Annotated in this window: 43 protein-coding genes and 2 pseudogenes (2 of these 45 cut by a window edge); 26 read left to right on the top strand and 19 right to left on the bottom strand. The window is 35.5% G+C overall.

The genetic code is table 11. The features are described 5' to 3' along the window. Window positions 1-755, top strand: the 3' portion of a protein-coding gene (locus K332_RS0116220; RefSeq protein ID WP_026908412.1) for a cation diffusion facilitator family transporter. It extends 199 nt beyond the left edge of the window; 755 of the gene's 954 nt are visible here — the last part of the coding sequence; its start codon lies beyond the left edge, outside the window; it ends in the stop codon at window positions 753-755. Between the two features lie 364 nt (window positions 756-1119). Here K332_RS0116220 and K332_RS0116215 read toward each other — a convergent pair whose 3' ends face one another. From K332_RS0116215 to K332_RS0116200, 4 genes are read right to left on the bottom strand one after another with little or no spacing between them, the layout of a single operon-like run. Beyond that, window positions 1120-1503, bottom strand: coding sequence for a bactofilin family protein (locus K332_RS0116215; RefSeq protein WP_084288061.1), 384 nt, complete (start codon window positions 1501-1503; stop codon window positions 1120-1122). 21 nt (window positions 1504-1524) lie between these two features. Beyond that, on the bottom strand, window positions 1525-2439 hold the full coding sequence (locus K332_RS0116210) for a M23 family metallopeptidase (protein ID WP_051359505.1): 915 nt from the start codon (window positions 2437-2439) through the stop codon (window positions 1525-1527). 38 nt (window positions 2440-2477) lie between these two features. After that, entirely contained in the window at window positions 2478-3710 is a 1233-nt protein-coding gene (locus K332_RS23360; RefSeq protein WP_051359504.1) for a polysaccharide deacetylase family protein, read from the bottom strand. Window positions 3711-3756: 46 nt separating this feature from the next. After that, complete coding sequence (locus tag K332_RS0116200; protein WP_026908409.1) at window positions 3757-4512, bottom strand: hypothetical protein; 756 nt, start codon at window positions 4510-4512, stop codon at window positions 3757-3759. Window positions 4513-4842: 330 nt separating this feature from the next. Between K332_RS0116200 and K332_RS0116195 the strand changes: the two genes are divergently transcribed. Then, complete coding sequence (locus tag K332_RS0116195) at window positions 4843-5445, top strand: Na/Pi symporter (protein WP_026908408.1); 603 nt, start codon at window positions 4843-4845, stop codon at window positions 5443-5445. A gap of 235 nt (window positions 5446-5680) precedes the next feature. After that, the gene (rlmH, locus tag K332_RS24595; RefSeq protein ID WP_084288058.1) at window positions 5681-6160 is read left to right on the top strand and encodes a 23S rRNA (pseudouridine(1915)-N(3))-methyltransferase RlmH; all 480 of its coding nucleotides are present in this window, start codon (window positions 5681-5683) and stop codon (window positions 6158-6160) included. 627 nt (window positions 6161-6787) lie between these two features. On the opposite strand, the pseudogene K332_RS24590 reads toward rlmH, so the two are convergent. From K332_RS24590 to K332_RS22775, 3 genes and pseudogenes are all read right to left on the bottom strand, one after another. Next, window positions 6788-7822 (bottom strand): annotated as a pseudogene (locus K332_RS24590) (recombinase family protein); the annotation flags it as partial. After that, entirely contained in the window at window positions 7822-7980 is a 159-nt protein-coding gene (locus K332_RS24045; protein ID WP_156914220.1) for a hypothetical protein, read from the bottom strand. The gene K332_RS24045 and the pseudogene K332_RS24590, both read right to left, overlap by 1 nt. A 32-nt stretch (window positions 7981-8012) precedes the next feature. Continuing rightward, on the bottom strand, window positions 8013-8687 hold the full coding sequence (locus tag K332_RS22775; protein ID WP_036689153.1) for a helix-turn-helix domain-containing protein: 675 nt from the start codon (window positions 8685-8687) through the stop codon (window positions 8013-8015). Window positions 8688-8794: 107 nt separating this feature from the next. On the opposite strand from K332_RS22775, the gene K332_RS0116175 reads away from it, so the two are divergent. Together K332_RS0116175 and K332_RS0116170 are read left to right on the top strand one after the other, a co-directional pair. Next, entirely contained in the window at window positions 8795-9655 is an 861-nt protein-coding gene (locus tag K332_RS0116175; protein ID WP_026908407.1) for a hypothetical protein, read from the top strand. Further along, the gene (locus K332_RS0116170; RefSeq protein WP_026908406.1) at window positions 9652-10482 is read left to right on the top strand and encodes a hypothetical protein; all 831 of its coding nucleotides are present in this window, start codon (window positions 9652-9654) and stop codon (window positions 10480-10482) included. Before K332_RS0116175 ends, K332_RS0116170 begins: the two co-directional genes overlap by 4 nt. 342 nt (window positions 10483-10824) lie before the next feature. On the opposite strand, the gene radC is transcribed toward K332_RS0116170, so the two are convergent. The 4 genes from radC to K332_RS0116145 form a co-directional block, all read right to left on the bottom strand. Beyond that, on the bottom strand, window positions 10825-11433 hold the full coding sequence (gene radC, locus K332_RS0116165) for a RadC family protein (protein WP_245604735.1): 609 nt from the start codon (window positions 11431-11433) through the stop codon (window positions 10825-10827). A 196-nt stretch (window positions 11434-11629) separates the two neighbouring features. After that, on the bottom strand, window positions 11630-12391 hold the full coding sequence (locus K332_RS22770; RefSeq protein WP_051359502.1) for a hypothetical protein: 762 nt from the start codon (window positions 12389-12391) through the stop codon (window positions 11630-11632). 25 nt (window positions 12392-12416) lie between these two features. Further along, entirely contained in the window at window positions 12417-12923 is a 507-nt protein-coding gene (locus tag K332_RS0116150) for a hypothetical protein (protein WP_026908404.1), read from the bottom strand. 41 nt (window positions 12924-12964) lie between these two features. Continuing rightward, window positions 12965-13168, bottom strand: coding sequence for a hypothetical protein (locus K332_RS0116145; protein ID WP_026908403.1), 204 nt, complete (start codon window positions 13166-13168; stop codon window positions 12965-12967). A 262-nt stretch (window positions 13169-13430) separates the two neighbouring features. Between K332_RS0116145 and K332_RS0116140 the strand changes: the two genes are divergently transcribed. From K332_RS0116140 to K332_RS23720, 17 genes and pseudogenes are all read left to right on the top strand, one after another. Next, entirely contained in the window at window positions 13431-13679 is a 249-nt protein-coding gene (locus K332_RS0116140; RefSeq protein ID WP_026908402.1) for a TIGR04540 family protein, read from the top strand. 15 nt (window positions 13680-13694) lie between these two features. Next, window positions 13695-14297, top strand: coding sequence for a DUF1819 family protein (locus K332_RS0116135; RefSeq protein ID WP_026908401.1), 603 nt, complete (start codon window positions 13695-13697; stop codon window positions 14295-14297). Then, window positions 14294-14842, top strand: coding sequence for a BREX protein BrxB domain-containing protein (locus K332_RS0116130; RefSeq protein ID WP_026908400.1), 549 nt, complete (start codon window positions 14294-14296; stop codon window positions 14840-14842). The genes K332_RS0116135 and K332_RS0116130 overlap by 4 nt, the downstream gene beginning before the upstream one ends. 11 nt (window positions 14843-14853) lie before the next feature. Then, window positions 14854-18417, top strand: coding sequence for a BREX system P-loop protein BrxC (gene brxC / locus K332_RS0116125; RefSeq protein ID WP_026908399.1), 3564 nt, complete (start codon window positions 14854-14856; stop codon window positions 18415-18417). Between the two features lie 49 nt (window positions 18418-18466). Continuing rightward, the gene (pglX, locus tag K332_RS0116120) at window positions 18467-21964 is read left to right on the top strand and encodes a BREX-1 system adenine-specific DNA-methyltransferase PglX (protein ID WP_026908398.1); all 3498 of its coding nucleotides are present in this window, start codon (window positions 18467-18469) and stop codon (window positions 21962-21964) included. A 51-nt stretch (window positions 21965-22015) separates the two neighbouring features. After that, a complete protein-coding gene (pglZ, locus tag K332_RS0116115; RefSeq protein ID WP_026908397.1) occupies window positions 22016-24508 on the top strand; it encodes a BREX-1 system phosphatase PglZ type A in 2493 nt (830 codons plus the stop codon). A gap of 27 nt (window positions 24509-24535) precedes the next feature. Next, complete coding sequence (locus K332_RS0116110) at window positions 24536-27697, top strand: DEAD/DEAH box helicase (protein ID WP_026908396.1); 3162 nt, start codon at window positions 24536-24538, stop codon at window positions 27695-27697. 33 nt (window positions 27698-27730) lie between these two features. Beyond that, window positions 27731-28717, top strand: a complete 987-nt coding sequence (locus K332_RS0116105; protein ID WP_026908395.1) for a restriction endonuclease — start codon at window positions 27731-27733, stop codon at window positions 28715-28717. A gap of 84 nt (window positions 28718-28801) precedes the next feature. Beyond that, window positions 28802-29275, top strand: coding sequence for a hypothetical protein (locus tag K332_RS24585; RefSeq protein WP_245604733.1), 474 nt, complete (start codon window positions 28802-28804; stop codon window positions 29273-29275). A gap of 95 nt (window positions 29276-29370) precedes the next feature. Continuing rightward, window positions 29371-30252: a DUF6119 family protein gene (locus K332_RS24580; RefSeq protein ID WP_245604731.1), complete on the top strand. Its 882-nt coding sequence runs from the start codon at window positions 29371-29373 to the stop codon at window positions 30250-30252. A gap of 349 nt (window positions 30253-30601) precedes the next feature. Next, window positions 30602-30895 carry a hypothetical protein gene (locus tag K332_RS0116095; RefSeq protein ID WP_026908394.1) on the top strand — a complete coding sequence of 98 codons (294 nt, stop codon included), beginning with the start codon at window positions 30602-30604 and terminating at the stop codon, window positions 30893-30895. A gap of 152 nt (window positions 30896-31047) precedes the next feature. Beyond that, window positions 31048-35769: an AAA domain-containing protein gene (locus K332_RS0116090; RefSeq protein WP_026908393.1), complete on the top strand. Its 4722-nt coding sequence runs from the start codon at window positions 31048-31050 to the stop codon at window positions 35767-35769. A 269-nt stretch (window positions 35770-36038) separates the two neighbouring features. After that, window positions 36039-37835 carry a DUF262 domain-containing protein gene (locus K332_RS0116085; protein WP_026908392.1) on the top strand — a complete coding sequence of 599 codons (1797 nt, stop codon included), beginning with the start codon at window positions 36039-36041 and terminating at the stop codon, window positions 37833-37835. Then, window positions 37835-40651 (top strand): UvrD-helicase domain-containing protein, encoded by a 2817-nt coding sequence (locus K332_RS0116080; RefSeq protein WP_026908391.1) that lies wholly within the window; start codon window positions 37835-37837, stop codon window positions 40649-40651. The genes K332_RS0116085 and K332_RS0116080 overlap by 1 nt, the downstream gene beginning before the upstream one ends. 314 nt (window positions 40652-40965) lie before the next feature. Further along, window positions 40966-41961: a virulence RhuM family protein gene (locus K332_RS0116075; protein WP_036689149.1), complete on the top strand. Its 996-nt coding sequence runs from the start codon at window positions 40966-40968 to the stop codon at window positions 41959-41961. A gap of 366 nt (window positions 41962-42327) precedes the next feature. Beyond that, window positions 42328-42846, top strand: a complete 519-nt coding sequence (locus K332_RS0116070; RefSeq protein WP_026908389.1) for a hypothetical protein — start codon at window positions 42328-42330, stop codon at window positions 42844-42846. Between the two features lie 364 nt (window positions 42847-43210). Next, a pseudogene (locus K332_RS23720) lies at window positions 43211-43327 on the top strand (winged helix-turn-helix domain-containing protein); the annotation flags it as partial. A 480-nt stretch (window positions 43328-43807) separates the two neighbouring features. Here K332_RS23720 and K332_RS0116065 read toward each other — a convergent pair. The 8 genes from K332_RS0116065 to K332_RS0116030 form a co-directional block, all read right to left on the bottom strand. Continuing rightward, complete coding sequence (locus tag K332_RS0116065) at window positions 43808-45730, bottom strand: ABC transporter permease (protein ID WP_245604729.1); 1923 nt, start codon at window positions 45728-45730, stop codon at window positions 43808-43810. After that, window positions 45714-46499 (bottom strand): ABC transporter ATP-binding protein, encoded by a 786-nt coding sequence (locus K332_RS0116060; protein WP_026908387.1) that lies wholly within the window; start codon window positions 46497-46499, stop codon window positions 45714-45716. The genes K332_RS0116065 and K332_RS0116060 overlap by 17 nt, the downstream gene beginning before the upstream one ends. 177 nt (window positions 46500-46676) lie before the next feature. Beyond that, complete coding sequence (locus K332_RS0116055; protein ID WP_026908386.1) at window positions 46677-47711, bottom strand: sensor histidine kinase; 1035 nt, start codon at window positions 47709-47711, stop codon at window positions 46677-46679. Window positions 47712-47747: 36 nt separating this feature from the next. Then, a complete protein-coding gene (locus K332_RS0116050; protein ID WP_026908385.1) occupies window positions 47748-48431 on the bottom strand; it encodes a response regulator transcription factor in 684 nt (227 codons plus the stop codon). A gap of 434 nt (window positions 48432-48865) precedes the next feature. Continuing rightward, window positions 48866-49585 carry an N-acetylmuramoyl-L-alanine amidase family protein gene (locus K332_RS0116045; protein WP_026908384.1) on the bottom strand — a complete coding sequence of 240 codons (720 nt, stop codon included), beginning with the start codon at window positions 49583-49585 and terminating at the stop codon, window positions 48866-48868. Between the two features lie 48 nt (window positions 49586-49633). Further along, a complete protein-coding gene (locus K332_RS0116040) occupies window positions 49634-50494 on the bottom strand; it encodes a polysaccharide deacetylase family protein (RefSeq protein WP_026908383.1) in 861 nt (286 codons plus the stop codon). A 350-nt stretch (window positions 50495-50844) separates the two neighbouring features. Further along, window positions 50845-52713 carry a HAMP domain-containing sensor histidine kinase gene (locus K332_RS0116035; RefSeq protein WP_026908382.1) on the bottom strand — a complete coding sequence of 623 codons (1869 nt, stop codon included), beginning with the start codon at window positions 52711-52713 and terminating at the stop codon, window positions 50845-50847. Then, a complete protein-coding gene (locus K332_RS0116030; protein WP_026908381.1) occupies window positions 52710-53396 on the bottom strand; it encodes a response regulator transcription factor in 687 nt (228 codons plus the stop codon). Before K332_RS0116030 ends, K332_RS0116035 begins: the two co-directional genes overlap by 4 nt. A 520-nt stretch (window positions 53397-53916) precedes the next feature. Between K332_RS0116030 and K332_RS0116025 the strand changes: the two genes are divergently transcribed. From K332_RS0116025 to dltA, 4 genes are all read left to right on the top strand, one after another. After that, on the top strand, window positions 53917-55659 hold the full coding sequence (locus tag K332_RS0116025) for a sensor histidine kinase (RefSeq protein WP_026908380.1): 1743 nt from the start codon (window positions 53917-53919) through the stop codon (window positions 55657-55659). 77 nt (window positions 55660-55736) lie between these two features. Continuing rightward, the gene (locus K332_RS0116020) at window positions 55737-56408 is read left to right on the top strand and encodes a response regulator transcription factor (protein ID WP_026908379.1); all 672 of its coding nucleotides are present in this window, start codon (window positions 55737-55739) and stop codon (window positions 56406-56408) included. Window positions 56409-56421: 13 nt separating this feature from the next. Further along, window positions 56422-56568, top strand: a complete 147-nt coding sequence (locus K332_RS23715) for a teichoic acid D-Ala incorporation-associated protein DltX (protein WP_084288052.1) — start codon at window positions 56422-56424, stop codon at window positions 56566-56568. Window positions 56569-56585: 17 nt separating this feature from the next. Further along, window positions 56586-57671, top strand: the 5' portion of a protein-coding gene (gene dltA, locus K332_RS0116015; RefSeq protein WP_026908378.1) for a D-alanine--poly(phosphoribitol) ligase subunit DltA. Its footprint extends 417 nt past the window's final position; the window shows 1086 of its 1503 coding nt (coding positions 1-1086); its start codon is at window positions 56586-56588; its stop codon lies beyond the right edge, outside the window.

Below are 57671 nucleotides of genomic sequence, written 5' to 3'. Positions count from 1 at the left end.
TTGGTGAAAAAGCAGCTAACTATAGTAAAACATATGGATATAAGCGATTTGAAATTTTAGCTGCTGTCCTAAATGGAGTAACTCTCATACTAATTGCTTTGTTTATCTTTTATGAGGCAATCGGTCGTTTTCAAAATCCACCTGAGGTTGCTTCAACTGGAATGCTGATCATTGCTTCTATTGGTTTGTTAGTCAACATTCTCGTAGCGTGGATTATGATGCGTGGCGGGGATGTGGAAGAGAACTTAAATATGCGTGGAGCATACTTGCATGTGATTAGCGATATGCTTGGTTCCATTGGTGCTATTATCGCTGCACTACTGATCATATTCTTTGGTTGGGGTTGGGCAGATCCACTCGCAAGTGTCATTGTTGCCGCACTGGTATTACGTAGTGGATTCTTTGTAACAAAATCCGGACTGCATGTCCTGATGGAAGGGACACCACAAAATGTGGATATGGAAAATGTAATACAAACGATAAAACAAACAAAAGGCATACAAGGTGTTCACGACTTGCATGTTTGGTCGATTGCAAGTGGGTTAAATGCTCTCTCCTGCCATGCGGTTGTAGATGATAAAATGTCCATTGCTGAAACTGAACAACTGCTCCGACAAATTGAACATGATCTTGAGCACCAAAATATTCAACATTCGACGATTCAATTTGAAACATCTGCACATCTGCATGACAATTCTATTCTGTGTAAAGTGAAAGGCGAATCATCTGGACACCACCATCATCACCATCACTGATGGGAATTGCAATTGTATTACTAGACCAAATCAAAAATCCTCTCTGGTTACAATGGAGAGGATTTTTTTTCATTCCGATATACATCAATATCGCTTATTAAAGGAACCAGCGCTGGTAGTCACTCATGAAGCGCAAGAAGAGCAGCACCACACCAAATAATAAGTAAAACAGCCCCCTATCTGTACGATGACTTTATCGAATGTCAACATGCAGCTAGGAGGTAATTATTAAGTTATCTATTTTATTTTTCTTAAAGGAAACAGGGGCTATTAACGAAAATAGAAATCCAATTTACTGTGTTACTAGGTGCGCTAATTCTTATGCTATTTGCAATACTTCTCCATGGAAAGTAATCTACTCAGCTTAATTCGCAACCTTTTCGACTTTCTTTTTCTTCCCTTTTTCCTCGACTTCTAAAATCACGCTATTCCCGTTAAACACGCCACCATCTTCAATAATCATTCCACGTGAAGTAGCACTGCCATCTAGTTTTCCATTGGAATCAATTTGGATCTTTTCTGTTGTTTCCACTTGGCCTTTTACAACTCCTGCAATAATTACGTTCTTTGCTTTTATGCTTGGTTCTACATAGGCATCCTTTCCAATGTACACATCACCATTGCATTCAATTTCGCCAATGATTTTCCCATCTACTCGTAAGCTAGTTGGTAAGGTTATTTTTCCCTCAATAATTGCCTCAGAGCCAATAATGGTCTGGATGATTTTTTCTTCTTTTTTCTTGCTCATCATTTCTCCCTTTCTGGTAAACTATTCGATATCAAATTCACCATATAAATTAAAGTAAGCTTTCGGATCAACTGGTTCGCCATCTTTTATCACTTCATAATGGAGGTGTGGGCCAGTACTTCTCCCTGTACTTCCTACTGTGCCAATGATGTCGCCTTTTTTCACGACGTCCCCATCTTCCACATCAATCTCCATTAGATGCCCATACAGGGTTTGGAAGGTACTAGAGTGCTTAATAATAATTGCATTCCCATAGCTACCATAGTATTTTGACATGGTAACCGTTCCATCTGCGGTTGCATATACAGGTGTCCCGTAGTATCCGCGAATATCTACCCCACTATGGAAGGATGAGGAACGCTGGAATGGATCATTTCGTACACCAAAGTCGGATGTAATCGAATCTGGGTTTGTTGGCCATGCGGTTGGCGTGTATTGGAGTTCTATACTCACCTCATCAGCAATTGCTAGTGTTTCTTTATAGCGTTCTATGAGTTCATTTGACGCTAAAAAGGACAAACCTTCTGCTGAAACTTCTGTGTTTGTCCCATCTGCTGCAATATGTATTCCGCCACTTGGTTCAACCAATGTCGGTAATTCATTGATGTAAGTTCTCATTTGTACTTCTAGTTCGGTTAATTCTTCAAGCCTTGCCCTTGTTTCACCAGTTTCTTCTTCAAGTACTGCCATTGTATCTTGTAATTGTTCACTTTTTGCTGTTTCCACTTTAAGGTAGCTAGAAAGCTCCTCTATTTCAGCCTGTTGACCGTGATTTGCATGAATATAATAAAACAGTGCAAGTACTGGAATAGCGGCAAGAGCGGCAATACTGTATAGTAAACTCTTATTCATATGAAATTGTTTTACAACTTGGCTAGCATCATTAGATAGAATGGTGAAGGTGAGCAAATTGCTTCTTTTTTTCTTCCGTTTCAACCATCTGAACTCCTTTCCCTTCTCTAATCTAGGCAGGGTTAGCGTAATGTAACAAGTTCCAAATTTTGCTCCTTAAGATACGCAATAATCTTAGGTAATGCTTCTAGCGTTGCTTTGGTCTCATGAAGAAGAATAATAGACCCAGATACTTCTGTTGATTTAATATGTTGAATAATTTTATTCGCATTACGTGATTGCCAATCTCTTGGATCATTGTTCCAAAGAATAATGCGCTGCCCCAAATCTGCTGTTAATTGCTCTGTTGTGTTGTTCATTTGACCAAAGGGAGGTCGGAACAGTGTTACATCTTCACCAGTTATTGCCTCAATTAATTCACTAGATTGAAGTAGCTCTTCTTGCTGTGTGTTTGCTCCACTACTTGCAAAATTAATATGGTTCATGGAGTGGCTACCAATAGAATAGCCATTTTTATGTATGTACTCCGTATTTTCAGGGTATTTCGCTACATTAGAACCGACTAAAAAGAAAGTACCACCAGCATCACTATCTATTAAAATATCAATAATCTCTTTTGTAAAGGAAGATGGACCATCATCAAATGTGAGAGCCACCTTTCCCTCGGGGACACTATGTGAAGTCCCATCCCCAAGCTCAAAAAATGGAATGGCTGGATTTTCGTCAATCGTAATAGTTTCTTCTTGTATAGTCGTTTCAGGTTTCGGCTCTATACTCTCTTTAAGAGGAGTTTCTTCTATAGTTATTTCCTGTTTATCAGCAACTTTTTCTGGTTGTGCTAATGCCATTGTCAAAATAGAATGACCAGTATATGTAAAAATGATTGCACAAATAATCGCAAAAGCAGTAGCAAGCAACCAAGAGAATTTGCGTTTAACCTTAGCAGGTGCTTGTGGCTCACTTGATGTCAATTCTGCTTGTTGTGCGTTCTCTTCTATTGGAGTAAATGCTAGCTCTTTTGACAGAAACGGAAGTGTATCCACTTTATCGAAACAATCTATTCTCTTTAATCTAGCTAATTGACACGCGTAATCATCTGAACAGGTGAACTCTAGCTGATTACTTTGCTCCAGCATTGTGCGTGTGACGGTACTTTTATCTAGGTATGTTCGAAGTGACAGTCGATAGTGGTAACCCTTTGTAAAATCTGTGACCTCGTGTAAACTTGTAGCGGTTTGCTGATCAACTTCCCAGTAGAATGTCTCTTCCTTTTCAAACTGCACATTGACTTGTAAATAATAATTATGTTTATATTCTCTAATCCCTACTAGTTGTAGTATCTTCAGATGGTACATAAGACAAATTCTCCTTCCCCCAAAGGATGGCTATTAATCTTTTAATCTAGGAATCTTGTTCAGTTGAATGAGATGAACTGGTTTTTGGTGTGAAAGAGAATGACATACGTTCGGTAAATTCATTAATCGTTTTCATTAGTTGATTTTTCTCTTCCACAATTTGTTGATAGCTTGTAGCGTATTTTTTATTTTCAGCTTCCATGTTTCGGATCTTCTCTGCTAATTCATTCGCTTTTTGCATGTGCTCGTATTTGCTATTCGTAAATTCCTCATTTAACGTAGTGTATTTATTTTGTTCCGTTTCTAGAAGACTGGTAACCTTTTCATATTCGGTGTTGGAATTAAATTGGTACTCCTTATAGTCCTCTAGCAATTGATCATAGCTCATTTGTTTATTAGTTAAGTTGTTTTCTAATGTTTGAATTTCTTTATTCTTTTCACTAAGAAGTTGCTCACGGTTCTCTAAATCTTGTTTGTATCGACTAATCGATTCATTTGCTTCCAATAGACGTTTAGCAAGATTATTACGTTTAAACTGCTCTAATTGACGATCCTTTAACAGGTTTTCAACTGCAACAATTAAATCCAATGATTGCTTGTCCTGGTTCTCCTTGGATAGTACATTCCTATTGGCGGATTCTTCCAGTTCAGTAGGACTTTCCTCCTGAACGATTTCTTCTACCGCCTTCGTTGCAGCTATTTCCTTCTCCGTAATAATATTTTCCCATGCTTCATTTGCATCCGGGTTTGTTCGATTCCCTTTAAACCATCCTAGCCCTTTTTTATCTGGTTCTTTTGACATGAAATTCTTCCTTTCCATAATTGTTATTTATGTATGTATTTTCGTTTTAATATATAGAATTCTCTTATTTTATTGTAAATCTATGTCGAAGAATGTCAATAGAATAGTAGTTTCGTAGGGGGAATATTATCCTTGTTTTTGAGGTTGTTTTTTATTTTGTCAATTATTTCACCTTTGCTAGTTTCATAAAGCAGTAATACTTTTTCAAAGGTGAGGTAGGAATTAGGCTTAGCTAGTTATGAACACATTTTCTGTAAATTAACTATATTATCCCAAGCATGTCCCTTAAGTGAGCATATTGTAATGGTAAAAGGGAAAGGAGGTGAGGACTTGTTAGAAGCAGCGATTATCACACTTCTTGTTAGTATATGTATCTATCGCATGGAACCGTTAAGAGGTTTGCTGGAACAGGTCGTAACTAGAGCTTCGAATAGTAAATCTGCTGTTTCTATCATCATAATCGGGTTAGTTGCTGGGAAGGCTCCGACAATTAGTGAATCCTTAGGGGACTTGTTTGATATTGCGATTACAACAACTATTAATATGGAGTTCATCACATTAGATGTAGAAGTATTAAGTATACAAATGACATCCATTGGAGCAATCCTATTCGGAGTAAAAAAAGAAAACATCCGCCAAACAGGACTGGCAGTTTTTGGGTTAGCTGTAGGTGTAGGCGCGATATTCGGGCACGTCACGTTAGCATCTGCAATGGGAGAAATGGAATGGTTAAGTTCGATTAGTTCATTTTTAAATGATCATCTCGTATATGCTGCAATTGTTGGAGCAATTATTCGTTCAAGAAAGATCGCATTAGGAGTTGCTGTAATGTTATTAGTAGTAGGACTGTTTAAGTTGGATACAGCATTCGTAGTATTTTTAGGTGCTTATATTCGGATGCTTATCGAGTCTAGGTATAACGGGCAGTTGTAAAGTATTTATTTAGCATGGATTAAATAGAGCCATCTTCTGAATGGTGAGGATGGTTCCTAGAAGTTAGGAGTTCTTTTATACTTTATTAATAGAAGTGTCAATCCGATTGTACTAATTCATTAGAAAATAAAAAATGTATGTTTGTTTATTCTTTAGAAGAGAGGTGATGAAACGATGGTAAAATTCATCTGGTTTGATACACTATTAGAAGAAGATAAAAAAGGACGGTAAGCCAATGAAGATTACAATTGTGTCAGTAGGTAAACTGAAGGAAAAGTATTTAAAACAGGGAATAGAAGAGTATTTGAAGCGACTGACTGCCTATGCAAAGGTAGACATTGTAGAAGTAGCGGACGAGAAGGCTCCTGAGAATATGAGTGAAGCAGAAATGGTTGAAGTGAAGCGGAAGGAAGGAGAACGAATTCTTTCCCATATTGGGCAGGATACATATGTAATTACATTAGAAATTGGTGGGAAGATGATTAGTTCGGAACAGCTGGCTGCTAAGATGGACGAGCTTGCGACTTATGGGAAGAGTAAGATTGCGTTTGTGATTGGTGGGTCGCTTGGGATTAGTGAGGAGGTGCAGAAGCGGGGGGATTTTGCACTGTCTTTTTCTAAGATGACGTTTCCTCATCAGTTGATGCGATTGGTGTTGGTTGAACAGGTTTATCGGGGGTTTAGGATTATTAGGGGGGAACCGTATCATAAATAAGGGTAAAATATTAAGGGAAGTTAAGGCTTCCCTAAAGTTTTCCTCCCTTGAAAATGGCTCTTCCATAAAGGTTGTATCGAGTGGTGCAATGCAGTTTACTTCAGACATTTTATTAATTAAGATACTAGAACTACCTTGTAAGGCCTCAATGGTGAAGTCAAACATCAGATTGATACACTTGATTTGTCTACCTTCCTTGTGAGATACCTTTTCTTTGGTTATTTGGATATCCTTTATAAAGAGTGAAAGCAACTCCTTCTTTTCTGTAGTATCCGCTTTATCCAAAAGAGTATCAATGTTTTTAAGAAGATGAGTCAGTGCTTCAGCATCGATGGGATCTTTACTGATAGTTTGTAGCTCTTTTTCAACCTTCTCTATATGACTTTCAATGGTAACCAGTTGTTTTTTCTGTTCTAACATTTTCTTACTATAAATATCCCTTAAATCGGGATCATCCATTAGCAATGTAACTAAATTGTCTAACTGCTTTTCAGTTTTCTTTTTGTTTTTAAGCAGCCGTTTTTTCTCATCTAGTAATGGAGATTCAGCATTCAATCTTTCATTATTCATTTTGTTGACTAACTTCTCAATAAAAAGGGGAAGTGTTACAATACGCTTTAATTCATTAATTACATATTGTTCAGCCTTGTCCGCATTTATGGTATGGGCTTGGCATGCAGTTCTACCTTTGTTTTTATATTGACCGCATTGATAAAGTCTGTATTGCTTGCCATTTTTACCTCTTGACTTTGCTGCAGTCATTCCATATCCGCATTCAGGACAACGAAGTAATCGACCTAAGAAGTATGGTTTTGACGATTGTGCTGGACGGAAGGAGCGTGTTTTCAATTTTTGTTGTACTTGATTCCAAAGCTCCATCTCGATTATCGGAGTGTGTATGCCATCTCTTATAATCGGATTATCATTTTTACCTTTTCTTCTTTTCTCAGACCAATTCTCATGCTGATTATAACGAATTTTTCCTATGTATAATGGATTCTCTAAAATACCTTTAATAGTAGCAATGGAGAAATCCTTCTTCTTTTTTGTTTTATAACCAAGCTTGTTCATTTCATAAGCAATTTTCTTATAGCCATGGCCTTTACTTGCTAAGATAAATATCTCTTTTACAATCTTTGCTTCATCTTCATTGATGATAAGTTCCTTGTTAATCACATCATAACCAAGCACTATTCCACCATTCCACATTCCTTGATTAGCTCGTTGATTCATTCCCATCTTAACACGATCAATTATCGTTGCCCGCTCCATTTCAGCAACAGAACTCATTACTGTGTAGAACATCTTTCCACCAGGTGTAGTAGTATCAATGTTCTCTGAATAACTCATTAGTTGAACATTGTGGCGCTCAAGAGTTTCAACAATTTCAAGCGAATCCCTTGTTTTACGTGCCAACCGGTCTAGTTTATATGTTATAACAGTATCAAATTCTCCATTTTTTGATTCCTTCAGTAGACGTTGCATTTGTGGTCTACCCTGAATACTTTTTCCACTTCTCCCCTCATCGATATATTCATCAATAATCTGAATGTCACGTTGTTTTGCATAATCGTAGAGAAGCTGTTTCTGTGCTTCAATACTGTATCCTTCTGTTGCTTGTTCCTCTGTACTTACTCGTGCGTAGATTACTCCTTTAATCATTAAAACGCCTCCTTATTAGCGATTTTTTTGTTGCCAGTTACATCACTCTTAGACAAAGTACTTTCAATAATAGATGTCAGTTGATCTAAGAATGCCTCCCTCTTTCGAGCATCTGCCTCAAGTTCTCCAATCATGTTGTGGCTTGGGTATTCCACCATGTTAAATCCACTCCTATAAGTTTCGTTGTTTGTTACTTCTTCTTATTAACAAGAAGGTTTATTAACTCTCCAGATGACAACAACTTGTTTTGAGAATTGATGATTTGACGGGCCTCATGTAATGGGTGATTAGCCTTAGAACTATCAAAATTCCCTTGAGTCAGAGAAGTGGTCTCCATTAGCATTCGTGAGATTAAACTCTCCATTTCATAATCAGTAATGTCTTCTTTGAAATGAATGTGGTAAATAGGCTTATATTCATTTTTGCCTAGGCAATGATAAAGCAAGATTCCTTTCGTATCATCGAAATCGAAATAGATTTCATCGTCATTACTCTCATTATCTTCGACTGCGATAACTAATTCATCTACATCGTCAAAGTCGATATCAGTCTCTATTACTTCAGGTATGCCAATAGAAAACAATCTTTCTTCGCCCAGATAAAATTCGTCTGTAACAGATTCCAGAGGAACTCTATATTCTTGAGTTAACTTATGGATGAGCTGAAAAGATGGGTTTTTAGAATCGCCTCTTTCAATTGCTGAAATTGACTGTGGTGCAACACCAATTCTGGATCCAAGTGAGGTTATAGTGTAATCAGATCCATGGTACTGTACCATGTGTTGTCTAAAAAAACGTAGTCGTTCACCTAATGTACATTCTTTAAGGTGTTTAAAATCATAAGAGTCAATATTAATTGCAGACAAAACAGCACCTCCAAATAATTATTTCTTGAATTAATACTAACACTATTGTAATATAAATTCAAATACACGGGTTATAATCCATTATATTTTAAAACAAGGAGACGTTTATGAATTTAAATAGCTTTAAGGTGAAGCCAGAGCACTTAACAGGAGTTAATCAGTTTAATGTTTCAACAAACGGCCAATTTATTATCCAAAGGAAAATCTTTTCCGACGTTTACCCTGACTTTCCTGATCTTAAAACGTTCAAATTATACATCTATTTGTGTAAGTCATATGAATGGAAATACCAAAGAGTAAAGAAGGCAAAAGCCCAAATACAATTGGACTTGAAGTTGAGCCGTAATGAACTAAATAATGCCTTAGATTGGCTGGAGGTAAACTATTTTATTGCGAGAACCAATTCCCATAAACAGCAAATGTATCAGACTGAATTATTAACTGCACCTGATTATGATCCATTTACGAATACTTATATAAGCTGCAATTCAATACCATTCTATACAAGTAATCTAAAGCAAAGGAATCAAGGGTATATTATGGTGCCGGCGGATGCAGTTACAAATAAAATGCTGGAGAACACATCCACAGCAGATAGAACATGGACTTACACAAAGTTAAAAGTATATCTACTTTTATATGCAAATTGCTGGTTGAGCTATTTTGGTGGAGTAAATCCTGAATCTGTACAGGTAGAAATAAATTCAATACACGTAGATCATTCCTTCTATTACAATGTTAAAAAATCAGAGAAACAGGTAGTTAATACAATAAAGCTGTTACTGTCTATGGGTTTATTTAAGATTGTAAAGGTTTGCTTTGTAAAAGGTGAGTATATAGGGGATAGTCTATTAGTATCTACTCGAAAAGGTATAAGGGAATGTTATGTTTTACGACCATATCATTTATCAGCAAAAAAAGTGAACAACAAAGAGTTAGATAGCAAAAGGGGAAGTATGATTCTATGACATACAAAAAGATAAAAGCAAGGATAATGGATAGGAATGTATTAATAGAACATGATGGAGGTAGTCATATACTTTTACATGATCAACCATTGGAAATGCCACATACTAGCTCAAAAGGAACTAATCGATTGCAAAGTACTTCAATGATGGACTTTCAAGGAAAGATATCGATGGTTTTACGTGCAATAGCAAGCCAAAAGGGGGTTATACTTCCCCTCCTGAAAGGTGAATATGGGGTAGAGATTAATATTTCAACACCAAGGCCACGCAAAGAGCTTCCAATACTAGAATCGGTGAAAGCTATTATAGATGCAATTAACAATGAAATAGTCTCTAATGATGCGGAAATCTATTCTTTAAGGGTAAACTTGTACTCAAGTAAACCGGGTTCAAGAATGAGGGAGAGCATGCCTTATGACAGTATTGACCTTCGTATTTATGACGTGTTGACTCAAACCACGAAACTTCAGTTTAACGGTCTTACTACCTATATTGTGCCAAAGAGCAATCCAATACTTTCTGGTGGCTTCGATGATGAGAATTTCTATCCGCACATCGAGCTGTTACATCAACCAATGAGAGAACTACTTTACAAAGATGGATTTGAAATAGCGGCTTCAAATCATTATGCAGTAAAACTACACTTTAATGGAGCGATACAATCAAAGGACTTAGATAACATGGCAAAGACCTATTTGCCGATTTTATATGGAACACAAATAGTAACACCGTTTAACATTGTTAAACTTGAACTATCAAAAGAGCATGTATCAAATTCTATCGGCTACATTGATATACGAGTAAATTGTAATAGTATGCAACCATAGATAAAGTCATGTATATCAAGTAATCACTACACACTTACTTACTAGTATTATGCAACATATACTAGAGGTAATACTATTATTTTAAAATTCAATGTTACAATTACGGCATTTTACGGATATATACAAAGTGAGTGGGATTATTAGGTTATTCTATAGTTGATAAGATATATACGTAATTAGTAAAAATCCCTTAGTATCAAGGCCTATACCGTGATTAGGTGGTAGTACCTAATAAGAAGGAATTGTATTTGGCTAAATTTAGCCCATAACTTGATGATATTAAAATAAAGTCAGTGATGGCGCAACTTCTAGCACCTTCACTGACTTTCTTGAAAAAATTTTTTATAGATATCCTTTTTCTTTCAAACTAGTATATTTCTCATGGCCCACAATGATATGATCCAAAATCTCAATACCCATCATCTTTCCAGCCTCACCTAGACGTTTTGTTACATTAATGTCTTCCATGCTTGGTGAAACGTCTCCACTAGGGTGGTTATGCCCGACAATTGCACTAGCACAGCTACGGCGTACTAAATGATTGAACACCTCACGCGGATGTACGATACTAGCATTTAGTGAACCGACAAATACTGTTTCACGGAAAACTATCTGATTCTTTGTGTTCAATCCCAAAACTACAAAATGCTCTTGATTTAAATATTGCATGTCTTTTAAGTAGTCATAAGCGTCTTGTGGCGAACGTATTGTATATCGTTGCTCTACTGGGCATGGGTTCATGCGAGCAAGTTGTAAGGCAGCGATGATTTGCTCAGCTTTTACTTTCCCAATACCTTTAATATGCAGTAACTCTTCCTTCGTTACAGCTAATAATTCTTGAATAGATGGGTAGCGGTTAAATAACTCTGTTACTACATAACTATCTTCCTTTTCACGAGTTGTTGTTGCTAATAGATTTCTAAAAGTGATTTTATCGATTGAATTGTTCATAATAAATTCCTCCATTAATTGTTTGATTGAATAAAAAAAGGAGAGACGATATGCGCCCCTCCAGATTGAATAGGTGTTAACTTTTCGATATACTGTTGTTGATTGATTACCTGAAGATGAGTTCATGTGCCGATGAGCTCATCTATTTTTGTGCATAAAAAAAAGCACACCGACCGCAATTGCAATCCATGTGCTTTCAATCAATATAGTTTTGTTCATCCATCTTCCTCACCTCCTTTAGCGCCAGTAAATCTTGAATAAAGTCTGATGCATGTTTCTTGGTTAGATGTGTACTACGCTCAACACCAAATGTCATCTTCATCATCTCTCTTGCAACATCTGTCGGCATGTTCATTTCATTGACGATACGGAAGATCTTCTGTAGTTGAGCTTTTGTTGCTTGTTCACCACCTCCTTTAATAGATTTAGTTTTTGCTTGTGGAAAATCTTCAATGTCCTGAGTGAAGATACCACTTGACCGTGTTGCAGAAAGAACTGCATCAATCAACGCTCTCTTTTTTGCCATCTTCAATACGGTGTTTACGATTGTATATGGTTCTTGTTGCTGAAAAGATGCTTCCTTACTATTACATGAACCTAGGCCTTCAGCTTCAACGATTCCATTATCTTTACGTATAAGTGTCATCTTCACCTCATATGCAAAAATTCCTGATTCCCATTGCTCTGTGCGATTAACGACATCTGCTGTTTTCGAGAACCCAAATACATCACATAGCTTTTCGGCACCTGGTTTAAGTAATGTAGGCTTTGAAAATCCATCTACTAAACCATAATCGACACCTTTCACCATCACCTCTTCAACAAACGTTTGCAGTTCCTCTACACGTCGTTTTGATTCGGTAGTCGATACGACAATATTAGGTAGCGAAACTATTTCAGTATCATTATTAGAGAATGGTACTATATTGTTTCTTTGGGATTGCATACCTGATTTCATATGTTTCTCACCTCCTTTCAATAGATTAAGATTTTTTATTAATTGCATCTGCAAGTTTGGATAATCCTTTAGAAGTCTTCTTAACCAGAAACTTTCCTGCTTTATGGTTTAATTGATTACCTTTACTAAATGCTTTAGATGAGATATTTAATGACTTAGTTACCAAGCTGTGTGTAGAATGATTTATTTTTTCTAAGCCCTTGTTAATGTCTAACAGTACATCTTCTCCTTTTGATTCCAGTAATTCAGCAGCATTTGTTAGTGCATAAGAGACCCGCTCTTTAGTAGAAACATTGTTTTTCAAATCATCTTCATGTAATGCCTCTACTTCTAATAGAGCTTTTTGGATTTTATTTCTACTTGCTAGTAATTGAGATAGCTTTACATAGTCATTGCATTCAATGGAATCGACTATCTCATCTTTAATTCTTTCATTTTCATTTAATAAAGATTGATAGATTATTTTAATCTCTGGAATAGGAACACCTTTCCCATTAATCAATTCATGATCCAACCATAAGTTCTTCTGCATAATAAAATTCCTCCTAAATGTTATTGGATAATCCTAAATAATTATTTGTTGAAGTGGTGATAACCCTTGAGTGTTAGCTTTAATACCAATCCATCTGACTTACTTTTCGTAGTCAGAATGAGTCCATCATCCTCAAGTTCTGATAGATTAACCTTCTGAATGTCATACTTCACTAGGAACTTTGCAGGGATCCATTTGTTTAGCTTCTTAGCTTCAATTAGAATCTTGACCAATGAGTTGTTCATTTTCATTCCTCCTTTCATAGTGCGTTCCTCTCACCGCGCATGTCGTCTCTGTAATGAAAAAAAACCGTTATCTATCCAAATGGATAAACAACGGTTTATATAAAGGGGTGGGGCATGAAACGGATGGGTACCCCTTTTCATATATAAATGCAGGTACTTCGAGAAAATATATACAATTTTTCCCTATGCAGTTGTATTACTAAAGAACTACATATAGAATAAAGATAGAGTATAAAAAAAGTAAGAACACCGAGGTGATTCTATGGAAATAAAGGTATTTCAGAAGACACAAAGGGATTTAGCAGCAACTATAAACCTTGTAATAGATACATATTGGGAAGACGAAATAGATGAATCTAATATGATTGAGCTTATCCAAAAATTGTATGCCGCTAATACAAATAAATTTAAGAAGGATGGCATCTACACAACAATCCTAAGACAACAATGTGGTAAACGTAGGTTAGAAGTGGTTGAACAAGTTATCCATCAAGATGTTGTAAGTGGATAGATGGAGGAGGCTAAAATGGAGTATTCAGCAGGATTTACCAAGGAAAAGTGGTCTGAAAATGATATAGCCATTGTTATAGATCTATTGCGAAAACATAACAATAAAAATCAAATCTTAGAAAAAATTATTGATAATAATCTTTTTCAATTAAGAAGTCCGCTAAGTATCAAGAATCGATTTAACATGGTTTATAATCGTGCGATGGTATTAAATAACGAGACGCAGCAGCATTTCTTGCAAGCGAATGATTATGACCGAAAAGCATTAACTCTATATTCATTTTTACAGGTATATCGAATACCTTTAGAGTTTTACTTAGAAGTAATTATTTACAAATATGAACAGCAAGAACCATTATATAGAAATGACTTTCATTATTTTTTTGAAGCTAAAGCGAATATTAGCGATAAAGTCAATCAATGGAGACCTGAAACAATAAAACGTCTCATCAGCACGTTAATGTTATTTTTTAGGGAATCAAAGATGATTGAAAAGATTGATCAAACGAAATATAACGTAAATCCAATACATATCAGTCAAACTTTAAAAACATATGCTGAGAGGGATATCCCATTACTATATTCCTTCACAGTTTTAGAAAAGGTGAATGAAGGATGAAATCAACATATGAACGGTTAGAACAAATGGAAAAGCGGATTATACAAGATGGTTTCACAAACCCAAAAGGGATTGGAAGTGATATTCCTCATTTTGTATTAGACTATCCGCCTAAAGGTGAATTACAGGTACGTGTGTACATAAAGAACATGTTGAAGCGAACAAAAATGAATATCAAAGAAGTAAATTTATTTGAGTTTTTGCTTTCGTTCTTTGATGAAGACGAGATGGAAGAACTATTTGAAATGGAGGAGGAAGAAGGGTTACAAGGTTTGATTGATGTATTTGAACCGATACTTAATGAAAGTAATACAATGATTCAACAATTTAAAGATATTACTGAAGATGCAGATATCATTTTTATAACAGGAGTTGGTTCTGCGCATCCGTTTTTAAGATCTAGTCAATTACTAAAGGCCATTTCTAGCAAAGGTTATAAAAAAACAATCGTTTTATTTTATCCGGGTGAGTTTACAGGATTACGCTTAAAATTATTTGGCATTCTTGACTATGAAGATGACTATCAATTATCACGAATTTCCTAGGGGGTATAGAAATGCAAATAAAGGATTTATTTCTAAAAGATATATTCCGTCCTATTAATAATGTTGTACAAGCAGAACAGATTGAGGAAGATGTAGTTAATACGGAATTGGATGAATATGTCTTGACAGAAGAAAGTGAACATTACTTAGAACGTTTTTATCGTAATTATCTAGCTGTATATGATCAACCCTCTACCAAGGTAGGGGTATGGATATCTGGTTTCTTTGGATCCGGTAAATCCCATTTCTTAAAAATATTATCCTATTTGTTACATAATCAAAGGATTGCAGGCAAAACACCTGCTGACTATTTCAAAGATAAAACCGACAATCAGGAGCTACTCAATATGATGCAACAAGTATCTGAGAAAAGAACAGATGCCTTATTGTTCAATATTGATTCTCGTTCCACGTCTTCATCCAAGGATGCAGAGAAAGAAAGAATTATTGAAGTATTTTTAAGGGTATTTAATAATCATTTGGGTTATTCAGATACATTGTGGGTTGCTGATATGGAACGTCAACTAGATAACGATGGAACTTATGAAGCTTTTAAAAAGGCCATTCATGATCAAAACGGCACGGCATGGGAAGAGTTCCGTTTGAAAATTAAACTTAGAAAAAAGAAGGTTATTCAAGCATTAGAAACAGTAGGTTATGATGCAGATACTGCAGAAAGTTTCTTTATTATGAGTCGTGAGTGGTTTTCCATTGATGCAGACTCAGTAGCCCAGTTGATAGCTGAATATTGTAAAAAACAAGGCCCAGGTTATAGAATCGTTTTCCTGGCTGATGAGGTTGGACAATACGTTGGTAATAATACTAACTTGATGTTAAATCTACAAACAATTACTGAAAGATTGGGTGACTTATGTCATGGTCAAGCATGGGTGATAGTAACTTCACAAGAAAAGCTAGAAGCAACGGTTTCAGACCTTGATAGTACGAAAGACTTCTCAAAGATCCAGGGAAGATTTGAAACCAAAATTAACTTATCTAGCGCAAATACAGATGAAGTTATCAAAAAACGTCTACTGGAAAAAGAGGATATCGGTACAGATACACTAAAGACGATTCATGATCAAGAAGGTAAATTAATTCATAATCGTTTAGCATTTGATAAGCAGAATACACAGTTGCGTTCAGGCTATCGTTCCATTGATGAATTTGTAGCGTTCTATCCATTTGTTCCATATCAAATTGAGTTATTACAAAAAATCTTTACTAAGATTCGTAATCTAGGGGAAGGCGGACAGCACACTTCACGTGGTGAGCGTTCATTACTTAAAGCGTTTCAGGAAGCTGCACAATTAAATGCTGATGAAAAAGTCGATAATATGGTGACTATGGCAGAATTTTATCCATCTATTCGTGATTATTTGGAGTCATCGATTACAAGTACGATTTCAAGAGCCCAAGATCGAGCTAGAAATAATGAAGGTTTAGATGAATATGATGTAAAGGTATTACAAGTGCTTTATCTAATTAAAGGAATAGATGATATAAAATCCACTCCTAGTAATATTGCGACACTTATGGTTGAGACAGTTTATGATGAACGTCAACCTTTGGAATATCGTATTAAGGAGTCATTGAACCGACTTCAAATGGCAATGTTTATTGAACAGCATGCGGATGGTTCATACTCTTTCTTATCAGATGAAGAACAAGAAATTAATCGTGAGATTCGTGTAGAAGAATACAATTCATCAGCAGTTAAAGAGCGATTAGGTAATCTCTTTTTTAACGAGATGTATCGTTATCCTAAGTATGAATATAAGTATAAAGAACAAACCAAACATTTTGATTATAATAAGCGGTTTGATAATTACGTAAAAGGTCAAATGAATCATGAATTAACGATGCAAGTATTTTCTGAAGGTATGACTGATTCAGAAGCAGCTTTACAAGCTAACTCTGGGCACTTAATCATTCTTTTAGACAAAGACCTTGTTGCAGAAGCAGAAAGTTCATTAGCTTATATTCAACAAGTGGGTAGTTATGTGCGACGTAAGCAGTCAAGCACAACAAGTCCGCAGCAAAAAAGGATTTTCGAAGCGAAAATCGCTGAAGTTGATGAATATGAAGTTAAAGCAACAGAATTATTAAAGAAAGCCTGTGAGAATGCAGAATTTTTTATTCAAGGTCAACACCGTGATTTTAACGGGGCTTTCGAAAGTAAAGTTGATCAAGCTATGGACATGCTAATTCGCAACACTTATACAAAATTTCATTATATAGAAGAACCTATTTCTTTCAAAAATAGTAAGAATGAATGGATACAAGTGGCGGAGAACCTAGGACAACAAAGCTTATTTAGTGACCTAAATAAAAATGCAATTGATGAAGTGAAGCATTTTATTGAGGAACTTGAACGTTCCCATGACCAGCGAACATTAAAACAAGTCGTACAAAAGTATAAGACCGTCCCTTATGGATGGGACGAACAAGATACGATTGGTATTTTAATGGGATTAATGAATGCTGGAAAGGTTCGTTTCACTTATGCAGGTGAGGCTTTTAATCCTAAGTCCAATCAATTTTATGAACGATTAGAAAAAATTTCGGAACGTGATCGTATTGTTCTATTACCAATCGTTGAGATGGATCACCAGGTTAAACAAGATCTTATTGCATTAGTTCGTGATTTCTTTTCGAATACTCAAACTTATGACACGTATGACGCTTACGAAGAATTAATTAGAGAAAAGATAGAAGAAGAATTTGTACAACCGATAGAGAAAATTCGAGGAAGAAGACGCCAACAAGATCCAACAAGTGAGTATCCTTACCCTGGTGAAAGTGATATACGAACAATCGTGAGTGATACTCAAAAATTGCTTGCGATTCGTGACTCTGAACAGTTCTGTCGTACGTTTATTCAATATGAAGATGACATTGAAGGCTGGTATGACATTTTAGAGTTGTTGCAAGGATTCTATGAAGGAAATCCAATTGTAAAATTTGATGAAGCGGTTCAGGCTCTTAAAGAGCATAAGCAAGACTTAGAAATTATTCATAATGAAGAGTTAGAAGAAACAGCTCAACGTATGAAAAGGATTTTATTACAAGAAGAGCCCACAAAAGAAATCAGTCAATTGCCGAAGTTGACAGATGTTTTAAAGAAAATCACTCAAGAAGAAACTACAAAACAAAAACAAGCTGTAATGGTTCAATCCGAAAAATTATTGAATCAACTTGATAACTTAGCCAATCAATATAACCAATATGAAGGCATTGTAGAATATATTCAATCACAAAAAAATCAAGCAAATCAGCTACATGAGAAAATAAAAAAGAGTGAACGTATATCAAGTGCTCGAATCAATCAGCAACAGCTTAATGAGCTTGTGGATGCAACAACAATAAATTCCCGCCAAATGCTTAAGGATTTAATAGATGATTCAGAAACAGTTAATAGACAACCGAGGAAAATTAGTGAGCAAGAATTATATTCCTCTTTCTTTAGTCAGGTAGATACAATTGAATCTGAAGAAGATTTAGAACGTGCTATTGAGTCATTGAAGAAAACCCTAATTAAAGAGCTACAAACACACTATTTCGTGAAGTCATAATTTATGGGGCGGATTAATAATCTGCTCCTATACTTATAGGAGTGAGACAATGAATAAAGCAGAATTAAAGAAATTTGCGGTAGAAGCTAGACGTGACTTGCTTGAAAAGGTTTCTTTAAAAGCAGAACAATACGGTATTACCAAGGATAATGTAGAATTTAAGATTGAGGAAAACTATGGACAACTATTTGTGAACGGCAAGTCTTTTTCTACGGAAATGAAGCAGTCCTTCTATACGTTACAACAACGCTTAAATGCTGTCGGTTATGATCAGCTAATAGAAGAAGTAGCATATACATGGTTCAACCGAATTATTGCGATTCGTTATATGGAAGTGAACAATTATCTACCAGATCGGGTAAATGTATTATCAAGCAACACAGGTAAAAACGAACCGGATATTTTACTTCAATATGAAACAATGACCCTAGATGTGGTTAAAAAGCAAATAAATGAATTAATACAAAATGGTGACAGTGAACAAGCTTATAGAAGACTATTTGTTGCGCAGTGTAATAATTTAAATGAAAATTTGCCGTCATTGTTTGAAAAAATAAATGACTATACTGAATTATTGTTACCAGATTACTTGTTAGACAGTGAGTTTATTATTGCCAAATTAGTAAGCAACTCAGAACTTACTGAAAGTTTTAAAGAAGTAGAAGTAATTGGATGGATATATCAATATTATAATTCAGAACCAAAGGACAAAGTTTATTCTAATTTGAAAAAAAATATAAGAGTAGACAAACATGACATTCCGGCGGCTACACAAATTTTTACACCAAAATGGATAGTAAGGTATATGGTGGAAAATTCAATAGGGAAGTTGTGGCTTGAAGTAAATCCACATTCTCAGTTACGAAACTTTATGAATTATTATTTGGAGCCACCAACTCAAGAAAAAGACGTTCTTGAAATAATTAAAAAGATCGGATATAAGGGAATTGATCTAGAGGAGTTAACTATTATAGATCCTTGTGTAGGCTCTGGACATATGCTTGTTTATGCATTTGATCTACTATACGAGATTTATAAAGAAGCTGGATACCTTAGTAAAGATATTCCACAGTTAATCATTGAAAAAAATCTATTTGGAATAGATGTAGACGAACGATCCACTCAATTAGCATCGTTTGCATTATTAATGAAAGCTCGAGAAAAAAACAGAAGAATCCTAAAAAAATCTGTTAAACCAAATATTTTTGCAATAAGAGAATCAAATAATTTAGATACAGTAGGTCTAGCAGAATTAATATGTGAAAGTAAAGAGGAAAAGTTTGAATTTAAATATTTTATAGAAAAATTTTATGATGCTAAGAACTATGGTTCTCTAATTAAAGGACTAGATATTGACTATAACAAGTACTTGACTAGAATAATAAATTTAAGAACTGATAATAGTCTACAATTGGGCATAAAGGATTATTATGCATATGAACAATTAAAAGAATTGGAATTTATATTCAAGCAAGGTATTATTCTAAATTCTTCATTCGATGTTGCAATAACCAATCCTCCATACATGGGGGTTAGAAACACAAATAGTGATTTAAAAAACTTTTTACAAAAAAATTACCCTATGACTAAGATTGATACTTTTTCTGCAATGATGGAAAGAATGGAAGAATTCACGAAAAGTAGAGGTATCATTGCGAATGTCACAATGCAATCATGGATGTTTCTTTCCTCTTATGAAAAATTTAGAGAACATATACTAAATAAATATTCTATTTTAAATTTAGTTCACATGGACAATATGGTAATGGGAATTGCATTTGGTACAGCAGCTACTATTTTTAGAAAGAAAATAAAGAACTATAAAGGTGTTTTTCAGTATGTTAAGTACTCAGATATCATTAATGAAGAACCTTATGAGTTTCCGAGGAGAAATAGTAGGTACTCCCAAGTATCTAGTGAAGCTTATAAAAATTTACCTGGGAATCCCATTGCTTATTGGGTGCCTCGAAAGGTAAGAACTATTTTTGCTGAGAATATGAAAATTTCAGATATTGCAGAACCAAGACAAGGTATGGCAACGGCAGATAATAACAGGTTTTTGAGGTATTGGTATGAAGTGAACTTTATGAAGGTTGGTTTTAATAATCGTAATAAAACTGAAGCATTAGAAAGCCTAAAGAAGTGGTTCCCATATAGTAAAGGGGGGCCATATAAAAAATGGTACGGAAATCAAGAGTATTTACTTAACTGGGAAAATGATGGTGAGGAACTAAAGAATTTTAAAAAGGCTGTAATTCGTAATCCTTCGTATTATTTTAAGAATGGGCTAACTTGGTCATCTTTAACTTCGGGTAATATTTCATTTAGATATACAGACTTTGGATTTTTATTTGATTCTAAGGGGCCGATGTTATTTTTAAAAGAAAATGATAGTCATGATAACTATTTGTATTTGTTAGGATATTTAAATTCCAAGCTAGTAATGTATTTCTTGAAAATAATTTCACCAACATTTGATTTTAATCAAGGGCCTATTGGTAACTTACCTTATATATCAGGTGAAAAGTCATTTGTTAAAGAGATCGCTTCCTATGTTGAAGAAAATATAAATATTTCTAAAAAGGATTGGAACTATTATGAGACGTCATGGCAATTTAGTAATAACCCTTTAGTTGAATACAATTCTTTGGATAAAACTTTAGAAAGTTCATTTAGAAAACGGAAAGATATAACTGATGAATGGCTTAGCGCATTAAAAAATAATGAAGAACAGATTAATAAAAAATTTATAGAGTTGTTTGGATTACAACAAGAGATAGAACCTAATGTTTTAATTGAAGATGTTACAATCCGACAAATTGATAGAGCAACAGAAGCTGTTTCATTCTTATCTTACTTTATCGGTTGTCTAATGGGAAGATATTCCTTAGATATAGAAGGCCTTGTATACGGTGGAGGAAGGTTAGATGAATCAAGGTATCAGTCTTTCAAGCCAAATCAAAATGGTCTTATTCAATTAACAGATGATCATTATTTTGACAATGATATCATCGAACGTTTGCGTGAGTTTTTATCTGTAGCGTTTAGTCCAAATACTGTTGATGAAAATATGCAATGGTTAGCTGAATCGCTCAAAATGAAGAAAAATGAGTCGCCTGAGGAACGCTTACGGCGTTATTTCTTAGATGAATTTTTCAAGGATCATTGTAAAATATATCAAAAGCGGCCAATATACTGGTTAGTCGATTCAGGCAAACAAAAAGGATTACGAACACTTATTTATATGCATCGTTATCAGCCAGATACGATGGCAACAATTCGCTTTGAACATTTACAGGAAATTCAATCAAAATATCAAAATGAAATTGACATGATTGATACACGTTTAGCTAATCCTAGTTTATCGCCAGCCGACAAACGCAATCTTGAAAAATCAAAAACAGCCTATCAGAAAAAGATTGAGGAGCTACAAGAATTTGATAAGAAATTAGCTACTTATGCTAATGAGCAAATTGATATTGATTTAGATGACGGTGTTAATGTAAACTACGCCAAGTTCAATGAAGTCCTAGCAAAGATCAAATAACTGAAAGAGGGGGTATTCTCCTCTTTCTCTTTACATAAAGAGGTGAAATCCGTGAATGTCATTGAAAAGCTAAAAGAGAAAATACAACAAGAGAAGAAAATAAAAGAACGATCGATTGTTTTCTGGTACGATCCTCAATCACAAGTCAGTGTTGAGGAACTAAAAGAACAGTTAGAGGACATTGAGGTAAGACAAATAACTAATAATAATTTTTTTCAGTTAAAGGTCGAAATTGAACTTCAACAGACAACAGAGTCATTTTTAATTTATTCCAATGAAGCGAAGCCTAATGATAAAGATAATATGCTATTTGATATATTGTCGTATAGCACTGAATTCAAAGCTGACGAAACTGCAATGTTGTCAGAAGAATTACAAGTATCTGATCATGTATTACGTCCAATGATGGAACAATATCCTTTGTTCTTCGGTAGTAAAGAGAGAAAAAGAAAATTAAGTAAAATATTGCCTAAGCATGCTGACGAATATCATTTTGAACTTAGTATGATGGCTGTCATAGTAAAAGCCTCTGTACCTGATATAAGAGTAATTGCACGTCAACTTCTTTTGAATGACTTACACAAGGAAGAAAATGAGTTATTGAAACAACTAAAGCGCAATTTTTCCTTAGAACGTGCACTTGAAATCATTGGTCGCTATTTTGGCGTGACACTAGAAGAAGATAATAAACCATTAGTGCAGCTTATAAATGTTCTGATCTATCAACACTTTCAGCAGAATGCTGGTTTTACTGTTGAGGATTGGGAGGCTCAATGGGCATCGTCATCACCTAACATTTGCGCATTATTCGTTGAAGAGTGGTTACAACATGATGGAATAGCTCTTGAAGAACATATTAAAGAATGGGAAAAAGTGTATCAAGTAAGAGATGTGTTAATTAAACACGATATAGAAAACTACCAGCTAGTTGATACTTTCCCAGTTGTTGATGCAATTATCATTGAAAAGTGCATCGATGAATTGGTTCATCAAACAATTCATGTGGATGAACGTCTATCTTTAATTGAGCAACGTTTACAAACCTATTGGGGATCAAAAGGTAGACTAAAAGCTCTGTATGAAACACTATTTGAAGCAATTCGACTTGAAAAGTTAAAACCAGTTGTAAATCGTTTGTATCAAGCAGAAGACCTATATGAAAACTATGTAAAATCCTTATATGAAATTGATCATGCCTACCGTCATTTTATGCATCATTTTACACGCCTTGATGCAAAAGAAATACTAGAAGAGATTGCAAGCCATTTGACAAATTGGTACGAAAACGAATATTTGCGTCGGATTTCAGAGGAGATGAATTTCAGGCTGGAAGATGGTTATGTATCTAAATTAATGCCACAACGAAGTTTCTTTGCTCAGAAGGTTCGCCCTATTTTAGAGAAGGAACAAACAAGGGTGTTCGTTATTATTTCAGATGCTTTACGATATGAAGCAGCTTATGAACTTCATGAACTATTAAAAGAAAGAGAAAATGGAAAAACAAATATTAATCCGATGGCAGCAAGTTACCCAACTTACACGCAATTAGGAATGGCATCTTTACTACCACATCGTGAGCTTACTATAGATGAGAAGAAGGGGATCTTGGCTGATGGACAATCAACGAAGGGGATGGATAATAGAAGTAAAATTTTACTGTCAGTTGAGACACAGACTGAAGTTCTAAAATTAAAGGAACTTCTGGATATGAAAGCAAGTGAAGCTGATCAATTGTTGAAAGGCAAAAGATTAGTTTATTTATATCATGACCACATTGATGCACTTGGGGATTCAGCAAAGTCAGAACGTGAAACCTATGGAGCTGTCCATCAGGCAATACAAGATTTACAATATGCAGTTGATCGATTATCACGTCTTCAAGCGAAACGTATTTTCATCACAGCTGATCATGGATTCTTATTCCAATTCAAACAAATAGAAAACCATGGGAAAATACCAGCTGTTGAAGGGGAAGTAATAGATCATAATCGTCGTTTTGCTATCGGGCACAATTTATCAGTTCCAGAAGGTTCGATTAAATTAACTGAACAACAATCACCATTACATAATGTTGAGGTTGTTTTGGCAAAAAGTATCAATAGATTTAAAACGGGTGGAGGTCTTCAATTTATTCATGGAGGAGCTTTACCACAGGAAGCGGTTGTCCCATTAATAGATTATCGTCGTATCGAAGTAGGGAAACCAGTTGATATTGCAGTAGCAATGATTAATAAAGTCATTACAAATTATCGTATTTCGGTTTCTTTCTATCAAGAACAAAGTATTACAGATAACTATACATCAAGAAAAGTCAATGTAGCTTTTTATCAAGGTGATGAACGAATTTCGAATGAAGTAGAACTCGTATTTGATCTAAAAGGTGAAAATCGTGATCGTAATAGACAAGTCACCTTTAATTTAGTGGAAAAGCATTACAAGATAGGTGAAACATGCATTTTAAGAGTTGAGAATGTGACCAAGAAAGGTAAAGAAGCCTATTTGGAAGAGGAATTTACCTTACGATTATATGAAGCATTATATTAAGTCGAAAAGGAAATGGGGGTGTTACTTTTGCTTAAAAAAGGTGAAATTGTTGGAGCATCTTTCTGGCCAGAAGCCGTTCAAATTAAACATGTTGAAAGCATAGATGATGATTTATATTTAGTAGAAGCTGTTGGGCGAGAGTCTAATCAATTCTTTGAAAACTATCTTGAGAAACATCAATTACAAGAAGTTGAACGTTATTCTGATGAAGATGCTTCAGATAAATTGAGAGATAGATTTCAACATTACTTACAATATCATGTGTTACAAACGGAGAAAGAATACTCACAATCGCGGGCTAGAGGAAATAGGAATATGATTCCTTTACCACACCAAATTGAAGCGGTTTATAGCAAAATGTTACAAGCGCCCCAAGTACGTTATCTATTAGCTGACGATCCTGGTGCAGGTAAAACAATTATGTCCGGTATGCTTATCCGTGAATTGAAGGCACGGAACATGATTCGAAAAACATTAATTTTGGTACCACCTCTTGTATTGAAACAGTGGCAAACGGAATTAAAGGAAAAATTTAATGAAGACTTCTTAATCATTACTCGTTCTTATTTGGATGCTTCAGGTGAATTGAATCCTTTTGATATGCACCAGCAAGTTATTGCGTCGATGTACTGGGCATCTAGAGAAGATATAAAAAACATGATTATTAACTCGCAGTTTGATTTAGTCATAGTCGATGAAGCTCATAAAATGGCTGCGTATACAGTAGGGCAAATGAAACGCAAAGTGAAGCGGACAAAGATGTTCCAACTAGGTGAAAATTTGTTGAGACATACGGAGCATGCTCTTCTATTGACAGCAACACCTCACAAGGGGGATAAAGAAAATTTTCGTCATTTGATGAGTTTGATCGATCACGATATCTTCTCACAACTTAATAGAAGTGATTCAATTCTAGAGAAAAGTAATCCATATGTTATCCGTCGACTAAAGGAAAATATGGTTAACTTTGATGGAACTCCCCTATTCCCGAAACGTACAACTACAACGTTAGGGTTTGACCTGAGTCCAGCGGAATCTGATTTGTATGAAGCTGTAACAGAATATGTAAGACATCACTTTAACCGTGCAAAACAGAATAATAAACCAAATGTTGCTTTTGCAATGATGATATTACAACGTCGATTAAGTTCATCTGTTGAAGCAATATATTTATCACTTGTACGTCGGAAAGAACGCTTACAGAAGGCGTTAGAAACAGGGCAAAAAGTAAAACAGATGATATTGGATTATGAGGACTATGAAGATAGTTCACTCGAAGAACAGGAATTGCTTGAAGAATATGCTGAAGGCGAATACGAAGAACTAGATTTAGATGAATTACAAGTAGAGATAGAAATGCTGGATCAACTAATTCGTAAGGCGAATGTCATCAGGCAAAGCCAAAATGAGCGCAAGTATCTTGAATTAGAGAAGACACTGTTTGGTGCAAGTGGCTTGTTGGCACAAGATGAGAAGATTTTAATTTTTACTGAATCTAAAGACACACTTAATTATCTTGAGAAGAAATTGAAAGCATACGTTCCAGAGATAGCCAAAATTGTTGGTGACTTTTCTATGGATAGACGACAAGAGGAAGTTGAGAAGTTTCGAAATGATGTGCAAATCATGATTGCTACAGATGCTGGAGGAGAATCAATTAACCTGCAATTTTGTAACCAAATGGTCAACTATGATATTCCATGGAATCCTAATCGTTTGGAACAACGGATGGGACGTATTCACCGTATTGGGCAGAAAAATGAAGTCTTTGTGTTTAACCTTGTTGCTACAAATACACGTGAAGGCGACGTATTAATACGGTTACTTACTAAGATGGAACAAATGCGTGAAGATCTTGGACAAGATCTTGTTTATGATTTTATAGGTGAAGTACTTGAGGATCACCAAGCTGATTTATCTTCGGTTATGGAACAAGCAATTACAGGTCGTGAAGATTTAGACGAGATAATTGCAAACATGGAAAAGACATTATCGGAAGAACACAAAAGGCTATTAGAACTGGCTCAGAGTGAGCGATTAGATGATAATTTTGATTTACCTGGGGCTAAGCGTTCATTTGATGAAGTTTCGATAAACAGCATTCCTAATCGTTTATACGGGCACTTTGTAGTTGATGGATTAAAAAATACAAGAACGAGGTTGAATATTTCAGCTGATAGCACAACTGCCCGTATAGACCGTTTTCCTAAGCGTATACGTGATTTTGCACGTGATCAGAAATTGATGTTCAATTTTGATGATTCTATTCGTTTTGCCTTATCTTCATCAAAAGTATCTGATTCAATACCAATGATTGAAAATGATAATCCGTTGTTTAACTTAGTGATGAAACTAACTGCAAAAGAGATGCAGCAAGCCGTGCTTCCACTCTATGAAGTGAAGGCATCGGTTCCAGAAGCTATGACAGTTGAACTAAATCAAGTGACAATTGTGGACGGTAACGGCCGTGAGCTGGAGCAAAAGTTAATGTTAACTGGTAAACGGGCAAACGGTGAGTTTATACAAATGTCACCCTATATGCTTTTTAATGAATCGTTGGATGTTACAAATACGTATGACATAGAAGAACAGGATATTAAACGCCATGTGATTAAACATGCTAGGAAACTATTAAAGTCAATACAACGTAAGCGCGAAGACTATGCTAATCGAAAAAGAGTTTTCTTAAGAAAGTCATTTGAGGATCAAATGGAAACCTTGCAAGAACGGTTGAAGAAGTACCAGGAAGAAAATGTAGAGGGTAAAAATAGTGCTTTGATTAACCAAACTTATTCACAATTAGATGAAATGGAAGATAGGAGTAAAGACCGTTTAACGGAAATTGATCGTCAACGTTCTATTCAATTAAAGCCTATTAAAAGGATAGCGCAATTTAAAGTTAAACCAAATGGAATAGAAAATGGCCGTGTAATTCCAGAAGACTATTTATCTTTGATTGAAGCACATGAATTAAAGCAGGGTAGATTAAACGTAAGAGTACAGCGGGCTTTTGGGTTAGTAGATATTATCAGTGAAGAAGTTGATGGAGATAATCGACTAATTGTGGTAACTAACGATATACATCAATTTAAGCGGCAGATGATAGAGGAAGATTATCAAGCGATTAAGAGCCGGGTATTCGTGTATGAAATAAGAGAAAACGAAATTATTGAACATCTATTCAATTAAGGCACAATGTTTATTTAACGAGGGGGATAAATGGTGAAAAGATGGTGGATGGTTCGTGCGGGAGATAATAATGAATTAATTCCAATATGGAAGGATGAAGGTATTGCTTCCATTGGATGGCCTAAATTAGGCGATCCTAAACAATATCGTTCAAAGGAAGAAATGTTAACTAAAGCAAATACTGTATTTGCTGATAGTAAACCTAATACTAGAAAGAGCTGGATTAACCAGGTATGGCGTTTCAGCAGAGAAATAAAGAAGGGTGATAGAGTTATCACTTATTTTAAAGAAACTAGAGAATATTTGATTGGAACTGTAACTGAAGATCCATTTTATAATGAGTCAATAGGGGATCCTGCATACCCAAATAATATAAGGGTGGAATGGGAAGAAACTACAGTTATTAGAGACACACTATCACAAGCAGCAAAGAATAGTTTAGGTTCGGTATTAACAGTATTTCGTGTAGATGATTGGGGAAGTGAGATTGAAAGATTATTAGAGTACCCCTTTGTTGAACCGGAGGAAACAGATGAAGCTGAAGAAAGCGAAATAATAGAAGACTTGGTTAATAAAGCACTGGTAATGGTACAAGACAAAGTTGATAAACTTGACCCATGGCAAATGCAAGAACTGGTTGGAGGACTTTTGCAAGCGATGGACTACAATGTACGGGTAAGTCCAAAGGGGCCTGATGGTGGAGTGGATGTACTGGCTTATAAAGATGCCTTTGGATTTGAAAAGCCGATTATTAAAGTTCAAGTAAAGCATCGTAAGTCTTCTGCATCGGCACCAGAGATTCAACAGTTATTGGGGGCAAATCCGATTGATGCCAATAGTTTATTTGTTTCAACTGGTGGTTTTACATCACAAGCAGAAGCGGTTGCTAGACATAATTCTGTTAGGTTGGTAGATTTGGAGGAATTAGTAGATTTGGTTGTTAAGTGGTACGAGAATATGCCGAATGATGTTAGGGCGTTATTGCCTTTGCAGAAGATGTATGTTCCAGATCAAAACTGAGAAGGAACAGTTGAACTATCACACTTGTTAGTATCAATTTATGACAAAATAGCTTGAAATTGTTAGAAAACAGGGGGGGTTCCAGTGGAATTTAGTATATATAAGCAAGTCATTACTAGAGAGGACTTCATCACGGATTTAAGAGAAAAAGGCATGGATAGAGTGGGCGATTCTATCAATTATAATAGCACTAGAATTATTGATGGTGAAGAAAAAAGTGCCTCAATGAAAGTGGATTTCTTTTTTAAATTAGATTCTGATGATTTGGTTGAAATAGAGTGGGCAAAGTATTGGGGAAATTATTTTGGTGATGATTCAAAAAATACTAAGTCAGTAGAATCTGCTTTTGGTATGGTTATTATTGAGATAGAAGGAGACGTATTTGCTATATCCCTAGGAAGAGGACACAGCTACGCAAGTAATACAGCGGATATGGATTTTGGGTTTGATATAGCAGAGATAATACATGATGAAAGTTCAATAGAAGTAAAGTCTGCCAAATTTTTTAAGCAAACTAAAACAAATCCCTTACCCAATATAATGTCAATTCATTTGTAACTTCCGAAATCGGAGAAAGTCATGAATTACTCGTTAGTAAGATTAGTTTGAAAGATAAATATTCTGAACTTTTATTACATAAGTATGAAGACAAAATGAAGTTTGGCTCAGCGGTAAAACTAAATGTTAATGACTATAAACCTAATGATATTTTGGATATAGTCCATGAATTAAATTATTTATTACTGAATGAAGAAAAGTCAGGTAGTTTGCCAAGAATGAATTTTCTTAAAAGTAATGAAGATAATGCACCAAAGATTGCAGATCTAGATAGAAGATTACTTACTGGGATTCTGGGTGGTGATACTAGTGTTACTTTATCATATTTTATAGAAGATGATGGTGATATTTTTATTGAACCTGCTAATGATGACCAGATAGAGATAGTCTATAAAAAAAGTTATACCATAGATTCCTATACTATTGAAAGTATTGCAGATATTTTGATTGAGGCGGAATGCGATGATATATCTAGGGTTTCAATAAGGCCAGCTTCAAGAAGAAATAGACAACTTCCTTTGTTGAGAGTATTGGACTTTATTACGGAATACCATGGGAAGAATTACTGCCTATATAAAGGAAAATGGGCTAGTTTTAATGAGTCTTATATGGAATTTATTGAACGTGAGATTCTAAAGGTTAATGAATATGTTACGTACGATGAAAATTATAATCTTCTAGATTCAGTAGTAGAAAAAGGAAGAGAGATTCAAGCAGCTAGTCCTCATACATATGATCAGGTTACATATACCGAATATCCATATAACATATTTTTAGAAAATGAGTACCAATATAAGTTATTAGATAGAAAAAGTCTACATAGAACATTTAAAAGTGTTGAATTTGCAGATTTATACAGTCAAGATAATGATGAGTTAATACATGTAAAAATAGGTAATACACCTGAATTACGATATTGTATCCAACAATCTTTACACAGTGCCGATATTCTGAATATTCATAGGGATATACTATAGGAATATGATATTTATAAAATTAATACTATCTCGATGTTATTTGTAACAAGTTTATCCAGCATTTTTCAACAAAATGGATCTATAGACTTTTCTAAAATTAGATCTATATACTTTAAAATTGAAATAATAGAATGGCTTACAAAAATGCGCTCACTCAATTATAATCCACGAATAATAGTTGCAAAAGACCTAAGGGGAGTAGTGGCCCCAGTAACTCATACAACATAGAGACTGTCATAAAATCACCGAATGTTCATTATACCACTGTCGTTTACCCATATGGGCATGTTATAAATTCAAATAATATTCATGAGTCTAACAAATATAATAAAAAGGAGTTGTTTTGAAAATGGAAGAGTTACTTGAGGTACTAAAAGAAATTAGGGATGAAATGAGAGAAATGAATAATAATGTGGCACAAATGAATATTTCACTGGATGAAATCAAAGGTGAAGGATTATACAACTCAATTGCGGATCTAAATAATAAAATCGACGAGCTAAAAGGAGAAGGTACCTGGAATAGCATTAGTGATGTTTACGAAAAATTGGAAAAGATACAAGGAAATGGCGTCTATGATTCAATAAGTGACATTGGTGAAAAAGTAGATAATATATCGTTTAAAATAGACTTAATGGATTAAATAAGAAATATAGTGATTGATATTAGTTTTGGTCAATTATAATAATTGGGGGCAATCACGATTATTTCTAATCTATCGAAACTCGCATAAATACACCCTAAAAAGTTTATTAATGAAAATGGGAAGTACAGCGAGTTAAAAGAGGTGATTTTGTGCAAATAAATAGCATATCTAAGGAAAAAAGGTTTTTTGAGTATTTATTAGAATTAACGAAATTAACCGGTAAAGTTATTAGAGATTACAGAGGGTATGAAAAATATTGGAACCCAAATGAATTAAAGGAAATCGAGGGTTGCTATGTTGATGAAGATTGTGATGATATTGATACATTTTTAGAAATACATAAGCCACAAATTAAAAGGGAAGAGGAAGTACCTCCATACCCTACTAAAGCCATAAAAGAATGGCTGGATTTTAACATAAATAATGAAAATACTTCTCCAAGCCATGCAGCTCAAAAAAGATATATAAATGAACATGGTGAAGAAAGCTTTGAAGCATTTGAAGATGATCTAGAGAGAACAAAGTTATATAAAGGTTTTATAAGTGAATGGACTAAGTGGGCGGAAAATCTAAAAGAAAAAAAGAAACTTTCAAGATTATATAATGAATTCTTTGATTTAGTCTCCCGCTTTGACCGAGAAGGAGAGTCACTAGAACTAGTGTTTGGAAGAGGTGTTTTAATCTGGAATCATCCTGATAGTAAGATCGGGTTAATTCGTTCCCCTCTTTTAACACAAAAGTTGGAGTTGAACTTGGATGCCGAGAAGGGTGTTATTACAGCAAGTAGAATAGATGAAATTAATAACGTAGAACGGGAAATGCTCTCAGGGGTGAGTTTGCCAAATAAAAAGAGAGCCGATGCGATACTAAATAGTTTAAAAACATTCGATATAAAAGATGATTTATCTGATTTGTTAACCCAATTAATTAATACAATCGATGCAGATGGTGAATATAAGGGGCCAAATGAACATTTTGAAATTCGCAAAACCCCTATTATTTATGATGAAAGTATTTTTATCTTTAGGGTTAAAAATACTCGTGTATTACGTGACGATCTTGAAAATATAATTGAACAAATTGACTCAGGTAGTATTGAAATTAACGATGCAGTGAAATCAATCCTTGGTGATGAAGTAGAGTTTAATCACACTGGTGAAACAGAATTAGATAGTGACCACATCAATAAGTTGACTAGAAATGAATTGTTTTTCCCACTAGAATCTAATGAACAGCAAAAAGAAATAGTCAAAAGAATTGAAAGAAATTACGGAGTTACTGTACAAGGGCCACCAGGAACAGGTAAAACACATACAATTGCAAACTTAGTATCTCATTTTTTGGCAGAAGGCAAAAGGGTATTAATTACTAGTCAAAAAGAAAATCCCTTACGTGTTTTGAAAAGTAAAATTCCAAAGGACATCCAAGACCTATGTGTTCCGGTATTAGGTGGTGGAAGAGATTCGTTACAGGAAATTGAAAAGTCTATTAATACAATTAGTGAAAAGTTAGGAGAATTAGACACAAATAAATTAAGTAAAAATGTCGATTTAAATCTTAGAGAACTTGATGAAAGTAAGAGAAAGGAATCCAAACTTCTTAATCAATTGAAGAATTATATGGAAAAGGAAGGATCTGTCCTCAAGTATAAAGATGAAGAACTGTTTAGATACGATGTTGCTAAACAGCTATCTGAATCAGGTGTAAATTATGAATGGATTTTGGACGAATTAGATATGGAAACTGAGTTCCCTATTAATGAAGTAGAGTTTAAGGAACTTTGGAATTTTAGGGACTCGTTGAATTCCGAGGATTTAAAACTTTATTCGACATTGCTTCCAAGAATTGATTCAGATATAAGAAATGAAAAGGCTTTTAGGGATCTTGTTCATGATGGAGAAAAATTGGCCAAAGGTAAGGATGAGGGATTTAAGCAATTAGAATCTTATCAATTACCAAGTGATATACCTTCTTTAGATGAAATTATCCACAATCTAAATGTCATATTAGACTTTAAGCACATTATACAAGAAGGTGGATATAAATCAGTCATAAATGATTTGAAGGCCGGAGGTATAAGGGAAGAGCGTTGGAGGAATTTAGTAGATGAGATACAGGATAGCTGTAAGCAATTGTTTCATTACTACAATAGATTGGTGACACATACTGTTAATTTACCTAATAAAGATATTGGAGAAATTAAAGAAGATATAAGAGTTGCTAAAGAACGATTCGAAAGTGGAAAAAAACCGAATCTGACCTTCTTCCTTTTTAAAGGTAAACAAGCAAAATATTTATTTGAGGAACCGATTTTAAATGGTAAACCAATTAGTAATCTTGAAGATCTTGGGCCGATAGATGATTATATTAAGTACCAAGAATTAAAGGCAGAAACAGCCAGAATTTTCAACGGAAATATGCAAGAAATTAAACACCCTAATATTAAACAGGACGAGGCGCGCTTTCCACACCTACTAGAAGAGCAATTAATAGAGTTACAAACTGTAATAAAGGTATTCGAGATAGTGAATGCCATAGAAGACAAGCTTACGGTGGATAATGTTGATTTATATTCGGTTGGGGATGTAAACACTCTATTAGGAAATATAAAGCAAGCTAAAATTTATTTAGAATATAAAAAGTGGCTTGAAATTTATCAAAAGGAATTAACTAACTTAAAGTCATTTGGTGAAAAAGAAAATAACCACTCAATTATATATGAAATGATTGAAGCATTTGAAAATCGCGATATTAATAAATGGGACAACTTGTTATATCAATTAGTAGAACTGTATGAGACAAAGAAAGCTGTTAATAAATTCTACGAACTGTTATTCAAGTTAGATAATAGTTTACCATTAACTAAAAAATCTATTGAAATGTCCGTTGGAGAAATTTGGGAGTATCCAAATAATTACTTAGAATCATTTGAACTAAAAAAATTAAGAACTTGGCTTGATCAGACTAAAGATATTAATGCAACTAAATTAAGAAGTTTAATTGAAAAAGAAAAGGGTTATCAAAGGAAATTGATTCAAAGCATTGTAAGAGATGCCTCATGGAAAAGCCAAATTGAGAGAATTACTGAAAAGGAAAAAAGAGCACTGTCTTCATGGAAGTCTTATATAAAAAGGTATGGAAAAGGGACAGGTAAGAATAGACGTTATTTGTACAGTGCAAGAGAAGCTATGAAAGATGCTCAAAGTGCTATTCCGGTTTGGATTATGCCAACAACACAAGTCCTTGAAAACTTCCCAATAACGAATGATAAGTTTGATGTTGTTATTTTTGATGAAAGTAGTCAGTGCGACATTTTTTCAGCAAATGTACTATTAAGAGGAAAAAAGATGATTGTTGTAGGTGATGATGAACAAATAAGCCCACAGGCAATTGGGGTTAAACAAGATGATGTGAATGAATTAGTTAACCGCTACTTACCTGACATTCCAAATTCTGATTTATTTGATGGTAATATTTCATTATATGAAATAGCCGAGCAAACATTCCCTAAAGCAGGAAAATTAATGTTAAGAGAACATTTTAGGTGTGTGCCTGAGATTATTCAATTTTCAAATGACCTTAGCTACGGTGGAGAAATGATACCATTAAGATTACCATTAGAAGAGGAGAAGATTGATCCACCAGTAATGGCTATAAAGGTGGAGGAAGGCTACAATGATGAGAAAGATAAAGATATTAATAGGCCAGAAGCTGAAGCAATAGCGGAGGACATATATAAGGTAGTGCATAATCCAAAGTATAAAGACCAAACAATTGGAGTCATAACGTTACAAGGAAATAAACAGCACAAACTCCTTGAAATTTTAATAAGGGATAAAATAGGAGATGCAGAATACGTCGCACGAAAAATTATATGTGGAAACCCATATGATTTACAAGGGGATGAACGTGATATCGTATTTCTTTCTATGGTTGTTGCCTCAAATAGGAGATTCAGGTCACTTACAATGCCTAGTGAAAAACAGCGCTATAACGTTGCAGCAAGCCGTGCCAGGAACCAAATGCGATTATACCATTCAATTGATACAAGTGAATTAAACAATAATGACTATAGATACTCATTATTAAGTTATTGTAAAAATCCTACTAGAGTAAATGAGGAACTTGAAGATTTAGAACAGTTATGTGATTCACCTTTTGAAATAGATGTATTAAAAATGATATTAGCCAAAGGTTATAAAGTAACCCCACAAGTTAAGGTTGGTGGATATCGTATTGATTTTGTCGTTGAGGGCATTCGGGATAGACTTGCAGTTGAATGTGATGGCGAGAGATGGCACGGGCCTGAAAAGTTTGAGGAAGATATGCAACGTCAAGAGTCATTAGAACGAGCCGGTTGGAAGTTTTGGCGTATTCGAGGTAGAGAGTTTTACTTTAACAGAAAGAAAGCAATGGAAAGTCTCTGGCTGAGATTAAATGAAATGGGAATTGAGCCAAATGTTTCTGAGATTGGCTCAAATGACTATATAGAAGACAAAAATATGAATATTGCCAATCAGAAGGTATCTAATGAAGGGACTAATAAGGTACAAAAATCTAATAAAGGTAATTTAAACTTTGAAATACAACAAAGTTTATTTGAAGATGACAAAGTTGATATTCAACAAATGAGTTTATTTGATAAAGAGGGTATAGATAATCATGTTGATAATTCTTGGTTAACTAACTACTTGGTCTCTAAAGGATTAGATTTTATTGATAAGCGAGATAAAGGTGGAAGTCTATGGGTAGTTGGTGGAAATGAGTTAAAACCCATATTTAAAGAACTTGCAACAAAGGATATTTATTTTCAATTCACTTCAAAAGGTAGTCGCTCGACAAAAAATCAGCCTGGTTGGTATATGAAGTAAGGTGAGTAACCTATGCAAAGAGTCCTGAATTAAAGTATCAGGACTCTTTGTTCATAGAGGAATTTAATTATTTATGTCGAATGTATTATTTAGGCTAAACTAAATTTTTTTGACAGTTTATAAAATCTATAAATCATCACAGGATGGTTGTAGAATAATAAAAGCTACTATCAGTAATAAGCAATACAAGTGAATTAAAAACATGAGTTAGTCTCATAAACAAATTCGACAAAAAAGCCAGAGATTTCTATCTAGAAAGGATAGTTAATATGAAAATCACCCCTACCACATTAACGATTAATCAACTATTTAGCAGTAATAGTGAACAGTTTATTATACCTGCTTATCAACGTAGGTATTCTTGGGGAGAAAGGCAGTGGTCAGATTTATTTAATGATATTAAGCTTCTGAATCAGAATGACACCCACTTACTAGGTAATATCTTATGTTTAACATCTGATCATACTGTAGGAATAAATAAATTAGAAATGGTGGATGGGCAGCAGAGAACAACTACATTAACCATTCTAATAAAAGCCCTAGCAGATAGATTTAAAGAGTTAGGAATTGAAGATTCACATAAAGAACAAGAAGCGATGCTTTCGTGTAAAGGATTTGATAGAGTTCCAAAACGAAAATTGATATTAGGAGATTTGGATGACCCAGATTACGTGAGGTTCATGACGAGAAACGATGTAGAATCCTCTAAGAATGAACGTTTTATAGCTGCTTACGATTATTATTCTGGGGAATTAGGAAAACTTAGCGAAACAGATTTGTATGAATTTGTTCATAAGCTAACCAATAATACTTTTGTTATTCGATTAGATGTAGCTGATGCTAAAGATGCATATAAATTATTTGAAACGATTAATAATCGTGGTCTCAAATTAAGTCCTACGGATATCATAAAGAATTTCTTATTGGGACACGCTTCTTTAATAGAAGAAAACACTCTAGAAGAAGTCAAAAGATATTGGACAGAAGTAATAATCAACTTAGATGGAATTAAAACAGACGATTTCTTTAGGCAGTATCTATCGTACTTATTAAAGAAAAAGATTACTGCGAGTAATATAGTTGTAGAGTTTAAGAATCTTTATTTCAACACTGTAAAAGAAGCGGAAAACTTAAATGAATTTATCGTATATGAGGATCTTACTGATGAAACAGACGATGATGTTTCAGATGAAGATCTTGTTACAGAAGTTCAAGAAGAAATTATGGTTAACTATACCCATAAAATTTCAATTACTGAATTTGCAAAAAGACTTCGTAACGCTTCTAATATTTATAAACAAATTAGAAATCAATCTTTTGAAAGTAAAGTATTTAATAGACACCTTAGAAATTTAACTATGATTAAATCGTTTCCGAGTAATATATTTCTACTAGATTTGTTTCAAAGGAACATTAAAGAAAAAGATAAAGTTCATATTCTAAAATTAATAGAAACCTTTATGTTGAGAAGACATGTCTGTGAGTATAGAACTGCTGAACTGGATACTATCTTTGCGAGTTTAGTAAATATAGAAGATAATCTTGCCATTTATCAGGTTGAAAAGAAACTATTAAAGCACTTACCTAGCGATAATGAATTTAAAGAAAAATTTTCAATGCATAACTTTAAAAATAATGAAGGAAGAGCGAAATATGTTTTAGAGAAGATAGAGTATGATTTAATTAATGATCATGGTGAATACATTTTAAACTCAGGTGTTGATTTACATTTAGAACATATTATTCCTCAAAAAATACTAACTAAGAAATCTAAACACGAGTTTGGAAATTGGGAGAGCTACTTAGGGGGAAATGCTATTGAACTACATAAAGAACATGTGAATAAAATCGGTAATTTAACTCTCTTAGCGCAATCACTAAATATAAGTGCATCCAATAATCCTTTTAAGGCAAAAGTTGAGGAATATAAGAAGTCAAACATACAAATTACAAAGGAAATTGCAGATTATGATGAGTTTAAGTTTGAACAGGTTTTAGAACGTTGCGAAGAATTAGGAGAAAAAGCTGTTCAAATTTGGCGGTTTCCAGGGGCTGATGTGAAATAATGACTAAAGTAATAAATTTAGAGTGTCAGAATTGCGACTCGAAATATTTTAAGTCAGATAATACTAAACATAGTATATTGTATAGATGTGTTGGCTGTGGTCTACAATTAAATTTTCCAGGGATTAGCGCTAATATAATACTTAATAATGATTATGAAGAGTCACTATTCGATAAAAATCACAAATCTATGGAAATTAATGAACTGAAAGAGTTTATATATAAGTGGGGCAAAATTCACCAAAGGGAAATAAATGACAAAGAAACAATGAAGAAACAAATGATTGAGAAAGAAAAAAAAGAGAAACAGCTAGCCCTAGAAAGACAAATAAAACTTAAAAGACATGATCTATATAAGGTTCTAAGTGAAAATTACAATGTCGCGAGAGATTATTGGAATAACAATATGAGGGAATGGATTTCTGAAGATGAATTCAAAGATCTTACAACCCATTTTGTTTTGGATTGGTTTCGTTACCAGAGTTTGGAGCAACCAGATTATGAACAAGCAAAAACGATAGCCAACGTTTGGGATAATGTCCAGGTAGTAGCAAGAGCAGGGAGTGGTAAAACAAGAACAATTATTAATCGATCCATATTTTTAATTAAGCACTGCCATGTTCATCCTTCTGAAATATTAATATTAGCTTTTAACAAAAAAGCAGCAATGGAAGTTACTAATAGGTTGAAAAAAGTATTAAAAGAGGATATTCCTCAAGCGATGACTTATCATGCACTAGCATATGGTATTGTTCATCCAGAAGAGAATATGGTTTATGATGAACTTGATAAATTAGAGAAAAGCTCATCTGTTCAAAATGTGATTAATTCAAATTTAGATGACCATAATTATTCTAACAGGATAAAAAATGTAATGATGAAATATTTTCGTGAAGATTGGGATCGTTTTATTAGCCTGGGATATAATCTTAGTAAAGATGAAATGCTAAAGTATCGTAGGTCATTACCATACATAGGATTAGACGGGAAGTATTACAAATCAATGGGAGAAAAAAGAATAGCTGATTTTCTCTTTGAACATGATGTACCTTTCTATTACGAATGGAATTTTCGGTGGGATGGTATCAACTATAAACCTGACTTCACCATTTTAAAAGAATCTGAAGGGTCTAAAGGCATTGTAATAGAATTTTTTGGTATGAGCGGAGATCCAGATTACGACAAAGAATCAATGCAAAAGATTCTATATTGGAGTCGAAGGGCAGATTATGATTTTATTAGTATGTGGCCTGATGATGTCCTTTCTACTATTGGAATTTCTAATAAGGTTGGAAAGATTTTAGAGACTTATTTTCCTAGTATGAGAAAATTATCAGATGATGAAATTTGGCATAGAATAAAAAACAGATCTGTCGATGAATTTAGCATTGTTTGTAAAACTTTTATTGAAAGGTCTAGAAAACTTAAGTTAGATCCTAATGATATAAAAAAGTTAGTAGTAGAGCGTAAAAACGAATTAACTGATTTAGAATTACATTTCTTAAGAGTTATTTGGAAAATATACTCAGATTACCTAGATCAATTGTCAGCTAATAAAGAGGAAGATTTTGATGGATTGTTATATCGAGCAATTGATTTTGTTAAGCAAGGTCATACTAATTGGACAAGAAAAAAAGGTTCAGGAAATTTAAATCAAATCAAATATTTATTTATAGATGAATTCCAAGATTTCTCTCTGTTATTCAATGAACTAATCTCCTCAATACGAATAATAAATAATGAAGTGAAATTATTTTGTGTTGGAGATGATTGGCAAGCTATTAATGGGTTTGCTGGATCTGACCTTAAATATTTTTATAACTTTAAAGAAGATGTTAATGGTGCTATAAAAATGAATATATCTACCAACTATCGCTCGGCAAAAAAGATAGTTCAGGCAGGCAACCAATTAATGATGAATGAAGGTAAACCCTCAGATTCAAGTAAAGAAGAAGAGGGTACCGTAAATGTAGTAAATATAGATTTATTCAATCCTTCTGATCATGAAAAACAAATATATAAAGGGGATAAGATCACTCCTGCGTTAATTAGACTCGTAAAGAGCCAATTAGATATGGGGCAAAGTGTTACTTTACTAAGTAGAAGGAAAAGTAGTATCCCTTTTTACAATATCCATAATGGTGGTAAAGGTGACTTTCGAGAGAAATTAATTAATACTATTAGGAATGAATTCCCAGTCGAACAAAGAGATTTAATCAAAACAGTCGACACTGTACATTCGTTTAAAGGAAGAGAAGATGAAGTAATAATCTTGATGGATGCAGTTTCAAGAAGCTTCCCTCTAATTCATCCTAGAAATGTTTTTTATAAAATACTTGGCCACACTATAGACAGAGTTTACGATGAGGAAAAAAGGCTATTTTATGTAGGTCTTACAAGAGCCAAAAATAAATTGATAATAATTACGGATTCATTAAATAGATCTCCTTTCCTAAATAGTTTAAGTGACAGCAAGATTCAGAGTTACTTAGATATAAATACATTAAGTTATCCACTTAAAGAAGGATCAAGCTACAGAATAATTGTTTCAAACAAAAAAGGTACATATGGAACAATTGCTATTAAGGATTTATTAAAAAGTCAGAGTTACACGTATCACTCTTTAACAAAATCTTGGTACAAAATTGTTGGAGCACAGAATTTCAGTGAGGCAAATTTATTTAAGGAAAATTGGGTAGGGCATGCTAACGATGTAGCGGTTGAAGTTATAGATGAATTTGATCAACAAATAGTGTCGCTTTTGATAATTAACGGCCAAATAAATAAAGATAAGAGTGTACTGAGTCACAATAGATAGATATTAAAGCTAAGTAAGAATGCAAAATCCAAAATAACGAGGTACATCATAGGTACCTCGTTATTTATTATTCATAATAGGCAGTTATTTTACCCTACAAACCGGTACGGTGAACCGTACCACAAATAGTGGTAAAGCAAAGAGTTGAAATTGATTTTAGTAACTCCTTTAGATTCTTCCATGAATGTAAGGAGTTTTCTTTTTTGCTAGGTCGGATAGGAATGTATGTTCTTTTATTGTTAAGTTTCTTACGTTTAAATGTTATAATATTCAATAGAAGAAAAACGTAATAAACTTTATGAGGAGTGAATGGAATGGACAACAATACAGACATTTTAATCTATCAAACAGAGGACGGAAATACAAAAATAGACGTTAGATTGGAAAATGAACAAGTTTGGATGACGCAAAAAGCAATTGCTGAACTTTTTCAAACCACACCTCAGAACATTACTCTTCACGTAAAGAACATCTACGAAGAAGGAGAATTGGAAGAAGAGTCAACTTGTAAGTATTACTTACAAGTTCAAAGTGAAGGTTCAAGGGAAGTAAAAAGAAAAGCCAAGCACTATAACCTTGAAATGATTCTCGCAATCGGCTACCGTGTTCGTTCCCATAGAGGTACACAATTCCGCAAATGGGCAACAGAACGTTTAAATGAATATCTTGTTAAGGGCTTTACAATAGATGACGATCGTTTGAAAGAAATGCGTAATTTTGGACAGGATTATTTCGATGAATTATTGGAACGAATTAGAGATATTCGCGCCTCAAAGAAAAGATTCTATCAAAAAATTACAGATATATACGCTACTTCAGTAGATTATGATTCTAATGCAGAAGTAACAAATAAATTCTTTGCAACGGTTCAAAATAAATTGCATTTTGCAATCCATGGGAAGACTGCTGCTGAACTCATCTCAGATAGAGCGGATGCAGAGAAAGAAAATATGGGGCTTAATTCATGGAAAGGTGATAAAGTACGTAAACGAGATGTAACGACTGCAAAGAATTACTTAAATGAAAAAGAAATAAGGGCTCTTAATCGTATTGTTACTAGGTATTTAGACTATGCAGAAGATCAAGCAGAAAGAAATAGACCGATGTATATGAAAGACTGGAAGAAAAGACTTGATGCTTTCTTGGAATTTGATGAACGCGAAATCCTTTATGATGCTGGAAAGGTAGAAAAGGATGTAGCGGATAAAATAGCCATTGAAGAGTATGAGAGATTTAACCAGCGTCGCATTGTTCAAAATACTTCTGATGACTTTGATAAATTTATTAAGAATAATAATCTTAAAAAGTGATGAAGTAATAAAACAGAAGTCATTATGTTGTCCTATATAATTAGGAAATTAGGTGTGAACATATATATTGCCAGTGAATTAAGCAGGACCCTATCATAAATACAGGTAAAACAAAAAATTGAAGTTGCGATTAATTTAATTTAAGTGTATCAGTTCAAATAGTTACATTTTAAAATAATCGACAGGAGGTCTTGACTGATTCAGGAAAAGTAACACATAAAAAAGGCGATTGAAAAGACAGAATTTGATAGAGGTGACAAGAATTAACCTTTATAATTGCTTTAGCTGAACCTATCTGCCCTGCTAAGGTGCATTAGGAAAGTCAAAAGAAGAATGAAAATAAAATACTTTAGTGGGAGATAGCGTATGTCATTAGCAAATGATTTTTATATGTATAAGGATGAAATTGAATTGATACTAGCTCAGAACCTTGTAGAGTGTGATTTATACTCCATAATTGCCTGTATCATCAGAGAAAGAAGACATGGTAATGAGATTTCTTTAAGAGATGTTTCTGTGCGCAGGAAAACAAATTTTTCTAAACAGTATAGAGGAGAAGCTGGATTTCCAGACTTCGTGATACGGACAAGAGATAAAAGCAATGATGCAGCTATTCTAGGGGCAATTGAGGTTAAATATGTGGATGAGGATTTAGATTTAGAAAAATATTTAGAACAATTAATGAGTCATCTTAAGTTCTATAAAAGAGTTATTTACACGAATGGACTCCAATGGCGGTATTATGTTAAAGACGAAGATGCTATAGAGACCACCGCTCTTTGGGAAATAGAACTAGGGAAAATTGTTAATGGAGAAGTTTACTGGGAAGAAAATGATAATTGGTCAGAATTACTGGTTAAATTAGATAGCATTACATGGAGTTAGAACGAGTAACTTTGAAAATCTCGATTTATAAATTTCTGTAATAGAAAGTGATTCATTCTATTAGATTTATAGAGTAAAAGAATGTAAATGTTTTTGGTAGAAATAAATATTACATGCTAAATTAAACGCTTCAACATAAAACATTAGCAAAAAAACGGTACGATGATGTAGCCAGGAACATAACATTCCTGTAATTTAATCTCATTCAATTGAAAATCTGGAATACTTAAAATTAATTGCAACGGTGACACTCCTTTCTCAGTGAAAGGATTCGATAAAAGTTATAGATAGTGATACATAGAAAGGTCATAAAGCAAGCAAGAGATTAGGGTCTAATAAGGGTAGAGCACATAACTTTATTAAGACCATTATGGTAAACATACGGCACTTGCGCGAAAAAGTCGAGGATGACCCGTCAACGTCAAAACTCATTGTTACGGTAAAAGGATTAGGGTATAAGTTGGTGAAAAATCATAAGTAAAAAGTCTGGCATAAAAAAGTGTGTTTATTTATATGTTATTTCTGTTTTTTTACTTGCTATCGCCGTTGTCTCTGCTGCAGCCTACATGACTTATATCACAACGATTATCCGTCCTGATGAGCAAGTTTCGGGTTAAGAAGGATGGAATATGAAGAAAAAATTAAATATTGTGGGCATCATCGAAAGTAATAACGAATAGAACGAGTGCTAACACCTGTTTTATTAGAAAGTTTACTGATTTTCATTATAAACCCCTTCTTTCCAACAATATAAAGTATGGCATGGTGTCAATGCAAAGAGGGAATGTATTAGTTCAGTTTTTTTAGTAAGCTCTATTCAACGAACGCAATTGTAAAACAAAAAAATCGCTTCCCTGTACGAAAAGGAATCGACTTTTTTTAGGTTGGAGATATACTAGCGTACAAAACATCTGAAATATTGGCGGTACCCCATATAGCTTATCTCCCTTTAAGTTGATAGTTATGACATAGCTTTTTTTACAATGTTGCGGTAGTAGCCTATGGTAAACAGAGCGAATACAAAATAGATAACCGTGTAAATCGCTATTACGATGAATGCAGGCAACATGGTGTCCGATCGGATCATAAATGAAGCTGCCTTGATAGCAAAGATCGAATGCAGTATAGCGATCGATAGAGGGAGAAGGAACACGATGATCTGCTTTCGTATAATGCCTTTCATGATCATATCCACGTCAAATCCGAGCTGACGCAACGTCTTAAAGCTTTGCTTTTCCTGCTCAGCTTCGGTCATTTGCTTGAAGTACAAGATGCTGCCGGTTGAAATCAAAAAGACAAGTCCAAGGAAAGCTGCGATGAAAATGAGCAAGCCTGTCAGTTCCAGCACTTTTTTGTACTGCGCATAGTAATCATACTTTAATGGTTCGTCATTATCGTATTTTTCGTATAGAGAGGAAGCTATGGCGAGCTCTTCCTTGTCCGGAACTTGATACGTATCAAAGTGAATTTTCTTATAATCGGGCGTACCGGCCATTTGTTCTGCGATTTTGTCCATCGTCGCTTCTGACACTAGCAGCTGACTGCCGGGAGCATTTAAATTCATGATGTTTCTTTCCCTCAATGTCCGCAATGTATACATGACGGTCTGTCCATGCTGCTCCAGCACTATTTCGGTTGGATATCGCTTCGAATGCTCATCTAAGTCCCCGGCAAGTGAGGCCCCGGCATTGTACAAAATGGCCACGCCATCTGGCGGTACGTTAAGGTCTGCGCCTGTTTGTTTAAGATGTTCGGCTGGAAGCCATAACAAACTTTCTTCAAACCTGTAGGATTCGTCATTCGGATCAAGTATGATGCCCGTCGTCAGAACCGCTTGAACGACGTGGTGATTAACATCGATGCCTTCCTTCTCCAGCTCCATCTTGAACGATAGCGCCTCCTGTTGATCGTTTTCAAACATAAAATCATAAGGGAGATCGCGGCGGGTCTCTTGCTCTACGGAGTAGTAGAAGGAGTAAGCCATGGAAATCAGTGTGATGGTCATGGCTGACAACAACGTAATCAAAGCAAGTGAGTTGGCATTTGCTTTCGTATGGTGCATCAGCGGAGCTATCGACAGGCTGTTTGTTAAGCCTAGGTGTCCGTCTTTACGTTTGCGGAACCGGTAAAAGCACCATCTCATCGTAACGTGAAACAATAAGTAAGTCCCTACAATGATGGATCCGAGCATCAATAATGCGTTGGGGAATAACTCTTTATCAATATGACCCGATAATTCATAGCCGTATCCAATCAGTGTCAGACCGAGCAAGGCGAAAATAGCAGATGCCACCGCTTTAGGCGGCGCGCTGAGATCAGGACGCTTATCAGCTTGAAACAGATTCAGAAGGGTGCTGCGATAAACCATCAGCATCATCTGAATGGAAGTGACGCCGATGATGAGAAGATAGACCATCAACGTCTTAAAAGCTGCTTGTACGGAGAAACTGATGCCGACAATCCCTTCTAAGCCGAGCAGATTTAACAAAATCAGGACGAACAGCCTGGAAACCAACGCGCCGCAAATGATTGCAACAAGTAGTGCACCTAAGCCAAGCAGTATATTCTCGATCAATAGAAATCGGACTACCCAGCCTTTAGAAAGACCAATCAGCTGATATAGTCCGATTTCTCGACTGCGCCGACGCAGGAAAATGCCGTTGGCTGAGACGGTAAAAATCCCAACGATCACAATCAGCATGACTCCCGCAATTTGAAAGAAGGCAACGCTTGTGTGTGTCATATTTTGAACAGCCTGATCGTGCTGTAGTGAGGCGAAGACAAAATACAGGCTCATACTAAAAATCAGCGCGAAGAAGTACAAATAATAATGTTTCACATTTTGCCGCATGCTGCGAAGTGCTAATTCAAAAACCGTCAACATGGTCGCCCCCCAGTACGGCTTGCACGTCCATAATTTCATTAAAGAAGGCATGTCTTGTTTTATCACCGCGGTACAGCTCGGAATAAATCTTCCCGTCTTTTAAAAACACAACACGGCTGCAATAGCTGGAGGCTACCGGGTCATGGGTCACCATGACAACGGTGACGCCTCGTTGCTGATTCACCTTCTCCATCACGTCGAGTAATGAGGAAGCGGATTTGGAATCCAGTGCACCGGTCGGTTCGTCCGCAAACACGATTGAAGGCTGGTGAATCAGAGCGCGCCCAGCAGCTGTCCGTTGTTTCTGGCCTCCTGATATTTCATGCGGATATTTATGCGACAGTGCTTTAATGTCAAGCACATTGGCGATATCTGTGAACTGGCTTTCCGCTTTTCGCTTGCTCATTTTACTAAGGGAGATGGGCAGTAGTATATTTTCCTTCACTGTCAATGTGTCCAGTAGATTGTAATCCTGGAAGATGAATCCCAGTTTGTTGCGTCGAAAGGTGGAAAGCGCGGTATTACTCAGCTTGGAGATATCTGCATCATCGATTAAAACCGTTCCATCCGTCGTATGATCAATCGTGGCTAAGACATTAAGCAATGTCGTCTTGCCTGAGCCGGAAGGGCCCATAATGCCGACAAATTCACTGCGGGTGACACGTAAATCTATTCCTTTTAAAACATGCTGTGCATTTCCTTTAGTACCATATGTTTTGTGTATATTTCGTGCTTGTAAAACGGTTTCTCCTACATTCAGCTGATCCATAACGTACCTCCAAATTATAATTATTGCTTGATGATAGCTTTATTATACGGTTGGATATTTTGCTTGTCGTACGTTTTACATGACAATCTGACAAGACAACGTGACAATATTGTCACGTTCATTATTCCACACCAAAAAAACAGCCAGGAGCAATCCTGACTGCTTCATAGCTGGATGTTACTCTCCCGCCCCTCTTCGGACAGCTTCGAATGCATTGGGATCGGCAAAGGTCATTCGCATCACCGTACCTTTCGTCTGACCAGGCTGCGATTTGAGGGAAATTCCTAATTTATCTGCAACGGTTTTTGCAAGATAGAGACCAAGTCCGGTCGCTGCATTTTGAATCCTACCATTTTCGCCCGTAAAGCCTTTGTCAAAGATACGCGGCAATTCGTGCGGCTGTATTCCGGGTCCTTCATCGATGACATCCAAAAATACTTGGCCTGTCTCCGTAACATCCGTCACGATCATAAGTGCCGTATTCACAGGGCTATATTTCACGGCATTCGTCAACAGTTGTCGAAGGATGAAGCGGCACCATTTTCGGTCTGTAATGGCCGATACATCCTTTCCTTCGATACTGACCGCTAGGTTTTTTTCCATACACCATGGTGCCAGATCACGTACTTCTTCCGCAGCGAGGCGCTGTAAGAATGACAATTCAAGAACATAGTCTGATTCAATCGCGGGCAGACGTGTCATATGCAGTTGGCGGTCGACCAACAAATACACGCGCAACCATTCCACTTCAATTTTACGTATTTCCGGATTACTTGGCTGGGCATCCAGGATTAGCTTCATAGCGGTAAGAGGAGTCTTCACCTCATGGATCCATGAGGCAGTGAATTCATTCTCAATCAGTTGCGTTTCTTTATAGTCAGATAGCTTTCGTTTGAACTGAAGGGAGGCGTCCCGTAAGATGTCGTTGGTCATCTGATCTAGGCCGTCCCCAGGCTCGGGAAGTGTCTCAATCCAGTCAAAGGCCATGTCTTCCTGCAGAGCAGCCAATGCGGCGGCATATTTTGTCTCTCTTTTGTAGCGCCATATAAAAAACAAGAGAAAGGATAGAATAAATGAGGCGTTAAAATAAAGGAGAGAAGTAGATGTGACCTGGATGCCTTGATCAAGTAGGATCAGAGCATTGGCTAGGACGAGCAAACCGGCAAACAGTAAAATCCAGCTTTTCCTTGCATCAACGTAACGAATAAACATGGTATGGTTCCCCCTATCAGTACATGTTCATAATTTCTATAAAGTGATGGCCATATAACCCAGTCCCTTTTTTGTCACAATAGCGTCTGACAAATCGATTGTCTCCAGCTTTTGTCGCAAACGAGTTATATTCGCCGTGAGGGTATTGTCGTTCACGAATTGCTCGTCCTCCCACAGCTTTCGTATCAAGTCATGGCGCGAGATAATAACATTGTTCGATTTCACGAGCGTGATCAGTATAAAAAATTCGTTTTTTGTTAAATCCACTTCTTTCCCAGCGTTTCGAATGACACCTCGATTCAAATCTATCAAGGCGTCATTCCATTCAAGAATATTCGATTGCTCTTCGCCATAAGCATATGTCCTCCGGAGAACGGCTTGAATTTTGGCATAAAGCACGTCTGTATGAAATGGCTTCTGAATGAAGTCGTCCGCCCCCATGTTTAGCGCCATGACCATATCCATTGGGTGATCGCGGGCGGAAAGGAAAACAATGGGTACTTTGGATACAGCGCGAATCTCGCGACACCAATGAAAACCGTCAAATTTCGGGAGTGTGACATCCATGATGACGAGCTGGGGCTGTTGTTCAAGAAATGAACGCATCACACTTTCAAAATCATCTGGCCTTGTGACCCGGAACGACCAAGACTCTAGACCTTTCTTCAACGCAGCAAACAAAGCATCATCATCTTCAACAACAAATATGTTTATCTTCATCGGGATAGCCTCCTAGTGTCGCAAATTAACCTGTTGTAAATAAAGTAAATTGATGTAACAAAGAATTTCTCCTCATTACTATATCACAGATTAATGTTTTCCCTTTGGTGGGCTACGGAAACAATTCCAGGATTGAAGGGCTAGGATGGGAATTATTTAAATTTTAATGTGGTTAGCCTTCTTTACTTCCCTTCTGCTAACTTTCTGTACAAAGCTGATCTTGACACACTACCAATTATACCCATAATTTCCTTACTTATTTTGAAGAAAGTCTCATGGGACATGTGGAGATCTCATTTTGCCACTCATTTACGCTTGTCTCAATAGAGCAGACTTTATTGATATAATTGAGTAAATAGGTTTGGAAGAAGAGCTAGAACAAAGTATATCTGTGTCACTTAAAATGGGGATAGGGAGTTGACCAAAAATACCCTTCAATCTATTTCTAAATATTCTAGTATTCCTTCATTAATGGCTTTAGCAACAGCCTGTTGAAATTCATTCGTTAACATTGTTTGCTCATCCTCGGGGTTAGTTATATAACCTATTTCAAGTAGAATTGCAGGCATGTTAGTATCTTTTAAAACAAAATAGTTTTCTTTTTTTGCGCCTCGATTTCTAAAGCCCGTAGCCTCTACAACGTGTTTGTGTATAATATTTGCCAGAGATAAAGAGTTCTGATGATAATAATAGGATTCTGTACCGGAAACAGATGGATCTGTAAACGTATTTGCATGTATAGAAATAAATAAATCCGCCCCTAGGTCATTCGCAAAGTTTGGGCGTACTCGTGCTTCAGCGGAAAGAAAAATATCTTTATCTCTTGTCATATAAACTTCTATTTGCGGCACCTTCTCCAATAAATGGTAGACCTCCATCGCAAGGCTTAACGTGAAATCTTTTTCATATGAACCATTAGCACCAATAGATCCGGGGTCTTTACCTCCATGTCCAGGGTCAATTACTATTTTATATGGTCCTTCGGCTGATTCACCATTTGAAATATCATCTGCTTGATTGCTAATAAGCTGCTCCTTATTTGATTGGGATTTACTTTCTGAATGTGAGGCAAATGGCTTTTGATGAACGATGAAACCGACTGCAATTAAAAACAATAGTAAACTAAAAGTGAAAAATCGAATCCGTTTGTTCATGTTACTTTCGCTCCTTTAATTCTTATTTTTTCTATTTCTGTGCAGTATTCAGTGGCAACGTTGATAACAGTTGAAATTATATGGTTGTAAATTTTCTTCAATTATTTTTGTTTGAAATCCATGCTTGGACAGATAGGTTAGTAGAATAGATAAATGGCTAGCTGTATTTGGTATGTCATGCATGAGAATAATTGGTGCCACACCAGCATTAACTAGCTCCTCTATTTGACTAATAACCGTATCTACATATTCATCATTGGATAAAGACCAATCACTACTGTCAACATTCCAATCCCATAGTTTAAATCCATTGCTATCTAAAACCTGTCGATATGATTCCGATAAATACGGAACACTACCATAAGGTGTTCGAATCAGATTGGACCTGATTCCTGTGATATCGAGAAGTGTTTTCTGGGCGGTAGTCATTTCTTCGAGAGCAGATTGTGCAGATTGATAAAACTGATTTTTATCGTGGGTCACACCATGTAAACCCACAGCGTGCCCCTCCTCTACAATTTTGTCGACTACTTTCGGTAACTCCCTCATAGAAGGTTCCAGCATGAAAAATGTTGCTTTAGCATTAAATTGGTGTAAAGTATCTAAAATATCTGTTGTTGCTGAAGTGGGACCGTCGTCAAAGGTTAGGTAGACAGTCTTTTCTATATTGGGGGAAACCAATTCATTATTTTCCTGTGACATCTCAAATTCTGTTTTTTGAGACTCTTGTAAATCCCTATATTTTGGATTTGCCTTAGAGGCTTTGTTATCTGCTTCCGATTCTGGATTCTGCCCTTTTACAACTCCATCTTTCCCCTTTAATCCCACATGATTATGGTCAATCTCACTGTGACAGGCACTACAGATAACCAAACAGACAAGGAAAATAAAAAGTTTCAGCTTATTCATGTAAAAACCTCAAATCTATTTCAATTTCGTACTTGTTGATAGATTAATATGGTGAGATAAAGAAGAGATGAAGATGGAATGGATTTAATTTAAAGACTGGATAAAATGATAAAAAGCCAACCATTTTCATGACATATATAGTCAAAAAATTGGCTAGCCTATCGTGAAGAACAACTAAAGTTTACAAATGATTTTGCGAAAGGTGTTTGTGGGGGACAATGAACATGCCACACAAAAAAGGCCATCCGTTCAATACCTTCCGTAAAGGTCCTTTGAACGAACAGCTCAAATAATTAAAGATTAAATTCTCTCTTCATTTTGCAGAACAACAAGTTTTCTTAATAAAATATCTAACCTTCTTTGTCCAAATAGAAGTAAAACAGCACGCCACCTTCTGTATTTGTTACACCATACTGCGAACCGTGCAGCTCTAAAATATTCTTTGAAATAGCAAGCCCTAGTCCTGTTCCGCCGTTCGAACGCCTGCGGGACGTATCGCCACGATAAAAACGATCCCATATTTTCTCTAACTGTTCTTGAGGGATATGAGTACCTTGATTTTCCACAGATATTTTTACACGCCCCTGCTCTTCTATTGTGGAAATCCTAATCGCTTTATTTTCCGGTGTGTAACGAATTGCGTTGGTAATAAAGTTTGTAAGTACTTGTTCAATTCGAGGTTGATTGGCAACTACCTTAATCCCGGAGAGTTGTTTATGAACAAGTAATTGCTTATTGGTTATGTCTAATGTTAATTGCTCACAAATATACTCAATGACCTGATCAATATAAAACTCATCCATTTGCATCTTATACGTACCGGATTCAAACTTTGCGAGCTCGAGCATATCAACAATAAGCATATCCATTTTGTCTACTTCTTTTGCCATTGCTTTAAAATAATATTCTTTTTTATTTCTAGCTACCCCATCCTCTAAAATAGAGATACAGCTCTTCATAATACTTAGAGGCGTCTTTAATTCATGTGAAACACCGGAAATAAATTCTTTACGAGTATTTTCCAGTTTTTTCTCCTTCTCTATATCCTGCTCAAGTTGATTAATATACGAATGCAAAGTATGGGACAGTGTATTAATATTGTGTGATAGCGTACCAATTTCATCCTTTGATGTAATCGGTATGGTCTCTGAAAAGTCCAGGTTCGCAATTTTGTTTGTTGTATCGTTAACTTGCAGCAATGGTTTAGCGATCTTTTTTGAATAATAAAATGAAGCTAAAACAACAAGCAAGAGCACAAATAAGATTAAGTATACATAATAATCTTCTAGCATTTGTACAGCCTCATCAACTGGTTGTAAGGATGTCATAGCATAAATATAAGTAGTTTCACCAAACTCATCTTTTACAGGACTAATAAATAGTTTGTATTTGATGTTATTTTGCACATAGTCAATTGTTTCAGCAGTGCTAGTATGATTTTCATTAAATAGCAGGTTTACCTGAAATTGATTTATCATTTCTATAACTAGACGATTGTTATAAATGTTTGAATTGGTAACACCAACTGGTAAATGTAACTTCTTAATTTGCCCCATTAAAAAGTCTTGTGAGCTCTCTTTGGGATATGGTTCCGGTTCTAGTTCTAGTTCCAGTACTGGTTCTAGTTCTACAGCAGTTTGCTCGTCATCTAACATTTCAGATGGCTGTTCACTCTCTATTTCAGCTTGCTTACCATATATTTTTTCTGATAACAGCGTATTCTCTAATACCTCATTCCTGTTTTCTCCGGTTATAATAGCTGGAATGAATGTATCATCCTTTACGATTCCATCAATATAAATAAGCTTTCCCTCTTCTAAATTAAACCTTAACCTCTCAATATCCTCTAGACCGGTAAAGCTATATAGGGGAATGGTGATGTCACGCTCAGAGAAATCCGCATTTAGAGAACGATCTATATGAATAGTTACAGAAAAGTCATCCGCGTATTGAATCGTTCCGGTGCTATCTAGAGTTGTAATCCATGTCTGATTTTCCTGGTAGAAGTCCTGTTGTAGCTTTTTGATTGCTGATGCGTCTCCTTTAGCCTCTAAGTAAGCGTTTTTAAAGGATTGAATACTCATATTTATTTCATCAACTTTTTGATTTTCATAATATTGCTTAAAAAATATGGTTTGTCCGAGATACATCATTACCAAAATGAGCATACATAATAATGTCGTTAGCATAAATAACTTTGCTACAATCCCTATTTTCATACGCTTCCCTCAAATTTATAGCCAGATCGGATAACCGTTACAATATGATTTGCCTTATTACCTAACTTATGACGCAAATTACGAATATGACTATTAATTGTACGATCATCACCAGCAAACTCATAGCCCCAAATTTTTGTGATTAGTTGTTCCCTTGTGATAATAATCCCCTGGTTTTTCATTAAATAGGTTAATATTTCAAACTCTGTGTGTGTCAAATTTATATTTTCTCCATCTGCTATCACTGTACGTGAAGGAAGATGGACATGAATGCCATTGCTAATTAAAGTATCTTCATTAGGTAGCTTATCGGCGTGAGTAGATCGACTTTCTATTAATCGTTTTACTCTTGCCAATAAAATAGGCGGACTGTACGGTTTTGTAACATAATCATCAGCACCTAATTCAAAGCCAAGTAATGTATCATCTTCGTCTACACGGGCTGTCAGCATAATAATAGGCACATTGGATGACTTGCGAATTCGTCTGCAAACCGACCACCCATCTAGCTTCGGTAGCATAATGTCTAAAATAATTAAATGTACTTCCTGTTCTTTAAATAGACCTAAAGCTTCACTACCGTCCACTGCTTCTAATACTTCATATCCCGCGTTTAATAAATAATCCTTCACTATTTCACGTAAAATGTCTTCATCTTCTACAATTAATATTGTTTTTTGCACCTTTCTCCCTCACAATGTTTAAAATGTTAGTAATGAAAGAGTATCATACCAATGTAAAGATGAGATGAATTTGTTAACTCAATCTTATTTGTGATAAATCCTCTTTAGGTATCGTTTACATACCCTGATTACTCTTATTTTACCCACATAAACTATATTAGAGTAGGATTAATTTGAATTCTATGGATAGTCCATAAGTTAAAAGTCAAAAGTTAATGATAGAAAATAGGATTCGGGTTGAGTGAATATAAGGTTATTTTATAGGTGCAAGGATCATAAATTAGGCATCCTTTCATAAGAAACCTAATTTATTTTAAGGAGACCGTTCGCGTGATTACAGACGGTCTCCTTGTTTTCTTGCTAATCATACGCTTCTCTTCTAGTGAAATGCCTAGGTGAAGTATGGTTCCAAAACTTTAAAAGAAAGTTTACTATATAGAGGTTGATAAGTGGACACATAAAAAACATACTCATCGATTAAATTATGAATAAACTGTCGTATGAATTAAAGGAGTATAACATGAGAAAACGAGGTATCACAGTTAAACTATTTGCTGTAACAGCTATATTCTTCTTGGCATTTTATGCCATGATTATGATATTTCAGCTAGTGTTTTTTGATCGCTTTTATCAGCATTATAAAACGAAAGAAGCAGCAGAGCACGTACATCAATTAGCAGAAGGTTATGAGAAAAACTCTTGGAACGAAGCGGAATTGACAAGACAGACTCTCACTTACATGAGGGAGACCAAAAGTCCGTTGACGATTGTGGATGCAGAAGGTTTTCAATTGGTACAGGATCCGTTTAATATCATGCTGGAAATAGATGATGGCAAAGTTGTGGAGGTATCGCTTTCCTTACTCGTCACAAATTACGGAAAACAGATTCGAGCATTGCATATCGCAGAGGGAGATATATTGACAGTGCAAGGAGAAGCAGATGCTAATGTTCCTTCCGTTATTTATCCATCTGTTATTACGAAGGATACAACTAGTGTTGGTGAAAATCTGGTCGAGAATGAAATGACAATCGAAGGGAAAGTAAAAAGCATTTCACTACCTAAGGCTGGGATGATAGATAGAGGACTAGGTATTCTCTATGATGCGCTGCTGGAGTGGTTCCCGCTAAAAGACGAGCAGATAAAGCAGCTATCCGAAGGGGAAAGTCTGCAGTTGGATTGGGTGGAGCCCTGGAGTGGAAAACATAATTTAGTATTAATTGAGCCAATTGAGAAAGATGGTGAAATACAATTTATGTTCTCAGTTGCATCTCTTCAAGAAATCAAAGATACCAATGAGGCACTCCAAATGTTTTATGTATATATCGGAATAGCAGGATTCATTCTCATCCTTTTACTATCGCTATTCTTCTCCCGTCTTGTTAGCAGACCACTGATTAAACTGAATGAAATGGCAAAAAAAATGGTGCTTCTAGATTTCTCATCGATGAAACCGATTAAACAGAAGGATGAGCTGGGGAGCCTTTCAAACAATATGCTAGTAATGGCGAAAAATCTTGATGTTGCATTAAATGACTTGAAACAAGCCAACGGAAAGCTGAAGCGGGATGTGGAAAAACGTGTACAGATGGAAAAGGAGCAGCGTGAGTTTTTCGAGCATGCATCACATGAACTGAAGACACCGCTCAGTATTGTTAAAAGCTTCGCAGAGGGGCTGCAGGATGATGTTAGTCCGGATAAGCAAGAACACTATGTAGAGGTGATTATAGAGGAATCAGAAAAGATGGAAGTGCTGATTAAAGATATGCTGGATTTGGCTAAATTGGGGAACGGTGCAATTAAACTAAGAAAAACATCTTTTCTGCTCAGTGAAATGATTGAGGATTTGGCAGATAAACTCTTTTGTATAGCAAAAGAGAAAAGAGTCGTAATTGAAATCCTGCCGAAGAATGAGCAACATATTTTGGCGGATTATGAGTGGCTGGAAAGAGTAATGCAAAACCTTCTTATGAATGCGATCCGGCACAGTGAGTATGATTCTGTCATTGTGATTCGAATCGAATTTGATCAAGAAAACGATGACAGTGTGTTCAAAATTGAAAACAAAGGTACACAAATACCAGAAGAGCAGCTGGATAAGGTATGGAGACGTTTCTATAGGACGGAATCTTCTCGAAGCCGAATGACGGGCGGTACAGGATTAGGCTTGGCAATCGTTCAGCAAATACTTGATTTGCATGCATTTCAATACGGGGTGAAAAACGTGCCTGATGGTGTGTGTTTCTATGTTCGCTTTAAGTAATAGGGCTAATTGCTTATGAGGACACATAAAAGACATATAGCCTTGTTAATATATACGGAGATTGGAAGGGATTCACGATGGGGAAGAAAGTATTGCTTGTCGAGGATGAAGCGAGAATCCGAGAAGTGGTAGCTGATTATTTCAAAATGGACGGCTGGGAAGTGTATGAAACGGATAATGGAACTAGTGGTATGGACTGGTTTGATGCCATTTTTCCAGATTTAGTCATTCTCGATATCATGATGCCGAAAATGGATGGATTTGCTGTTGTTAAGCAGGTCCGAATGAGGTCTGGTGTACCAATTATTCTACTGACAGCGAAATCCAGTGACGATGATAAAATTCATGGGTTTGAACTCGGAGCGGATGATTATGTTACGAAGCCATTCAGCCCAAGAGTGTTAGTGGCACGTGCTAATTCTTTAATGAAACGAGCTACTGAACATTATTTACCGACCGGCCATATGCTTAGCTTTGGTGAAGCGATTATCAATACAAAGTCCCATCAGCTGCAGCTTGAGGGACAAGAAGTCGAATTGACCCCGAAAGAATATGAATTACTGGTGATTTTGCTTCAGCATAAAAATAACGTCCTTTCGCGTGAAACTATTTTGAATCACGTATGGGGGCTTGATTTCGATGGTGATATACGAGTTGTTGATACACATATTAAAAAGCTTAGAGCTAAATTAGGCTGCGAATCACATCATATTCGGACTGTTATTGGAACCGGGTATAAATTTGAATAAAGGAAGAGTGAAAATGAATAAGCTCAAACGGCTGTATACGAACAATGGTGTGCGATTTGCTTTGCAAACTTGTTTTTATCTGGCAATCCTCATTACTTTGTATTTGATGTACGGATTCCATACAGCCAATACAGGTAACTATATTTATAATGATTTTTAAATGGAGTAGATAATATAATGAAACTTTTAACACATATTGCACAGCATGCAGATATGAACCCGGAACAGATAGCATTTCGTACAGAGGGCAAGGCGCTGAACTATAGAAAGCTTTGGGACAGATCGAGGCGGTTAGCAAGTTTATTACAAGCTATTAAGGTTGAACGACAGACACCAGTGGTTGTGTATGGTCATATGGGAGTTGATATGCCGGTATCTTTCCTTGCCTGTGTACAGGTCGGCCTCCCTTATATACCGGTAGATACATCCATCCCAATGGAACGAGTTCGTCTTATCATTGAAAAGTCTGGTGCAGGATTGGTAATTAATACAACAGATAACATGCTGGATGTTGATAATGTTCCTGTTCTGCACTCGCTAGCACTCCAGTTGGAAGAAGAAGAGCCAATTGGTAATGAATTATGGATTAAGCCTGATGAAGTCTTTTATATCATTTATACTTCTGGAAGTACTGGAAATCCAAAAGGTGTGCAAATAACTGGAGCAAATCTGCAATCTTTTACCGATTGGATGACGAGTGACTTTCCCTTAGGTCAAGGAAAGGTGTTCTTGAATCAAGCGCCTTTTTCATTCGATTTGTCTGTCATGGACTTTTACCCAGCTCTACAAAGCGGGGGGACAATTCATGCATTGGAGAAAGAAGTAATCAATAAACCAAAGCTTTTGTTTGAAAACCTGAGTCGTTCTGCATTGCAAATATGGACATCGACACCATCTTTCGTGCAAATGTGTTTTCCAAATCCTGACTTTAATCAAACAATGCTTCCGGAGCTTGAGGTATTCCTTTTCTGTGGCGAAGTACTACCATTAGCTGTGGCTAAAGAGCTGAAAGAACGTTTTCCAAGGGCTAGAGTTTTTAATACCTACGGGCCTACAGAAGCTACAGTTGCTGTGACGTCTATTGAAATTACGGGAGACTTGCTTGCGAAAGGGAAGGCGCTTCCTGTGGGATATCCGAAATCTGATATGTGTATTTTCGTTATGGATGAATTAGGAAATCCGCTACCTGAAGGTGAAAAAGGGGAGCTTATCCTTGCGGGGCCAAGTGTGTCAAAAGGTTATCTGGGCGAACCGTTGCTAACA

The organism is Paucisalibacillus globulus DSM 18846 (assembly GCF_000482485.1).
Lineage (GTDB): Bacteria > Bacillota > Bacilli > Bacillales > Amphibacillaceae > Ornithinibacillus > Ornithinibacillus globulus.
The sequence above is the reverse complement of the archived record's forward strand: the minus strand, read 5'-3'. Positions and strand labels throughout refer to the sequence as shown.

What these genes read in the sequence shown, in the direction of transcription:
- K332_RS0116215 (WP_084288061.1), bottom strand. Translation starts at nt 1,503, where the DNA reads ATGAGCAAGAAAAAAGAAGAAAAAATCATCCAGACCATTATTGGCTCT.
- K332_RS23360 (WP_051359504.1), bottom strand. Translation starts at nt 3,710, where the DNA reads ATGTACCATCTGAAGATACTACAACTAGTAGGGATTAGAGAATATAAA.
- K332_RS0116200 (WP_026908409.1), bottom strand. Translation starts at nt 4,512, where the DNA reads ATGTCAAAAGAACCAGATAAAAAAGGGCTAGGATGGTTTAAAGGGAAT.
- rlmH (WP_084288058.1), top strand. Translation starts at nt 5,681, where the DNA reads ATGAAGATTACAATTGTGTCAGTAGGTAAACTGAAGGAAAAGTATTTA.
- K332_RS24045 (WP_156914220.1), bottom strand. Translation starts at nt 7,980, where the DNA reads ATGGTGGAATACCCAAGCCACAACATGATTGGAGAACTTGAGGCAGAT.
- K332_RS0116175 (WP_026908407.1), top strand. Translation starts at nt 8,795, where the DNA reads ATGAATTTAAATAGCTTTAAGGTGAAGCCAGAGCACTTAACAGGAGTT.
- K332_RS0116170 (WP_026908406.1), top strand. Translation starts at nt 9,652, where the DNA reads ATGACATACAAAAAGATAAAAGCAAGGATAATGGATAGGAATGTATTA.
- radC (WP_245604735.1), bottom strand. Translation starts at nt 11,433, where the DNA reads ATGAACAATTCAATCGATAAAATCACTTTTAGAAATCTATTAGCAACA.
- K332_RS22770 (WP_051359502.1), bottom strand. Translation starts at nt 12,391, where the DNA reads ATGAAATCAGGTATGCAATCCCAAAGAAACAATATAGTACCATTCTCT.
- K332_RS0116150 (WP_026908404.1), bottom strand. Translation starts at nt 12,923, where the DNA reads ATGCAGAAGAACTTATGGTTGGATCATGAATTGATTAATGGGAAAGGT.
- K332_RS0116145 (WP_026908403.1), bottom strand. Translation starts at nt 13,168, where the DNA reads ATGAACAACTCATTGGTCAAGATTCTAATTGAAGCTAAGAAGCTAAAC.
- K332_RS0116140 (WP_026908402.1), top strand. Translation starts at nt 13,431, where the DNA reads ATGGAAATAAAGGTATTTCAGAAGACACAAAGGGATTTAGCAGCAACT.
- K332_RS0116135 (WP_026908401.1), top strand. Translation starts at nt 13,695, where the DNA reads ATGGAGTATTCAGCAGGATTTACCAAGGAAAAGTGGTCTGAAAATGAT.
- K332_RS0116130 (WP_026908400.1), top strand. Translation starts at nt 14,294, where the DNA reads ATGAAATCAACATATGAACGGTTAGAACAAATGGAAAAGCGGATTATA.
- brxC (WP_026908399.1), top strand. Translation starts at nt 14,854, where the DNA reads ATGCAAATAAAGGATTTATTTCTAAAAGATATATTCCGTCCTATTAAT.
- pglX (WP_026908398.1), top strand. Translation starts at nt 18,467, where the DNA reads ATGAATAAAGCAGAATTAAAGAAATTTGCGGTAGAAGCTAGACGTGAC.
- K332_RS24580 (WP_245604731.1), top strand. Translation starts at nt 29,371, where the DNA reads ATGAAGTTTGGCTCAGCGGTAAAACTAAATGTTAATGACTATAAACCT.
- K332_RS0116095 (WP_026908394.1), top strand. Translation starts at nt 30,602, where the DNA reads ATGGAAGAGTTACTTGAGGTACTAAAAGAAATTAGGGATGAAATGAGA.
- K332_RS0116085 (WP_026908392.1), top strand. Translation starts at nt 36,039, where the DNA reads ATGAAAATCACCCCTACCACATTAACGATTAATCAACTATTTAGCAGT.
- K332_RS0116080 (WP_026908391.1), top strand. Translation starts at nt 37,835, where the DNA reads ATGACTAAAGTAATAAATTTAGAGTGTCAGAATTGCGACTCGAAATAT.
- K332_RS0116075 (WP_036689149.1), top strand. Translation starts at nt 40,966, where the DNA reads ATGGACAACAATACAGACATTTTAATCTATCAAACAGAGGACGGAAAT.
- K332_RS0116070 (WP_026908389.1), top strand. Translation starts at nt 42,328, where the DNA reads ATGTCATTAGCAAATGATTTTTATATGTATAAGGATGAAATTGAATTG.
- K332_RS0116065 (WP_245604729.1), bottom strand. Translation starts at nt 45,730, where the DNA reads ATGTTGACGGTTTTTGAATTAGCACTTCGCAGCATGCGGCAAAATGTG.
- K332_RS0116060 (WP_026908387.1), bottom strand. Translation starts at nt 46,499, where the DNA reads ATGGATCAGCTGAATGTAGGAGAAACCGTTTTACAAGCACGAAATATA.
- K332_RS0116055 (WP_026908386.1), bottom strand. Translation starts at nt 47,711, where the DNA reads ATGTTTATTCGTTACGTTGATGCAAGGAAAAGCTGGATTTTACTGTTT.
- K332_RS0116050 (WP_026908385.1), bottom strand. Translation starts at nt 48,431, where the DNA reads ATGAAGATAAACATATTTGTTGTTGAAGATGATGATGCTTTGTTTGCT.
- K332_RS0116045 (WP_026908384.1), bottom strand. Translation starts at nt 49,585, where the DNA reads ATGAACAAACGGATTCGATTTTTCACTTTTAGTTTACTATTGTTTTTA.
- K332_RS0116040 (WP_026908383.1), bottom strand. Translation starts at nt 50,494, where the DNA reads ATGAATAAGCTGAAACTTTTTATTTTCCTTGTCTGTTTGGTTATCTGT.
- K332_RS0116035 (WP_026908382.1), bottom strand. Translation starts at nt 52,713, where the DNA reads ATGAAAATAGGGATTGTAGCAAAGTTATTTATGCTAACGACATTATTA.
- K332_RS0116025 (WP_026908380.1), top strand. Translation starts at nt 53,917, where the DNA reads ATGAGAAAACGAGGTATCACAGTTAAACTATTTGCTGTAACAGCTATA.
- K332_RS0116020 (WP_026908379.1), top strand. Translation starts at nt 55,737, where the DNA reads ATGGGGAAGAAAGTATTGCTTGTCGAGGATGAAGCGAGAATCCGAGAA.
- K332_RS23715 (WP_084288052.1), top strand. Translation starts at nt 56,422, where the DNA reads ATGAATAAGCTCAAACGGCTGTATACGAACAATGGTGTGCGATTTGCT.